This is a genomic window from Selenomonadales bacterium, from assembly GCA_018335585.1.
GTDB lineage: Bacteria > Bacillota > UBA994 > UBA994 > UBA994 > UBA994.
The window spans coordinates 1-43,345 of the sequence record JAGXRZ010000021.1 but is presented as its reverse complement, the minus strand read 5'-3'; the positions used below and the strand labels follow the sequence as shown (position 1 = coordinate 43,345).

Genomic DNA, 43,345 nt, shown 5'->3' with positions numbered 1-43,345 from the left:
GGCACGAGTCAGCTAACCGCGTTGAATGTGTCACACAACACAAATCTTAGGTGGCTTGAAGTTAGCCGAAGCCAGCTCACGGGGTTGGATGTTTCACGCAACAAAATGTTACGTTGGCTGGATGTCAGCTATAACAATATGCGTTCGCCTAGCGATGTGGTAGGCTGGGAGGACATCGGCCTGAGGCTAAGGAGAGAACCCGGAGACGCTGAGATGAACTTTGTATTCCACCCCCAAAATCCGTCGGCGCGGTAATGGCGAGCGGTGCCCGGCAATACAGGCTGCCAATGAGTGGATGACTATAAGCCAAGCGGGGACATTGGAGGTGAATACAATGCTCGACATACAGGTTCCGGTTGCCCTTGTGACAGCACTGATTATGGCGCTTGGTGCGTATTTTAGCTACAAGAACATTAGTAAGAGCGCTAGCAGCATCTCGAAGTACATATTCTTGTTTTTCCTTATCACGCTGCTCACGCAGCTAGTGGGGCTGCTGCAACTCCTAGCCGTAGACCCGTCTACCATCGCAGACGTTCGCGTCCTGCTCATAGTGAGTCAGGCCAACTTTGTCCTAACTCGGGTTGCATATGCGGTCTTAGCCTTCGGGTGTTATGTAGTCGCGACAGAAGGGAAATAAACTCAGCTAGCCTCGCCCGATTAGTGGAGCGGCGCGATTAGCGTGCAAGGCTGCCTGGTGCGTCACAGCCTCTGCTCTCGCGTCAGTCGCGGGGAGAAAGAAGATTTCCACGGAGGCGTTGCATTTTGTTGCCTCAAGTGTCTCATTAAGCGAAGGTAACTGCGAACATGTCTAAGTGAAGACACCCCGCTCCAAAAATCATCAGGAATCACATAAAAGGAGTGGGGTATCGACAGGCCGTCGTTGATTGCCCCATTCGCACGGTCGTCTCGCAGAAGGGAGGTGCCCAAGATGTAAAGAAAACAGTGACGCATCCCCCGCCTACTAGAAAGTGGTAGTTGCGAACGACAGCAAATAGTTGCGTCTGCTGGGAGTTATGGCAATTGAGCCCTCCATCTGTTGGGGTTCATATGGCCGTTTTGCTCGAAAATAAAGGAGGATTGAAATGTTGAAAAAGTTAGTATCTGCGATCGTGGTAGCAACACTATTGCTAAGTTGTGCCGGGAACTACGCAACGTCCTTCGCGCAGCGCGCGACGATGCCCCCACTACTACAAGTGAATGAGTATGACGTGCTACAACACATCAAGTCGCTGTCTGACGAGGAGCTCATGGCTAAAGGCTACACCAAAGCGGAAATCATTGCGGCTCGCGCTATAGACTATGGCCAACATCTCCGGGCCCTTTCCAAATTGGACACTCGTACTTTGCGCAGGCTAAGATACACCGAAGAACAGATCAGTTTGTTTCGTCGTTTTGATGGTAGCGATGAACAGATGCGGGCGTTAGCCGCTACGTTGTTCATTTGGGCAGGATTCCAGGAATGGCACTATGAACCAAATCCCGCTAACAATAGCTGGGTACGCATGTGGGTGTCATGGGCTTGGTCCGGTGTCCCTGGGGGCAGCTTACACGACAGATTAGTATTGGGGTGGTCGCATGGTTTTCGGTTAGACAGAAATCCATCAGTGACCTACGCAAGCGTCAACTACTACTACGAGTCGGTGTTTGGGTATTGGGCAACCGAGACGGTTTTGCCGTCCCCCGATGCAAACCATCCTGGGACAGACATTAACTCGGCAGAGTTTGTCATCGACATGCGAAAGGGAATCAGAGGACTATGGTGCAGGGCCCTTGACGGAAGTGCTCGAATTAGGGTGTTTGACCCAGGACCGGAAGACTCTATTAACCTTTTTGTATCCTATGGCCATCGGGCCTCAATACTCGCGCTGACCCCGGGCTGGAGCATACTCGGCGGTTTTGATGTGTCTATAAATTGGGCTGGATTTTGGGTCAATTACGATTACGATGCTGGCAACCTTAACATCTTTACTGGAGCCGTGACTCGCCCATAGACCATTACACAAAAGGGGGCCAACTAAACTGCCTATGATTGATGGGTTACTGACGCTAGTGGCTTGGACAACGCCAATTATGGCGGTGTTAGCATTCCCTCTGTCCCACGACATTGTTGATGCATTCGCAGCACTTGCTAGTCAGCATGGAGGAATGGCAGAGCCTAACAAGTGGCTGCGCGTGATATTTTCACGCTTTGCCATTCTCTTCATGCCATTTGTGTTCGGCACACTGGGAGCTACCGTACTCACTGTAAACAGCATTCGAAACAACTGGGTCGCAAACCATGTGTTGTTATATGCGTACATGATTGCCGGAGGCCTGCTGTTCGCAGTATTTTTCGCAATATTTGATGGTGCAACATCGCTCATGTCGGGAGACAAAGGGCGTGTCGGGCTGGTTTCTTTGTGGCTTGGGTGGGCTTGGGCTGTCCTCTACGTCTCACTTGGGTTACAGCTCTACGCGTTCCTTGTGCCTGCCCTTCGCTAATTCGCCTTGGGCGTGAATGCGCCTTTGGAGCTCGGGCAATCCAAACTTCGCGAGGATGGCGGGTAGACATGCGGCGAAAGCATGTTGTCGCGTTGTGTTGTGCAGAGACGGGCATTACGTCTACTTCAAGGAAAGGGAGCTGTATCGCAAATAGTGTCCCGAAAATATGCCAAAGCAATGTTACTGGCTGTGCTAGCTGCATTTTCCGTAGGTATTTTCTACTATTACCGTCTTAATTCGGTTCGGGCAGAGGTTAGCGCGCTCGTTCAACAGGCGGAAGAGGCGGCAGAGCTGTCACCCAGAGACCCACGTATAGCTCGTCTCTGGGCGGATCAAGCGCAAGAAGTTGCCGAGGTGGGAAGGGAATTTAGGGCGCAGGCTGTCACTAGCATGTATGATTCTAAGCTAGAGGAAGCTGCTCTGGCCTTAGAATGGGCGGAGCTATTACTCACCCCTGAGGAGCTAAGCTTTTTTAGGGAGCGCCTTGCAGCTTGGCAGGCGGTTGCCGACATCGTTGGCCCCTTTCCCGATTATGTGCTGTACCCATTAGTGCGTCAAATCTTAGAGAGGTATGTGGAGCGCACGCTCGGTGCACGTGATGTCAAACCTATCGATTGGCGGGTGTCATCTCGTCCGTACGAGTACCAAAACGAATGGTATTGGGTGTTGCGAGTTGAGTACGAAACCACCGGGGGACACGGGGAAGCGGTGCGAAAAAACGAAGTTGCCTATATCAGGCATGGTGAAATTGTGCTTATGCGCGATTGGGAGACAGGGGAGATTGTGTATCGCCGGAGCGCTGCAGACGTGACTCCACCGATGCCACCGCTAACCCACGCCCTTGTGTATCTAGTCGCCCGTTCTACTGCCATAGATAGCTGGCACTGGACGGGGACATTAATGGAGAGCGGTGAGACAGCAGAGTACAACGGGTACACGTACCACCGAGTAGCTGATGTGAGGTTTCCGACTTACGCCGATTTCGAGGAATACATCCGCAGCACCTTCGTCCCTGAACGAGCCGAAGAATACTTAAAGCTTGACCGATATGTAAGCATAAATGGGAGGCTGTTTGTTTCTCCGGGAGAAATGGGATCGGCGTACCGCATGGACCTTTATAGGCTGGTTGTCTTAGAATCACGCAAGGATTTTGTGAGAGTCAAACTGCGCATACCATCCGTATGGGATTCCCCCGACAAAACATCTATCATCGAGTTCGTTCGGCACGGGGACACTTGGTTAATCAAATAGAAAAGGGTGTTGCGATACTTCGCAACACCCCTGTTTTTAACGCTATAGTCCTAACTCGGTCGCCGAATCCTGCATAGCCGCAAGGGCGAGGGTGACAAACTCTCGCAGGGTTAACCCGAGTTCCTCGCAGGAGGCGATGGCCTCTCGGTCAGCCCCGCGGGCAAAGCTCTTCTCGCCGTAGCGGTTTAGGATAAAGTCCGGGTCGATGTTAGCTATTTTTTTGCTGGGATGTATCAGCGCACCGGCCACAATAAGCCCAGTCACGGGGTCGCTGCAGTAGAGCGCTTTGTCGAGCCTAGTGCTGCGCGGGATTCCGTGCGCCTCGTTATGCACCAGCACTGCCTGAACCAGTTCAGCCGGGAGCTGTAGCTCCGCTAACATCTGCGCCCCGAGCTTGCTGTGCTCTGCGGGCTTCTCGGCCGTTTGGTCGTAGTCGATATCGTGCAGCAAGCCGGTCAGCCGCCAAAGGGCGTCGTTCTCGACTAAGCGTCGCGCCAAAGCACCCATGACGACTTCCACTGCCACCATGTGCTTAATAAGGTTCTTGTTCTTCACGTGCTGCCTGACAAGCTCTAGGGCATCGGTACGTTGCATGGGATCTCCTTTCGCTTGCGGCTGATTCCTAGTAGAGCGCACTTCGCACTTTGCACTTAGCACTTCGTGGAGGACGAGGGGACTACCGGCTCCTAGCTGCTGGCTCCTGGTAGAAATACCGCAATCTCGCAGTTCATGATTCACGATTCATGATTCACGATTCCTCAAGCGACAATCCCTTGCGCCTGTCAACTACACAAAAATCGGCGCAAATACCAAAGCCACGATGGCCATAAGCTTAATCAGGATGTTAATTGAGGGGCCGGAGGTATCTTTGAAGGGGTCGCCTACGGTGTCGCCGACGACGGCAGCTTGATGCGTCGTGGTCCCCTTGCCGCCGTACTCGCCGCCCTCGATGTACTTCTTGGCGTTGTCCCAGGCGCCGCCGGCGTTAGACATCATTACGGCCATTAGGAAACCGGTCACTACCGAACCGGCCAAGAGGCCGCCTAAAGCTTCCTTGCCGAGAATCAGGCCGACGACTATCGGCACGACTACGGCTAAGAGGCCGGGCACAATCATTTCGCGTAGCGCTGCGCCGGTGCTGATGTCTACGCAGCGAGCGTAGTCAGGGCGGGCCTTGCCTTCCATAAGACCTTTAATTTCTTTGAACTGGCGGCGCACTTCGCCAATCATTTGGAAAGCCGCCTTGCCAACGGCCTGCATCGTCAAGGCCGAGAAGAGGAACGGCAACATGCCGCCGATAAACAGCCCGATGATAACCCTAGGGTTAAGTAGATCAATTACTGTAAGGCCAACAGCCGTAGCATAGGCCGAGAACAAGGCCAATGCGGTCAGCGCGGCAGAACCAATAGCAAATCCCTTGCCGATAGCAGCTGTCGTATTGCCTACGGCGTCTAGCTTGTCCGTAATCTTGCGCACGGCTTTATCTAGGTGGGCCATTTCGGCAATGCCGCCGGCGTTGTCGGCGATTGGGCCGTAAGCGTCAACAGCGACAATAATGCCGGTGGTAGCCAGCATGCCCACGGCGGCAATAGCTATGCCGTAGAGCCCGGCAAAGTACACGGAAACAAAAATGGCACCTACAATAGCGATAATCGGGAGGGCGGTACTCATCATGCCAACGGCGAGGCCGGTAATGATGTTCGTCGCCGGGCCGGTCTGTGACGCGGCGGCAATGCTTTGGACGGGTGGCTTATCGCCGGAAGTGTAGTACTCGGTGATTTGGCCGATGCCCACGCCTGCCACTAGGCCCGCAACGATAGAGTAGAACACCCCGAGGTCTAAGCCGAGTGCCTGTACAAGCGCGAAGGCACCGGCTATGGTAAGCGCGCCCGCGGCATAGGTGCCGTTTGAAAGTGCCTTTTGCACGTTAGCGCCCTCTTTGGCGGAGACAAAGCGCGTACCAATTATAGAAGCTACGATGCCGATGGCAGCCACACCAAGCGGCAAGATTACGGCCGCCCATGCATTCTCGGCGGCGACAGCGCCAATGGCCATCGCGGCTACAATGGAACCTACGTAGGATTCAAACAGGTCTGCGCCCATACCGGCCACGTCGCCGACGTTGTCGCCGACGTTATCGGCAATAACGGCGGGGTTGCGCGGGTCGTCCTCTGGAATGCCGGCCTCTACTTTGCCTACCAAGTCGGCACCGACGTCTGCGGCCTTAGTGTAGATACCGCCGCCGACGCGCGCGAACAAGGCAATGGAGCTCGCACCTAGCGCGAAGCCGTTAATCATGCCGACTAAGATAGTAAGGTCGGTCACGCCGCTGATAGCGCGAAACGCAATGTACGAAGTGCTGACGCCAAACAGCCCGAGCCCTACGACCGACATGCCCATAACGGCGCCGCCTGAGAAGGCAATGGCTAAGGCTTTGTTGGTGCCAAAACGTGCGGCCGCTGCCGTGCGCACGTTAGCGCGGGTAGCAACCGTCATGCCGATAAAGCCGGCCAGGACAGAACTTAGTGCGCCAAACACAAAAGAGATGGCCGTCCACACGTCGATAGCCAGTATAATGATGACAAACAACGCAGCTACAAAAATGGCGAGCGCCTTATATTCACGGCGTAAAAATGCCATCGCGCCTTCGTAGATGGCGGCGGCGATTTCTTTCATGCGCGGAGTGCCGGCGTCCTGTTGTGTGACGTAGTTAGTCAGGTATAAAGCAAACAGAAGTGCTAAGAGCCCCGCCGCGGGCGACAGCCATAATAGTGTGTCCGCCAAAATTACGTCCCCCTTAATCTACTACTTTGAGAAGGGGCGGATACACCTTGCCGGTGAATCTGCCCCTAACTTTCGAACTATTAGGAGTAGGGCTGATATCGTTTTGACGCTACTGCAAAACGGCAACAGCGAGAGACAAAGCCATAAAGGCGATGCCTAGGCCAATCGTCAGCTTGCTGAAAAAGGCGTCCATGTTCTTTTTGCGCCCAAACAATGCCTCCGCGCCTCCGGCAATAGCTCCAAGCCCTGCGGCACGACCGCTCTGCATAACGATTGAAAGGATTACCCCTATAGCCACTAAGGCTTGGACAATCTTTAAAGCCGTGAGCATTATGCCCTACCTCCCCTCGCGTGAACTCCACTGATTTTAGCATAGCGGGCTAGCGTTGACAACTGGGCGCAGCCCCTCTTCCCCAAGCGACAAGGGACAAGCGACAAGCGACACGCCCAACGGCTGGCGGCTGGAAGCTACGCCAAATTATAAAACGCGTCCTTCCCTGGGTACATCGCGATAGAGCCGAGTTCTTCCTCGATGCGCAATAGCTGATTGTACTTAGCTACGCGGTCTGAGCGCGAGGGAGCGCCGGTCTTAATTTGCCCGGCATTAGTAGCCACGGCTAAATCGGCAATCGTGGTGTCTTCGGTTTCGCCGCTCCGGTGCGAGATTATCGCCGTCCAGCCGGCGCGCTTGGCCATTTCAATGGCGTCTAGCGTCTCCGACAGGGTACCGATTTGGTTGAGTTTAATCAGGACGGAGTTTACGGCGCGTTCCTTAATGGCGCGGGCGATCCGCTCGGTATTCGTCACCAAAAGGTCGTCGCCCACGATTTGCACTTTGTCGCCGAGCCGCTGCCTAAGCAGCTTCCAGCCGTCCCAGTCCTCTTCGGCCATGCCGTCCTCAATCGAGATAATTGGGTACTTGTCAACTAGGGATGCGTACCATTCCACCATCTCAGCTGCCGATTTGACGTACTTTCCGCCTTCCATGACATAGCGGTCGCCTTTGTGGAACTCGGTGGCAGCCGCGTCAAGCGCAATGGCTAGGTCCTGTCCCGGCACGTACCCCGCCGCCTTAATCGCCTCAACCAGCAACGCCAGAGCGTCTTCGTTAGACCCTAAGTGCGGTGCGAAACCGCCCTCGTCGCCTACCGCCGTGCTATAGCCCCGTTGCTTGAGCACTTTCTTAAGATGATGGAACACCTCGGCTCCCATGCGCAGTGCTTCGCTAAAGCTCGCGGCGCCGATGGGCATGACCATAAACTCCTGAATGTCGACGTTGTTGTCGGCGTGCTTACCGCCGTTGATCACGTTTAGCATAGGCACCGGCAGAACGCGGGCGTTGACTCCACCCAAATATTGGAATAACGACAAACCGGCGTCCGCCGCCGCGGCCTTAGCCACAGCCAAGGAAACCGCCAACATGGCATTAGCCCCTAGCCTGCCTTTGTTAGGTGTGCCGTCAAGCTCGATGAGTGTTTCGTCAATACCGGGTTGGTTGAGCGCACTCATGCCAATTAGAGCTTGCGCAATTTCACCGTTTACATGGTCGACCGCGCGGGTGACTCCCTGTCCTAAGAAACGAGTCTTGTCGCCGTCTCTTAGTTCTACGGCTTCAAACTGCCCGGTTGATGCGCCCGACGGCGCGATAGCCCGCCCTACAATGCCGTTTTCTAAAACCACTTCGGCTTCTACCGTCGGGTTGCCGCGCGAATCTAGCACCTCTCGCGCTAGGATTTCTGCGATAATGCTCATTTAACCAGACCTCCTTCAATTAAGGACTTACCTTTCATGGCTTCCGGTTGCGCTACGCCAAGTAACTCCAGCACCGTCGGCGCAATGTCTGCCAAGCTGCCTCTTTCGCGCAGTCTAACATCGTGCTGCGGCGCCACGATTACACATCCTACATCGTTAAGCGTATGCGCGGTAAGCGGTTGTCCGCCCTCGTCGAGCATGCATTCGGCATTGCCGTGGTCGGCCGTGACAACCAGCGCGCCGCCCTCCGCCAAAACTGCCGCGACGACTCGCGCGAGCGCTGCGTCGACGGTTCGCGCCGCGGCGCTGGCAGCCTCGAACACACCGGTGTGTCCGACCATATCGAGGTTGGCAAAGTTAAGAACCAGTAGGTGGTATCCCTCTTTAATTTTCTCCACAAAAGCATCGGCTAACAGCGGTGCGCTCATGGCCGGAGCCAGGTCGTAAGTCGCGACTTTGGGCGACGGTATTAAGACGCGGTCCTCGCCCGGGTAGGGCGCCTCGGTACCGCCATTAAGGAAGAACGTTACATGGGCGTATTTTTCGGTCTCGGCCATCCTGAGCTGCTTTAGCCCCGCGCTGCTCACTACCTCACCTAGAGTCGAAGTCAAGTCCTGCGGCGCAAACAGGTATGGGTAGGCGAAGTCCTCTTGGTAGCGTGTAAACGTCAAAACGTCAACCTTAGGCTGTACAGCCCGGTCAAAGCCCACTTCACCGCCACCAACGCTTTGCACGATTTGCCGCATGCGGTCAGAGCGAAAGTTAAAGAACAGCACGCCGTCTCCGTCACGGAGATTGCCTTGTGGCACATGTTCGGCTAATACAAGCGGTGGAACAAATTCGTCAGTTACGCCGGCTTCATACTTTGCTTCCACGGCGCTGCTGGCCAAAGCCACCTGCTCGCCTGCCCCTTCGGTCAGGGCTCTGTAGGCAAGTGCGGTGCGCTCCCAGCGTTTGTCACGATCCATGCCGTAGTAGCGCCCCATCACTGTGGCTATTCTCCCGCACCCTAACTCGGCGATAAAGCGCTCTAGATCAGAGAGAAACGATGCGCCGGAAGTTGGCGACACATCGCGCCCGTCTAGTTGCAGGTGCAGATAAACTTCCAGTGAGGCGAGCTTGCACTCCTTAAGCACGGCCTTTAGGTGGTCGACATGGCTGTGCACTCCGCCGTCGGACAACAGGCCAAACAAGTGTAGCCTGCCGCCCCGACTCTCTAGGTCGCCTATGAGCTTAACCCACTCGGGGTGACCTCGCAGCTCTCCCTGACTAAGCGCAGTTTGAATGCGCACCAAGTCTTGATACACCACGCGACCGGCGCCGATATTTAGGTGCCCGACATTGCTGTCCCCCATTTGCCCGTCGAGCAGGCCTACCGCCTTACCGGAGCAGGCGAGGCGTGCCGTAGGATAACAGAGCAGCAACTCTGTAAGCGCAGGCATATTGCCGTATACAGCATTGCCGTGTGGATCGGAGCTTAATCCCCAGCCGTCTAGAATCACGAGGGCTACTTGCTTGTACATAAATACCCCCGCGCGGCGCCGACTACCACGGCCGCAAAAGTTTCTGCGCTTAGGCTCGCACCGCCGACTAAGGCCCCGTCTATTTCGCTTTGGGCGGTGAACTCCGCGATGTTTTCCGGCGTGACACTGCCGCCGTAAAGTAGCCTAAAAGCCTGCTCGCGGATGCCGCGCTCTTTGCATAACCACGCCTTCACTGCCGCAAGCACAGCGCTCGCGTCCTGTGCGCTGGCCGCAAGAGAGGTACCGATAGCCCAAACCGGCTCGTAGGCCACGACAAAGCTCGCCTCGCTCGGCAGTAGCTCTAAGCCCAGTTCGATTTGCCTTAGCACATGACGCTCGCTCTCTCCTGCCGCACGCACTGCGCGGCTTTCACCGACACAGAGCACGGGGGTAAGACCGCTCTCTACCGCTGCCCGAACTTTGCGCGCAATAAATCCGTCATCCTCCCCTAGATGTTGCCGGCGTTCGGAGTGGCCTACGAGAACGTAGTCGCAGCCTAGGTCGCGCAGCATCGGCATCGAAACTTCACCGGTAAAGGCGCCTTTTTCGGCGGGATAGCCGTTTTGCGCGCCGAGGCGAATCTTTGCAGCACTGAGAACTCCGGCCACCGACAGCAGGGCCGTAAACGGTGGGCAGACGACGACTTCGCACGTCGCATGTTCGGCAAGCAGCGCTACTAACTCGCGAGTCAGCTTGCCGCTCGCGGCGAGCATGCCGTTCATCTTCCAATTGCCAATAACTAAGGGCGTGGCTACCCTACTCACTTTTTCCATATTTATCGGTCAGCGCGGCTACACCCGGCAATACCTTCCCTTCCAGAAACTCGAGGGAAGCCCCGCCTCCGGTCGACATATGTGTCATGCGCGCGGCTAAGCCGGACTGCTCGACGGCCGCGACACTGTCCCCGCCGCCTACAATGGTGACTGCCTGTGAAGCCGCTAAGGCCTCGGCAATACCAAACGTGCCCACGGCAAAGACCGGGTTCTCAAACACGCCCATGGGACCGTTCCACAGCACGAGTCTTGCCGCGGCGATAACGGCAGCAAAGCTCTCGCCTGTAGCGGGGCCTATGTCGACGATGGCCGCATCTTTTGGAATGTCCGCGAGGCCCACTATCTCGCCCTCTTCGGCGTTAATGTCTGACGCGACCACGACGTCGCTTGGCAGGTGCACGGCTACCTTGCTGCGCTCGGCTAGGTCAAGCAGTTCGGCGGCTAGCTCTACTTGCGTCGGCTCATAGAGCGACTTGCCTACATCGACGCCCCGCGCCTTAAGGAAGGTGTTGGCCATGCCGCCGCCGATAATTAGGCTATCGGCGCGCCTAAGCAACGCTTCGATGACCTTAATTTTGTCCGAGACTTTAGCGCCGCCTAGAATCGCCACAAAAGGCCGCCGCGGGCTCTCGAGCGCACCGCCGAGAAAGTCTAGTTCTTTGCTCATCAGAAAGCCTGCTGCAGCGGGCGTAAGGAGCGCAGGCACGCCGGAGACGGAGGCGTGGGCGCGGTGAGCAGCGCCAAAGGCGTCATTGACATACACTTCGCCTAAGCGCGCTAAGGCCTGCGCAAACTCCGCGCCGTTCTTTTCTTCTGCCACATGAAAGCGCAGGTTTTCCAGCATCACTACATCGCCGGGGTTCATGGCGGCGACGCGCGCTTCTACTTCCGGCCCGATGCAGTCGGGCAAAACCGGGACATCAACCCCGAGCAACTCCGCGAGCCTACGCGCCGCCGGCGCTGTGCTGTAGCGAGCCTCGAACCCGCCCTTCGGGCGCCCGAGGTGGCTTGCCAAAATCACTTTCGCCGACTGCTCGCGCAAGTAACGAATGGTGGGTAAAGCAGCCCGAATGCGAGTGTCGTCGGTAACCGCGCCGCTGTCATCAAGCGGCACGTTAAAGTCGACCCGCACAAATACACACTTGTTGCTAACCTCGATATCTTTTAACGTAAGTTTTTCCATCGCAAGTCTTCCTACTGCATGTGCTTAGCGATAAGCGACAGCACATCAACCATGCGGCAGGAGTATCCCCACTCGTTGTCGTACCAGCTGCAGACCTTGACGAGAGTATCGCCAATTACCTGTGTAAGTTCGAGGTCGACAATCGACGAACGAGTATCTCCCAAATAGTCAACCGAAACTAACGGCTCGTCGCTGACGCCGAGGATTCCGGCCAAGGGGCCTGCTGCCGCCCGGCAAAACGCGGCGTTCACGGCCTCTTTGGTCGTCGGCTTGGAGACTTCTACGGTTAGGTCGACGATAGACACGGTAGTTGTGGGCACGCGCAAGGCGAAACCGTTAAGCTTGCCCTTAAGCTCCGGCAGCACTAAGCCGATGGCTTTGGCGGCACCCGTGCTCGAAGGAATAATCGACTGCCCGGCAGTGCGGGCGCGGCGCAAATCCGAGTGGACTTGGTCGAGAATGCTCTGGTCGTTGGTAAAGGCATGCACCGTGTTCATTAAGCCCTTGACGATGCCAAACTCCTGATGCAGCACTTTAGCCATCGGTCCTAAGCCGTTGGTGGTGCAGGAAGCGTTCGAGATTATGTGGTGGTCGGCATGGCTGTACTTGTCATCATTGCAGCCAAGCACTATGGTGATGTCCTCGCCTGTAGCCGGAGAGCTGATAAGTACCTTCTTGGCCCCTGCCTGCAGGTGCTTGCCCGCGGTATCGCGTTCCTTAAACTTCCCTGTGCATTCAACGACGACGTCAACTTCTAGCTCGCGCCAAGGCAAGCGGGTTGGGTCCTTCTCTGCCGTGACGCGAATAACTTTGCCGTCTACGCTAAAGCCCTCGGCCGTAACTTCGACCTTAGCGTCAAAACGCCCGTAGTTGGAGTCATACTGCAGAAGATGCGCCAGCGCTTTAGGAGGGGCAAGGTCGTTAATAGCTACAATCGTCAGATCCTCACGTTTATGGGCAATACGAAATACTTGTCGTCCGATGCGTCCAAAACCATTGATTGCGATTCTCATGTAACATCCTCCTCTGATAAATTCTCTTTATACTAAGCGCTCAGTTTCTCCCGCGCAGAGCTTTCCCCACAACAGAAAATGCCGAAGCCACCATGCTTAAGTAGTCACAGCCGGCGTCGAGAAAACGCGCCGCATACCCCGCGTCAGCCGCAAGCTCACCGCAGACGCCGACTTCACGCCCTCGCTGTTTGGCAAAGGGCAGCGCGTAGTCGATGAGGCGAAACATGGCGTCTCCGGCATCCGGCAACTGCCAGTCCCCCGCGCGATCGTACGCGTAAACATAGGCCGCCAAATCATTGGTGCCGAGGCTAAAAAAGTCGGTTACCTCGGCTAGCTCTCTGGCCATCAGCATAGCGGCAGGCGTCTCCAGCATGGCCCCCAGTTTAATATGCGCGGCACCTTGCTCGCTAAGCACGGCTCTGACGGCAGACATCTCTTGCGCACTGGTAACCATAGGTACCATGATGCTGAGCGACCCGTAGGCCGAAGCCTTAACCAAGGCCTTTATTTGCCGCTCCAGAATGTCGCGCCGCCTGAGCAGAACTCGTACGCCCCGCTCGCCTAACATTGGGTTAGGTTCCCGCTCCCGCGTCACCCCCGGTATGGGCTTGTCGGAACCTAGGTCAAGTAGGCGGAAGATGACCGGTCTACCGAGCGCGGCCTTTACCGCAGCGATATAGTGCTCTTCTTCCTGTTCTATGCCGGGCATGCCCCCACATTGCAGATAGAGAAACTCGGTGCGGAAGAGCCCCACGCCTTTATAGCCTTGCGCGGCCGCGATATCCCGTGCCGAAGCTGCATTTAGCCACAGCGGAAAGGGCGTATAGTCTACCTGGGTCGAGACAAAGCTGCGCTCGCCGGCCCAAATCTGGCCGGTTGCACCGTCTATGCTTAAGAGCTGTCCCTGCCAAGCTTTGATGTCGAACGAGACATCGGCCACCAGTGGCACACTTAACGTGCGGGCCAAAATAGCTAAGTGCGAAGTGGCAGCTAAGGGTTCGCGCAGCACGATGCCGCGCACACCGCTACCGTAGGCTTCGTATAGGCCCAACGGAGTAAGCGAGTCAGATAACAATATGCCGCCTTGACTTTCTGCGTCTTCCATGGCCAAAAGCTCCTGCCCGAGCGCGCGTAGGTCTTCCGCACGCTGCCGCAGGTACGGATGGCGCGCTCCGTCAAGCAACTTGGCTTGTTGTTCACAGGCCTCTGTGATAGCCTCGGCTACGGAACGCCCCCGAGACACGGCTTTCTCTACGGTAGTCCGCAGCTCTGGGTCTTCAAGTAGCGCTAGATAGACCAGCGCGAGTTCACGCGCCGCGCCGGGAAGAGATGCATCCTCCGCCCATCGCTCGTACCGCCTCTCTGCGGAGCTATATACCTGCTCGACGCTTAGGACCGCCTGCCGCCGCGCTGACGCCCGGTAGGCTATGCCGGAAGCGGCTCCCCCTGCTACACCGGTTCCTTCTGCTATTATCACTGCCTCTCGCCAAACCCCTCTTCAATAAACTGTATAATCGCGTCTAATGCAGCCTGCACGTCGCCGCTGCCGCGCACAGTAACTAATACGCGGTCGCCGGCGGTAAGTTCCCAGCCGGTCAGCGCAAGAATGTTCGCGGCAGAGAGCGTGTCGTCGCCGTGGCTAAGCCGCACGTCTACATTAAGTTTCCCGCAGAGCTCGCGCAGGCGGGCAAAGGGGCGAAAGTGTAGCACTTCGTTAGAGATTACCGCAGAGCGCTCTGCTTCTTTCACCGTTCCCCCTCCCCTCCTCTAAACCCTAACTCCCGCGCAATGTTTTCTAGTTTGCGCAGGCGATGATTTACCGCGCTCTTGCTGAGCGGCGGTTTAAAGTAAAGGCCAAGTTCTTCGAGACTAGCCTCCGGGTACCGCGCGCGTATGTCCGCAGCCTCCCGTAGCTGTGCCGGCAAGTTCACACTGCCCATTGTCTGATCGATGTGCCGAATGGCGTCTGTTTGCCGCCACGATGTTTGCATGGTTTTGTTTAGGTTAGCCGTTTCGGCGTTAACTAGCCGGTTAACTTGGTTGCGCATGGACTTGCGCACCCTAGCCTCTTCTACTCGCAAGAGCGCGGCGTGCGCTCCGACGAGGTTTAGAAAATCCACTACTTGCTCGCCTTCCTTCAGGTATACGACAAAGAGCTCCTTACGCCTGACTATGCGCGGCGTCAAGCTGCACTTTTCCATTACTCTGCACAGGTACTCGGCTTGTCCCTCGGACTCGGTCACCATTTCAAGGTGATAAGACACGCGATTAGGGTCTGTGATTGTGCCGGAGATAATGAATGCACCCCGCAGATAAGCCCGCAGGCAACAATCCTGTGATAGCTCCGGCTGCACTAACTCGATTCGCCGGTGACTCGCGTCCCAAAGTCCTACCGCAGATAGCACTTCCTCGGCCTGCGGGCAGAAAATAAGGTACATGCGGTTCTTGCGAAATGCCGACCTGCGCCTGATAAACACCCGCGCCTCAGGTTGATGTTCCTTGACAAGGCGCAAAATAAGCCGCGCCACACCGGGGCTTTGCGTGGCAATGTTTAACCCGAGGCCGCCGCCGCGGGATAGCTGCAGGGTGGCATGCTGCCTTATGATAGCAACCAACTCTGCGCGGCGACAACAGAGGTCTTCGTCAATAACTCGTACGAGTTCACTTTTGACATCCTCGGTAAAGGTCACTTCGCACTCCCTCGCTCCTACGGCCTTTGCACCTTCACTTAGTATTCCACTTGTGCGCGGTTTTCCCTGCTCCAAATCCTCTGCCTCCGCACACTAATATAGCACAACAGGCCCATCCAAAGATGAGCCTGTCGCTTGTGGCTGCTTAAGTCCGTGGTGAGAATGTCCTGCAGTCGGTGTCTTTGCTGCTGCGAGCATTAGGCGACTGCACTTCAATCTCCTTGGCGCTACAGTGATTGGTGTTCACGTGATAGCGACAGGTGTTCACCACACACTTTACCCCGGGAAGATGACGACTGGTTCCTTCAACGTTCATCGCATTCACCCCCTTTGCGTATACTGCGTTTAGTATGCGTTAAGGGGCGAGATTCATGTAAGGGCGACGACCTCATTGGCAATGTCGGTCAAGCTCCGCGACTGCCTAGTAATTCGCCTCTAGAAATAGTACAATCACAAAAAGATGCAACTAGGGGGATGCGCATGGAGCTATGGCGGCGCAACTTGTTGGTACTTTGGGTGGGAACCGTCTTTGCGGGCATATCCTTTTCGTTGGTCGCGCCGTTTCTGCCACTCTTACTTAAGCAGGTCGGTGTGGTCGAAAATCTCGAGGTGTGGTCCGGCTGGGCCTTTGCCTCTACCTTTTTCACCAGCGCCCTCATGGCGCCGGTGTGGGGGTCTTTGGCCGACAAGTACGGGCGCAGACTCCAGTTAGTGCGGGCTGGTATAGGTATTGGCGTGACGTATATTTTTCTTTCACTTGCGACTAATGCCTGGCAGGTTATTTTCCTCCGCCTGCTGCTTGGGCTGTTTAACGGCTTTATCCCGACGGCCATCGCTATGGTCGCCGTCAACACGCCGGAAGAACATATGGGCCCGGCACTTGGCGTAATTCAAAGTGGCGGCGCCTTTGGCTCGGTAGTCGGACCGCTGATTGGCGGTTACATGAGCCACTTTCTTGGCATACAGCAGACACTGCTTATCGCCGGGGGTAGCTTGTTCGTGGCGACGGTTTTTACCGTGCTCTGCACCAATGAGGAACACAAAGGTGACCGCTCCATCGTGCGCGATGTCCTCGGCGACATCCGCCAGTCGCTCAGCAAGCCGTTTTTAGTGCAAATGTTTGTGCTGGTGCTGATGTTTAATATTGCCCTAATGGTGATTCAGCCTGTACTGCCTATTTTTATCCTGCGGTTAGCAGGCGACCGCGACGCGGCAGTGCCAACCGGCATAATCTTCGCGCTCGCGGGCATCGCTACGGTGCTGGCCGCCCCGCGCTGGGGACGCGTGGGCGCGGCTTGGGGCGAGAGAAAGGTTCTGCGCGTAGCGCTTATCGGGGCTGCCGCAGTAAGCGTACTTACAGCCTGGGCCAACAACTTGTATATGCTTGGCGGGCTCCGCTTTGTGCTCGGACTGTTTATCGCCGCGCTAATGCCGGTCAGCACTACGCTTATTGCTAAGTCCGTGCCGACAAACTTCCGCAGCCGCGTGCTAGCTCTTAACAACAGCTTCGGACAACTAGGCGGCGCCATCGGACCGACTCTAGGCGGCTATATGGGACTAGCCTTCGGTCTCCCCTCCGTGTTTATTGGCATGGGGGTATTGCTTGCCGTTGTAGCACTAGCCCTAGAGAAAGCGCGCTGGCAGGATGCGCCTACTACTCAGTAGCGCGCGGCGTATATAGCGCGGATGCAGGCGCGATCTAGCTCTACGTAGTTATTTGAGAGCAGGCGCTGCTGTTTTTCTAGGACGCTGTCTGTAAAGGAATCTATTTCGTCGATTGTCATGCTGTATTCTCTTAATTGCTTCTGTGGGAGCAAGCGACTAAGCAGCAGGTCAAGGGCCGACCATACGCCGTGGTCGCTGTCTACTGTAAGGGCGGTGGCGATAGCGCTGCGCAACACGCGAATGTGTCCGCCCGGCTTCAGCCGGTCGTAGGCGCGAAACACCGGCACAAAGAACTGGTAGTTCGCCTGCCCATGCGGCACGTGGTACTTGCCGCCAAGCGGATAGGAAAGTGCGTGAACTGCTGCCACGCCGGTATTGCCAAAGGCGATGCCGGCGTAGTTGCTGGCAAGGAGGAGCTGTTTGAGTTGGCCAAAGCGCGCGTCGCGCCCATGCTCGGCAATGTGCCTAAAGCTTGCAAGAATCAGCGAGATGGCCTGCAGGCTAAATAGCTCGGTGTAGCTATTGGAGCGCGGCGAGACCAGGGATTCTGCAGCGTGAATCAGCGCGTCGACTGCGCTGTAGAAAAAGTAGTCGTAGGGCAGGCTCGCCAGCAACTCCGGGATAAGGACGGCATACTCAGCATAAAAGGCATCACCGCCGAGACCAAACTTGGTCTCTTTTTCTTCTACTGCCAAGACCGCCAGATTTGTCACTTCGCTACCGGTGCCGCAGGTAGTAGGCACGATAACCAAGGCCTTCCCCTTGACGAGGGGCGCACGTTTCTCTAAGAAGTCGAGGGTGGGATGTGACCCGTCTAGCGCTAAGAACTTTGCCGTGTCGGCGACTGCCCCTCCTCCTACGGCCACGATGCGCCGGTAAGCGCGTGGGCTAATGGCCCGACGGACGGCGTCAACTAGGGTGTGGGTGGGCTCCCCTGTCCCGAACTGCTCGTAGAACAGGAAGTCACACGCGGAGGGCAAAGCAGCTAAATACGCGTCGTAGATAAAGCGGTGAGTAAACACTAAATCGCCCGCGCCGACATTAAACTCGCGCCAAAACTCACCGGCGGTATCAAAGCAGTGTATTTGTGTGGGCAGACTAAACAGCCTCATGCTTCGCAGCCCTCCGTAATCCCTGCTATGGCCTTGGCTAGCTTCTGTTTGGCGGCAAAATCTGCCTGCCGCCCAATCACGATACGTTGCGCCTGTGGCGAGCCCGCGCCGTGCATGGATTCCGTGCGGTAACCTACTGCTCCTGCGCCTAACGTAAGATTTTCAATCAGGCGAAGTACGCGCAGGCGATGCTCTGTGGGGACTCCCGCTACCCCCTGCAGGTATTTCTCTAGCCAAGGTTTAGTGGCGGGGTTACTTAAGTCGCGCTCGCTCGGCATCGTTACCATTAAGCCGCCGGCGATGTCCTCGGCGAGGCGGGATATCTCATAGGGGAAGCGCGTGACGTTTTGCTTGCAGACGTTAGCTAACAACAGGTCGACGAGATACGTGCCGGTGGCAGTGGCGCGCCCCTCGGACGAGCAGGCAAGGCCACAGGCGTAGAGCGTCTCGTTAAGATGCGTCATCTCGATGAGTTTGTCCTTGACGTGGCTTGCGCGACTTGCGCCGTTGTACTCCGCGGCTAGCGCGGCCGCCCCAATTAAGACGTCGCCTACCCCAACCTTGCAGCCGCCGTAGCTCTGGCGGTGATAAGCGGCAAACCGCTCAACCAATAGTCCCGCGTAGTCGTGTTCCCCGCACATAAACACGCGCTCCCACGGCACAAACACGTCGTCAAAGACGACTAGGCATTCATGACCGCCAAAGCGCGCGTTGCCGACGTCGAGGCTGCCGTTTTCAAGCTTGCGCGTGTCGGATGACTGGCGACCGTAAATGTAGATGAGCCCAGCGCTGTCGGCCGGGACGGCAAAAGCGACGGCATAGGCTCGGTCACTCGCCGCAAGCGCTATGGTCGGCATGGCCAATATTTCGTGTGAGTTAAGCGCACCGGTCTGGTGCACCTTTGCCCCGCGCACCACTATCCCGTCTGGGCGCTCTGCGACGACACGCAGGTACATGTCTGGGTCTGGTTGCTGGGAGGGTGACTTGCTGCGGTCGCCCTTAGGGTCGGTCATGGCGCCGTCTATCGTCGCGTCTTTTGCCTGCATATCGCAGAGCCAGCGGCGGAAGCGCTCGTGGTACTTGGTGCCGTAGGCGCGGTCGATTTCAAACGTAGCGCTGTCGACGGCGTTAATGGCGTCCATACCGACACACCGCTGAAAGCAGGCAGCAGTTTTTTGCCCTAAGAGGCGCAGCATCTTAACTTTCGCCACCAAGTCGTCGGCGCTTTGGTGCAGATGGCAAAAGCGGCTGATTCTCTCGCCGGTTAAGCTCGAACTCGTCGTCAGCAAGGCGGCGTATTCTGGGTTGAGTGCCAGCTCATAAGTAAGGGCCACCGCATTAAGCGAAGGCCTAACCAGGGGATGGTCGACGATGTTTTCTATGCGCTCTCCAAGCAGGTAGGCCTCAAACTTCATGCGTCGCAGGGAGTCGATGTACTCGGCGGCAGTCTTTAACGCCATATTACTTCCCTCCTAAGCAAAAATCTGACCTCCGGCCATTAGCCAGAGGTCAGTTCGTTATTGCACTCTGACTTTCTGCATTTTATCTCCCTGCTCGATGTGGTCCACTAAGTCGACATTGTCGATAACCTTTCCAAACACGGTATGCACGCCGTCTAAGTGAGGCTGCGGCTGACGCACCACAAAGAACTGGCTGCCGCCTGTATCTTTGCCCGCGTGAGCCATACTAAGGGCCCCGCGCACATGTTTATGGGGATTGCCGGCGGTTTCACACTTAATCTTGTAGCCCGGGCCGCCGCGCCCCGTGCCTTCGGGGCATCCGCCCTGAATCACGAAATTCTTGATGCAGCGGTGAAAGGTAAGGCCGTCGTAGAAACCGGCATTAGCGAGTTTTGTAAAATTCTCTACCGTGCCGGGCGCGTCTTCTGCGTAAAGTTCAATCGTAAAGGTGCCTTTCTCGGTCTCCATGGTACAGATTTTGTTTTCGCTCAAGCAAACATCCCTCCCAACTATAGTTAGTTCGCCACGCTAGCGCAAAATCCTACCGCTAAAAGATAGACAGGTAGCGCTCGAGCTCCCACGGGTGCACGGTCTTCTCGTAGATGTGCTGCTCCTCTCGCTTAGCGGCCAGGTAACGCTCCACAATGTGGTCTCCAAGCGTCTCGCGCATCAACTTACTTTGGGCAAAATAGTGCAGTGCTTCCGTCAGGGTGCCGGGCAATGCCTCGACTCCCGCGTGGGCGCGCTCATGTTCGCACATGTCATAGATGTTGCGCTCTACGGGCGGCGGCGGCACCAGACCATCTTTAATTCCTTGTAGCCCGGCGCGCAGGGCAACCGCAAACGCTAGGTAGGGGTTACAGCTTGGGTCGGGGCTCCGCAGTTCAAGCCGGGTAGCGTTGCCGCGCCTGGCGGGCACGCGGATAAGCGGGCTGCGGTTGCGCTCCGACCAAGCAATGTAGACCGGGGCCTCGTACCCCGGGACTAGGCGCTTATAGGAGTTGACCAAGGGGTTGGTGATGGCCGTGTATTCGCGCACGTATTTAATCAAACCGGCCAGATACTGCATGGCCACTGCGCTTAGCTGATGCGGGGCGGAGGGGTCGTAGAAGGCGTTAGTCCCATTCGTGAACAAGGACTGGTTAATGTGCATACCGGAACCGGCCTCGCCGAAGAGGGGCTTCGGCATAAAGGTAGCGTGCAAGCCGTGCTGCATGGCGATAGTGCGCACCACGAGCTTAAATGTGGTAACATTATCTGCAGTGGTTACCGCCGGCGCGTAGCGGAAATCTATTTCGTGCTGGCCGGGTGCACACTCGTGGTGTGAGGCCTCGACGTGAAAGCCCATTTCCTCAAGCGTCAGAACAATGTCTCGGCGCGCGTCTTCGCCGCGGTCAATGGGAGAAAGGTCGAAGTAGCCACCGCGGTCGTTGGTAATCGTGGTGGGGCGGCCTTCCGCGTCGCGCTTAAAGAGGAAGAACTCGGCCTCAGGCCCTACCTGCATGGTGTAGCCGAGAGACTGCGCCTCGGCCACCGCACGCTTTAGCGTACCGCGCGGGCAACCGCTAAAGGGCGTGCCGTCGGGGTTCAGAATGTCGCAGATGAGGCGTGCCGTGGGTGCCTTATCTTTCGTCCACGGAAACACGGCATAGGTGTCGGGGTCGGCCTTAAGCAGCATGTCGGATTCCTCAATGCGAGCAAATCCTTCAATAGAAGAGCCGTCAAACATCATCTGTCCTTCGAGCGCTTGTTCTATCTCGTCCACTGAAATGGCGACGTTCTTGTTGACGCCTAGGATGTCCGTGAACTGCAACCTCACAAACCTGATATTGTCCTCTTTCACTCGCTGCAGCACGTCGTAACTACTGGCCATACCCTTCACCCTTTCCAAACTATAATGCGACTATGATACAGAACCACCGGGCAGTTGTCTATAGAAATGCAACAATTTCGAGGAGCGTGTGTGCGTGAGCCAAGTAGCTGTTACGAAGGCGTCAAGTTATGCGCCCGCAGAAATAGAGCAAGCACTAGAGAGAGGCTTGCGCTTAGTTTATCCCGAAGGACTCGCACACTTGATTAAGCCGGGCGCTAAGGTAGCGCTCAAAGTAAACATGCTCATGGGCAAAGGGCCGGAGCGAGCCATCACCACGCATCCGGCGGTAGTGCGCGCTGTCTGTAAGGCAGTGTTGTCGTGTGGGGGCATCCCGCTGATTATTGACAGCCCGGGCGGGCCGTATACCCCTGCCATGCTTAAGTCGGCATACGAAAGGTGCGGCTTTGCGGAAGTGGCCCGCGAGACCGGTGCACTACTTAACTTTGACACAGCGGTGGAAAAGGTAGGCCGCGCGACAGGGACTTTAGTGAATGCGGCTGAGCTTTTGGCTCCGGCTGTGCAGGCCGATGTCTTAATTAACTTGCCCAAACTAAAAACACACGGCCTCACAGTAATGACCTGCGCCGTAAAAAACATGTTCGGCTTGATACCGGGCTTGACTAAGATTGACTACCACATGCGCATGCCTGAGGTGCCAGACTTTTGCGCGGCACTCGTAGGGATTGCGGAGCTCGCGCAGCCGGAACTTACGATTGTAGATGCGGTCGTGGCCATGGAGGGCGAAGGCCCGTCCGGCGGCAAGCCCAAGGAACTCGGCTATCTCTTGGTGGGATGCAATATGCACGCAGTGGATATGGTTGCGGCCGAGCTTTTAGGGATAAAACCGGAGCAGGTGCCGACCATAGTCGCAGCCCGGCAAGCCTCGCCAAGACTTGCTCCCCTGAACCTTCTGGATGTTGTGGTGCTAGGAGAAGCGCTTACGCCCCACAAGGTGCGGCTACCGGTGGCCGCCAAGAACACCAACCTCTTTGAGAAGACGCTCCCTAAACCAGCCGCGGATGTCCTGGCACTCTACTTGCGGCCGCGACCGCGTTTCGTTAGGCAAAAATGCACGGCCTGCGGCATCTGCGTGCGTAGTTGCCCGCCCCGCGCACTTACGGCGCGCAAAAAAGACGTGCCCGAGTTAAACCTAGCCTTGTGCATTCGCTGCTTCTGCTGCCAAGAGCTCTGCCCCGAACACGCCGTCGAGGTAGAGCGCTCTTTGCTCGGACGCATCCTAACCCGCTTCTAAAAAACAAAAGGGACGGTTCTTCTTGTTTCGCGGACTCATCTGCATTTGACTTCTCAAACGAAAGAGCGAGGATACATCATGACTCTAAATGAGGCCATTCAAATCATGACAGACAAAATAGCATCTATCCTTGCAGATAACACGCCAACAGTGTATCTCCATGGATCGGTTGTGCTTGATGACTTTCGACTCGGCTGGAGTGATATTGACATACTCGTGCTGACCGAGCGAGAAATAAGCGAACAGCAGGCAGAGGCTCTAGTTAGGCTTCGCGAGGCTTTATTAGAATGCTATCCCAGCAACCCTTATTTTAGGTTGTTTGAAGGCGGTATGCTTTCTGCCGATGCGTTCCTGAACGGCAAAAAAGAGCGGGCGGTGTATTGGGGAACGAGCGGCGAGCGCATCACCGATAACTATAGAATGAGCAGTTTGGGTATGGCAGTGCTGCTTGATAACGGCATTCTTCTTCACGGCAATGATCTTCGTGAGAGGATGATCTATCCGTCATACACACAAATGTGCAAAGACATTTCCCAGCACGCACAGGTGGCTCGGAGACATGGCGCCGTGATTGGTTGGCTATTGGACATAGCGCGAGGGATTTATACCCTCCGCACAGGAAAGATTGTCGCCAAGACCGCTGCCGGCGAATGGGCATTGGAAAACGGAATATGCCCTGACGCTGACGCCATGCGAAAGGCTGTCAAATGCCGCAAGGAAGCCTGCCCCACGGACGAAAATAGTATAGATAATGCAATCATTCAGCGGTTTGCTGATGTGTTAGAGAGCGAGTTAGACAAACAAGGTCATAGGTATAGTTGAGAACCGAAAGAGAACAAAAGAGAAACAAAAGGGACGGTTCTTCCTGTTTCGCGGACTACTCATCCTTATCCAACTTCCCAAAAAGAACCGTCCCCGTTGTTTTCCGTTGTTCAAGTTCTAAATACAAGGAGGTCATCAAATGAACATCGACGTCAACTACATTGTCCAGCAACTAGTGCACATCGCCATGACTCCGAGCCCGGTGGGGTATACGGGAGAAGTCATCGAGTACTTACGGGCGGAGTTCGACAAGCTCGGCCTCTCCACCCGGCTACTTAACAAGGGAGGGCTCCTAGCCACTCTGCCAGGCAAAAACGATGATGAGCATCGCACGCTAAGCGGCCATGTCGACACGCTCGGCGGCATGGTTAAGGAAATTAAGAGCAGCGGCCGACTCAAGCTCGCCAAGATTGGCGGCTACACCATGAACTCCGTCGAGGGCGAGCACTGCACGGTCATTACCGCAACAGGCGCAAAGTTTACAGGCACTATCCTGACGACAAAGCAGTCCGTGCATGTCTATGGACCGGATGCGAGTAAGCAAGAGCGCAGTGATGACAATATGGAAATTCGGCTTGACGCAGTGGTTAAGAACAAAGAAGACGTCACGAAGCTAGGCATTAGCGTCGGCGACTACATCGCCTTTGACCCGCGCACGACCGTAACCGAGTCGGGCTTTGTAAAGTCGCGACACCTCGACGACAAGGCCTCGGTAGCTGTGCTACTTGGCGTAGCCAAATACTTTGCCGACAACAAGCTGTCTCCCGCGCGCACTACGCATTTCTTTATCACTAATTATGAGGAAACCGGCCACGGGGCGAGTGTGGGCACGCCGCCTAAGACTACGGAGTTTATGGCCGTCGACATGGGCTGCATCGGCGAAGGGCTAAGCTGCACCGAACACGACGTGTCGATTTGCGCCAAAGACTCCGGCGGCCCCTACGACTATGCGCTCCGCCAGCAGCTCGTAGCACTCGCCGAGGAGCTAAAACTTCCGTACGCTGTGGACATCTATCCTTATTATGGCTCCGACGCCGGAGCAGCCTTGCGTGCCGGCGCAGACGTGCGCACAGCCCTGATTGGGCCGGGCGTAGACGCATCCCACGCGCACGAGCGCACCCATCAAAGCGCACTCGAAGCAACAGCTAAGCTTTGCGTGGCGTATTTGCTGAGCTAGAAAACGAAAGAACAAAAGGGACGGTTCTTCTTTCCAAAAAGAACCGTCCCCGTTGTTTCATTCGTGGTTGTATTGACAGCGTCCACTCCACGCAGTACAATGGACATATAATACCGAAGGGGGTGCGCTACCATGAGCGACACGACGAATGTAAGCATCCGGATTGATGTTCAACTTAAGAAGCAGGCCGAAGAGCTCTTCTCGGACTTGGGACTTAATATGACGACGGCGATGACGATTTTCCTTCGTCAAGCCGTTCGCAGCCAAGGGATCCCGTTTGAGATTTCGCGTGTTCCGAACGCTGACACCATTGCCGCAATGAAAGAAGCCGAAATCATTGTTCGCGACCCGAATGCAAAGGGGTATACTGATCTTGCCTCGTTGTTTAGGGACTTGAAAGCGTGAAGTACACTGTCAAGCTAACAAGCAGATTCCGCAAGGACTACAAGCTGATGTCAAAGCGCAACCTCGACATGTCCTTGCTCGATGAAATCATCGCTAAGCTAGCGCAGGGCATGCCGCTTCCTTCGAACAACCGCGACCATGAATTAGCTGGTTACTATGTCGGACATCGAGAGTGTCACATCCAGCCCGATTGGTTGCTGATCTATCGCATCGAGAACGAAGTTCTTGTTCTGACGCTAACCCGCACGGGGACTCACAGCGACTTGTTCTAAAGCGCTCAGACATACATTCCGAGGCACTTCGTCTGCTAAAAGGCAATAATGAGGCTTGGCAAGGGGGATTTGTATGGGGGAAGGAACTAACGTGACAATTAGCCGTGCGGGTGAAGCTGACATCGCCGCCCTGTGTAACTTTGAAAGCCAGGCCAGGGTTACGGAGCCAGGAGTCCTCTCCGCTGAGTTTGACGAGGAGCTTTACGCTCATTTCTTGGATTCATTACGGCTCAGCAGTTCACGTGACAGTGCCATCCTTATAGCGGCCGAAGGTAATCGCCTGGTCGGAAGATGCGACGTGGCGATAATTAGAAGCACCATGGATGGAATGGTGACCGGGTACATTGATTGGATTTATGTGCTAAAGCCTAGTCGGTGCCAAGGAATTGCCGCAAGGCTGCTGTTAGCTGCGGAGGGGTTTTTCAGGGACGCAGGGTGTAAGCGCTACTATTTGTTTACAGCCGATAATGAGGAAGCGCAGGCTTTCTATCATAGGAATCCCAGCTTGAGCTTTGCCAGGCGTGAAGTTGCAGAAAAGGTCTTATAACGTACAAAGGGACGGCTCTTCTTTCCAAAAAGAACCGTCCCTTTTGTTTCTTTTCTATTCTTAGCTCTTGGTTGAGATGTTGACGTTCGCGAGTTGGAGGTAGGGGTAGCAGGTGTTGCCGCGCCAGTGTTGCTCGCGGCTGAGGGCCGCTAGGTTGTCGCGCAGGTCGGTAAAGACGTTGACTGAGAACATGCAGTCCTTAATGCGCCCGACAACTCTGCCCTTCTCTATTTTGTACCCGAGCGCAATGTTGCCGCTGACCTGACCGCCATAGGGGTTGCCCGCCCAAGCGCCCATGGTGTTTTCGATAAGCACGCCCTCGTCAATGCCGGCGAGCATTTCGCCATAGGATTTGTCGCCCCCTAGCACTATGGTGTTATTGGATACCGGACTTGCGCCGCCGCCGTTGCCGGTCGGGGACATATTTAAGAGATGGGCCGTCTGTAAATCCAGCAAATAGCCGCTTATCTTGCCGCTGTCGATTAGAGCCCGCCGCGCCGTCGGTACGCCCTCGCGGTCAAAGCCCTTGCTGCCCAAGGCCCCGTCGACCAAGGCATCGTCAATCAAGCTAAAGCGCGGGTCAAAGGCCAGTTCTCCGATGCGCCCCTTAAAAGGCGAGAAGCCGCGCGAAATACCTACGCCGTTAAGGCAAGCTAAGAGCGGGTCGACCACGCAGCTTACTTCACCCGGTGCAAAGATGACCGGATATTGCCCGGGCTTTATGCTGACGTTCTCTTTGGCCAAGCGGAAGGACTCGATAACGCTCGCCTTCATGCTCTCTGTGTGCGGCAAATAGTCGGACTGCGCCATCCAGTCGTAAACTTGCAGGAAGCCGTCCTCGCTAACTAGCTCGCCGCCAAAATACATCTGCCATCCGGTGACTTCACCCATCCCCTGAAACCCGGCCGAGTTTACAAGCTCAACCGTGCCAAAGGCCTTGCTGACACCAGCCATGGCCTTAATTCTTGGGTCATAGCTGTTAAGGGCGCCGACTAAGTCCCCGGCGATATCTAGCATTTCCTGCTGGGTCACTTCTTTGACGCGCGGGTCGAACGTGCGCGGTGCCTGCAGCGCACTTGCCCCAGGCAGACTATACCCTACCGGACTGCCATACTTCACGGTATTCGCTGCGTAACTCAGCAGGACATCGAAGCTGCCGGGCTTGCTGGTGGTGGCCGAACCGAGGCGCCCGTCTTTAATTAGGCGTAGCGTCCACCCTTCTTCTTCGTTGTAGGTGATGTCTTTGAGCTTACTCGCTTGGAACGACACAGCGTGCTGTACCGACTTTCTGGCGTAAACGTCCGCCTGGTCGGCTAGCTTAAGAGCCTTGCCCAGTAATCCTTCCATTAGCTCGCACCCCCGATAACGACTTTCTGTACGCGAATATGAGGCGAACCCTCACTGGTGGGTAGCGGCGACTGCATCCACTTACCGCAACCCCCGGCCCCGTTATCGTAGGCGAAGTCGTTACCTACCATATCGATGTTCGCCAACGTAGTAAAGACATTGCCGCTTAGGGTAACGTCCTTAACTAGCTCGGCAATCTTCCCGTTGCGAATCATGTAACCGTGCCCCGCGGTAAAGGTAAACATCTCGCCGTTGGTTTGCCCGCCGTACCCGCCTAGAGCATACACCCCAAGCTCTATGTCCTTAATCATGTCTGCAAATGAACTCGTGCCAGCCTCAATACAGGTGGTGCGCATGCGCACAATGGGCGGGAAGGTATAGGACATAGCCCGCGCGGAGCCTGTCGGCGCCTCGCCCATTTTGGCGGCGCTTTCGCGGGAGTGGAGCCTGCCGACAAGCACGCCGTCCTTAATTAAGTACGTCTTTTCGGCGGCGACGCCTTCATCATCGTACACCAACGCACCGCGATTGCCGTGTTCTACGCCGGTGTCGTAGATATGTAGAATCTCTCGCCCAAATTTCTTGCCAAGCGTCATTAGTTCACGCAAGGCTTCGTTCTCGCTGATGTCGTCGGCTTCGCTTAAGTGGCCAAACGCCTCATGCACGAAAAGCCCGGCCATCCTAGGGTCAAGAATAACGGTGTACTCGCCTCCCTTAACGGTGGGGGCATCGAGCAAGTCTACCGTTAGCTGGCAGGCCTTCTTAAGCTCATCCTCTAAGTTGAGCACACAGCCGAAGTCGTTGTTGCTGCCGCTGCTCACGCCTTCCATGACCGTGACGCTACCGCGCGTGGCTACCGCCCGCATACCGCAGCCGATATCGAATTTTTCCTGCGCGACGTAGGAGCCGTCAGTATTGGCGAAATAAAGGTTTATGTAGCGGTCAAAGTAGCGGATGACCGAGCCGGTAATCGCGGGATGGAAGTTTAGAATCAGGTCGTTATAACGAGAAAACAGGTTAATCTTTTCCTCGAGCGTGACTGCGCGGGGGTCCTGCTGCACGGCGGTCTTTACTTCGGTGTCGACCACCGGTACTTGGGCCATCTGGCTCTTCCCCTGTTTTATGGCTCCGAGCACACGCGCCTGCGCACAGGCCTGCCTAACCTGTTCTTCTAGGTTGTCGAGGCGGTTAAACGAGACGAACCCCCACCCGCCGTCGACTAAGGCCCTGACGTTGCCCCCGTATTGCAGGCGCTGGGAGAGCTGGTCAAGGTTCTTGCCGCGATACTCAATCGAAGTGACATGCGTTTCCTCTAGGCGAATCTCACAGTAGTCAGCCGTTGACGCGTTGAGTGCCTGTCGCAGAAGTTCTTTCAAACACTTGCCTCCAATCTTTAACACACTATCTAATAGTATTTGCCGCGTATGGGAAAAATCCTCCCTCTAAGTTGTTTCTAAGAGGCGCAGGACGAGATGGCTCATGTTTTCGACTGCTTGGCTAAGAAAGGCTTTGAAGTTCGCGGGGGCTTCGCCGTCGGCCTGGTCAGAAATACTGCGAATGCCTACCCACGGCACGCCAAAGAGGTGGGCGACGTGCGCCCACGCGGCCGTCTCCATATCTACACAATCGCCGCGATACAACTGCCGCAGTTTCGCCCCTTCGTCGCGGGCGATAAACTTGTCGCCGCTTAGGGCAAGTCCCGGCCGAATCTGCACGCTGAGGTTCACTTCTTGCGCGGCGGCGACAGCCTTAGCCACCAGCGCGCGGTCGGCCTTAAACTCCTTGATGCGTACGCCGGGCACCATCCCTAGCTCGTAGCCAAACGCCGTCAAATCCATGTCGTGCTGCACCGCGCCACGACAAATGACAATGTCTCCGATGCGCAAGTCTTCGGCGATACCCCCGGCCACTCCGATGCCTATCAGCCGCGTAACCTTGTAGTGTGACAGCAGGTAGCTAAGCCCTGCCGCCGCGCTGACTTTGCCGACACCCGAGACTAAAGCAAGCGTGTCTTCCCGGCGCGTGGCGTAAAGGTCCCACGGGCTACCGCTCCCTAACTCACGCAGCTCGAGGGAATCCCTGAGAACATCGATTTCGGCTTGCATGGCGCACACAATGCCTAGAGTCAAATCCGACACCTCATCTCTCTATGTGGAAACGTGCCCGGCACGCCTGACGCGGGTTATGGGAGCCTCTTAAACCTCGCCGTAAAGTGTCTGAGAATCGGGGCCTCGTAGGTATACTCCAACCCACGAATCTCCTCCCGGCGCTCGTAGACGTTAGCACAGGCCACGGCAATTACATCCATGTGGCGGTTGGTGTAAACGCGGCGGGGGATGGTCAGGCGGAGCATTTCGAGCTTAGGGTAGTCGTGGTCGCCGGTCGTAGGATTCCGCCCAGCCAAATTAGTGCCTATCTCTACGCCGCGCACGCCCCCCTCGATGTACAGCTCGACACCTAAGGCTTGCGCCGGGAACTGCTGCTGCGGGATATGCGGCAAGAAGCGCTTAGCGTCAAGATAGACTGCATGCCCGCCGATAGGTTCAATAATCGGGACGCCGTACTCAAGCAGTTTATCCCCTAGGTACTTGACTTGGCCCACGCGGTAAGCGAGATAGTCTTCCTCGATGACCTCACGTAAACCCCTCGCCATCGCTTCCATATCGCGCCCGGCCAACCCACCATAAGTCGGGAAGCCTTCAAACAAAACGGCCAGCCCACTCGCCGCCTGATACAAGGCGTGGTCGTTCGCAGCCAGGAAACCGCCAATATTTACTAAGGCATCCTTCTTAGAGCTCATCGTGCAACCATCCGCATACGAGAACATTTCGGCTACGATTTCGGCAATTGTTTTGCTCTGATACCCTGCCTCGCGCTGCTTAATAAAGTAGGCGTTTTCCGCGAAACGACAGGCGTCAATAAAGAAAGGCTTGCCGTGTTTCCTCGCTACCTCACTGACGGCGCGAATGTTTTTTAGCGATACGGGCTGTCCGCCGCCGCTGTTGCAGGTGACAGTCAGCATAACTAAGGGGACTTTAGCGGCATGTTCCGCCAGAAAAGCGTCTAGCTTCGCGACATCCATATCTCCCTTAAAGGGATACTGCGAGGTCGGGTCGTAGGCCTCCGGCGTAACCAAATCCACTGGGACTCCGCCCTTATGCAAAACATGCGCTTTCGTGGTGTCAAAGTGCATGTTGTTGGGTACAAACTGCCCTTCCTTAAGCAGCACGTAAAGCAGCAGGTTCTCGGCGGCGCGTCCTTGGTGCGTGGGCAGCACATGTTTTAAACCGGTAATCTCCTGTACCGCCCGCTCGAGATTAAAGTAGTTCTTGCTGCCGGCATAGGCCTCGTCGCCGAGCATCATGCCCGCCCATTGATTGTCGCTCATGGCCGACGTGCCGCTGTCTGTAAGCAGGTCTATATACACCTCGGTCGACCTAAGGCCAAAGAGATTATACCCGGCGGCGGCAATCTTCTCGGCGCGTTCCTCGCGCGTAGTCATTTTTACGGGTTCGACAACTTTGATGCGAAACGGTTCGGCGGTGGGAATTGTTCTTGGCATGTGGGCCCTCCTCGCTTATTTCACTTCTTGGCAGAGGCAATTAACTCCATGAGGCGACGCGCTAGCTTCTCGGGGTCGTGTCGCACTACATCTCCCTGCTGTAGTAGGTCGCCTGTGGCTATGCGCAGGCCGAGTTGACTTAGGCGCGGGAGATCTAATACCACCGGCGCGGAGTTAGCCGCGGCATATTTGGACACTAAATGCGGGCGCACTCTCGCGCTGTTAACTACAATCCAGTCAATTAGACGGGGCGACGAAAAACGTTCTATGGCCGTGACGTGCTGTGAGGCGGTAAAGCCATCTGTCTCCCCCGGTTGCGTCATAACATTACAGATGTAGATTTTCGGAGCTTTAGCCGCCGTCAGCGCTTCGCCCATGCCGCGCACCAACAAATTTGGGATGACTGAGGTGTACAAGCTCCCGGGGCCAAGCACTATGGCATCTGCTTCGTCAATGGCCTTAAGCACCTCCGGCAGTGCCTCGGCGTCGCTCGGGATAAGGCTGAGTGCGCGTACCTGAGCGCCGCACAAGCTGACGTTGGTCTCACCCTCTACGACCGTGCCATCTTCAAGTTCGGCCCGCAGGCGCACATCGGCATTTGTCACCGGCAAGACCCGCCCCCGCACAGCCAAAACCTTGCTAAACTCCTTGACGGCTAGCTGAAAATCCCCCGTAATCGAGGTCATGGCGGCAATCAACAGATTGCCAAAGCTATGTCCGTCCAGCTCGCCGTTCTTAAAGCGATACTGGAAGAGGCTTTCTAACAGCGACTCGGTGTCGGCTAAGGCCAACACGCAATTGCGGATATCGCCGGGCGGCAGTATACCCATCTCACCGCGCAAGCGTCCCGAGCTGCCGCCGTCGTCCGAAACAGTGACAATCGCGGTGATATTACTGGTGTAGCTCTTTATCCCGCGCAAGAGTACCGAGAGGCCCGAGCCGCCGCCAATCGCCACTATGCGCGGACCGCTCTTAAGCAACCGCCGCCTAAACAGCACATCGACAAGCCTGTCTTCTTGCTCGGGCGTGATGATTTCGAGGATTGAGCGCACGACGCTTCTTACCGCTACGCCCACCAGTACTAATCCACTGATGACTAGTAGCATACCTGTCACGTAGAGAGCGGTCGTGCCGGCTGAGGCCTGCAGATATACTACCAGCTGTTCCTCAATAAAGCCCAGCAGCCGACGTCCCCATAGGAGCCCTAAGCCCACCATACTTAGGCAGACGCCGCACGTCGCCAAAAAGATGTAGCGCTTAACTCGCAGACCCGGGTAAAGCCACTTGAGCCAGCGCAAGGCTACACCTCCTCGCTTATATGCCGGTGCTCTATCGCCACCCGGTGGCGCGCAAGCACGAGTCTCTCCTTTAGCGCTTCGGCCATAGCTACCGAACGGTGCCTGCCGCCGGTGCAGCCGATAGCGACCACCAACTGGGTCTTCCCTTCCTTGATGCAGCGCGGGATTACGAACTCCACCATCTCCTGCATCATGGCGAGATAATCCTGGCTGGCCTCGTCCTCAAACACAAATTGCTTGACCCGCGCGTCTATCCCCGTGAGTGGTTTTAGCTCCTGCACGTAGTGGGGGTTAGCCAAGAAACGGCAGTCAAAGACAAAGTCGGCGTCGAGCGGAATCCCTTTCTTGAAGCCAAACGAGAGCAACCTAATCTGCAGTTTCCCGCCTGATTCGCCTTGTTGAAAGAGAGCCTGCACCTCTTCCCTTAGTTGCGCCGGGGTGAGGCTGGAAGTATTAATAATCTTATCGGCACGTCGCTTTATCTCCGCGAGCATCTCCACTTCGCGCCTAATGCCATCCTGGATACTGCCTTCGCCGGCAAGCGGATGTCGGCGCCGTGTTTCCTTAAACCTGCGCACCAAGACCTCTTCAGACGCCTCCAAAAACAACACCTCATGCGGCCACTCGTGGAAGCTAAGGTAAGCAAGCGCATCAAAGAGCGATTTAAAGAACTCCCCGCCGCGAATGTCCATGACGAGCGCGGCTCGCTTGATCGTGCCGCCTGAGGCGCAGAGTTCCGCGAACTTCGGCAAAAGCGCCGGAGGAAGGTTGTCGACACAAAAGTAGTCGGCATCCTCAAAGACTTTAATCGCTTGCGACTTCCCCGCACCCGACAACCCGGTAATAATTACGAACTTGACCGCGCCTTTCATAAGCATCACCTGCCTCAAACCACGGGGGCATCAGCGATGTAGCGCGGCTTGCCCCGTTTTTTAAGATACTCGCGCACGCCGCTGGCGGTAAGGTTGAGTATTTGCGCAGCCGGCACGCCACAGCTTGCGGCTAAGGCGTAGGCTTGCGAGACTTCGCCAATCTGCCAGGGCGAATGTGCGTCACTGCCCAAGACAATGTTTGCCCCGTACAGAATGGCTAGCTTAATAAGCTCCACGCAGTTCTTGTCGCTCCCGCGACGATGCGGATAGATAAGTGAGGCGTTGTTTACTTCCATGGCGATGCCCGCCTCGGCAATCGCCCGCACGACCACCTCGTGGTGAATAGGAAATTGCGGGTTGCCCGGGTGAACAATGACGTCGACGAGGCCGGTGCTAATCGCGCCTAGAATGGCCTGGGTGTTAAGGTCGCGCGACATGGGCGTGACGCAGTCGTCGTGAAAACCGGCCGCGACCCAGTCTAGGCGCTCAAGAAAACGCCGCTCCAGGTCGAGTTCGCCGCGCTCATTAAGCATATTTGCCTCGATGCCGCGCAAGACCTCTACCCCCGCGATAAAGTGCGGCAGTACGAGCAAGTTGCTGAAGTAGTAGCGGTGCGGAGCACCAGGCAGGCTCGGCCCGTGGTCACAAAGCGCAATTAGCTCCAATCCTTTCTCGCGCGCGGCGACGGCCATCTCTTGTACTGTTCCGTAAGCGTGACCGCTGGCGATAGTATGCACGTGTGTGTCGGCTTTGACCAAAAAGCGCACCCCCATAAAGGCTTGTCCCGTTCATTATACCTGATTTAGCCACGCTCTGCAGTCGTCCAATTCTAAGCAATCTTCTGAACTGTGCAAGTATTTTTCTGTAGTTTTCTGTAGGATTCTGTAGGGTGCGGCTTAAGCTTAGGTACAAACTAACAGGAGGGGAAAAAATGAAACGTGTACTTATCGTCACCCTAGTTCTCATCGTTGCTCTAGCCGCCGTCATCACCGGTTGCACACCGCAGAAGCAGTTCCTTAGTATCGCTACCGGGGGTACGGGTGGGGTCTACTTCCCGCTCGGCGGGGCACTCGCTCAGATCCTTAACAAGGATATCCGCAATATGGAAGCTTCGGCCCGAGTTACCGGCGCTTCGGTAGCAAACGCCAATCTCCTTGCTACAGCAGGGGCCGATGGTGTGGAGATTGCCTTCCTGCAAAATGACATTGCTTATTATTCATTCCATGGGCTAGAGATGTTTAGAGATCGCAAGAACGACCAAATCCGCGGCATCGCCACCCTCTATCCAGAGGTAATCCAACTGATTGTTACACAGGCATCGGGCATTCGATCGGTGCGTGACCTAGTCGGACGCCGCGTAGCGGTAGGCGCTGCAGGATCCGGAACAGAAGCCAATGCTCGCCAAATTCTCTCAGCTTTCGGCGTACAGTACACGGCACTAGCCAAAGTAGAGTACCTGCCCTTTGGTGACGCCACGGCGCAAATCAGGGACGGACACCTAGATGCCGCATTTGTTACTGCGGGAACTCCTACAGCTGCGGTAACGGAGTTAGCCAACAGCATCGCCATCGCGCTGGTCCCGATTACCGGACCGGAAGTAGACGCGCTACGCACCACTCACCCATTCTACACCCGCCACACTATCGCGGCCGCAACGTATCGCGGCATAACGGAGCCGGTGGAAACCGTAGCTGTGCGGGCCATGATTGCTGTCAAGGGCAGCCTCTCTGATCGACTGGTCTATGACATCACTAGAGCCTTGTTCAAGCACCTAGATGACTTCGGCGCCGCCCACGTGCGCGGCAGAGATCTCTCCCTCGCTACGGCGCAGGAAGCAATGCCAATTCCGCTTCACCCTGGCGCAGCGAGATTCTTTAGGGAACGGCGCTAGTGGCCCCTTATCGTGGGGCACCGCAGCGCGGTGCCCCTTCGTTTATAGCCCTGCTCGGTAGTTTGTTCGCCTTGGCTATACTTGTATCCTCTTTCTTCCCCACTTCCCGCGTATTAGTCATACAGGCAGCTGGACATTCCGCACATACGTTTGAGGTGGCGGTAGGAGACACAGTAACCAGTTATTTCATGCACTCAGTAGAACGCACACCAATTTTCGAGTATCTGTCAGTTGAAGAGGAAGGTCTACGGCTAGTCGGCACCAGAATGAAGTCCTACAATGCCGGTATGCCCACAGACAACGCACCCGGATTTCGCGTGGAAGACGGCTGGTTTTTTGTCCCCCATGATGTTGCCTTACCCGCGCTAAGCCTAGTCGTCTCACCGGAGGCTTCTCAAGCTATCCTACTGGGCAACGACCGTGTCGAATTAGGGCAATACCCATCCGGAACTACCGTAGACATATACCTTGCCACGCGGCCCGTCGTCTGGCTGCGATTAAGGAGAGTGTTATCGTGAGCAGCGAAGAGCGTAAGCCAAGCGTAGCGGCGCACCTCGAACCGATCGACGTGCAGGCCACGCTTGAAAAATACGACCCAGACTCACAATTCCGTAAGATTGCTGGTTGGGTAGGCATAGCGATTTCAGCCATAGCTATCACCATGTCTTTGTTTCACTACTACACTGCCGCCATGGGTGTATTGGTGGCGATGCAGCAGCGCGCAGTTCACCTAATGTTTGCTATGGTTCTAGCGTTTTTGCTATGGCCTGCCACAAAAAAGCTAAGCAAGCACAAACTCCCGTGGTACGACGTGGTCTTAGCTCTTCTCGGAGTCGGTGTCTGTATGTATTTGCTAGTAAACTACGAGGCTCTGATTTTTCGCGCCGGATTACCGACTGCGCTCGATGTCTATGTCGGCATCGTGGGCATTTTGTTAGTCCTGGAAATTGCTCGTCGCGCGGTTGGACCGGAGTTGCCGTTAGTAGCATTGGTGTTTATCCTTTACGCCTACTTTGGTAGATACTTTCCGGGCCCCTTGGTGCATCGCGGCTACACAATTCGGAGCATAGTTGACCACCTCTTCTTTACCACAGAGGGCGTTTTTGGCATCCCGCTGGGGGTAAGCTCAACTTTTGTTTTTCTTTTTATTCTCTATGGGGCATTTTTAGAGAAGACTGGCGTAGGCCGTTTCTTTATTGACTTAGCGTTCGCTGCCACCGGACATATGCGCGGCGGCCCCGCAAAGTCCGCAGTTCTAGCATCAGGCTTAATGGGCTCAATCTCGGGTTCCTCGGTGGCCAACACGGTAACTACCGGCGCCTTTACCATCCCCGCCATGAAAAAAGTAGGCTATAGGCCCGAATTCGCCGGGGCTGTGGAGGCAGCAGCTTCGACCGGCGGGCAGATTATGCCCCCAGTGATGGGAGCCGCGGCCTTTATTATGGCAGAGATGACAGGCCTTGCCTATATTGACATCGTAAAGGCCGCGGCTATCCCAGCTATCCTCTACTTCCTTGGGGTAGGGACAATGGTACATTTGGAGGCCGTCAAGACTGGACTTAAAGGCTTACCAAAGTCCATGCTACCAAGCGCTCGCCAAACCTTAAGGGAAGGATGGCACCTACTGATACCTCTCTTCACGATCGTGTACTTCCTAATGGCGGGTCGTTCGCCTTTTTGGGCGGCATTCCAGAGCATTAACATCGCCGTGGTGGTAGCGCTCTTAGGCTTTGTGTTAAAGCGCGATTCTAAGGCGGCCAAAGAACTTCTGCTTGGGATTCCTAAGGCCTTTGAAAACGGCGCGCGCAGTGCTATTGGGGTAGCCGCCGCCTGCGCTTGTGCCGGCATTGTGGTCGGGGTAGTGACGCTTACCGGGCTTGGACTAAAGTTTGCTCACCTCGTGCTGCAGGTAGCCGGTGGGAACCTCTTGCTGACGTTGTTCCTGACTATGGTCGCATCGATTATCCTGGGCATGGGCCTCCCGACAACGGCGAAGTATATTGTGCTGGCCACAATGGCAGCGCCTGCCCTAGTACGACTAGGAATACCGCTTATCGCCGCCCATCTCTTTATCTTCTACTTTGGCATTATCGCCGACATTACCCCGCCGGTAGCCCTAGCTGCGTATGCAGGCGCGGGCATTGCCGGGGGCAATGCCATGAAAACTGGACTTACAGCCGCAAAACTTGCCTTGGCTGCGTTTCTTATCCCTTATATCTTTGCCATCTCGCCTGGGCTGCTGCTTGTCGATGTGACTTGGCTCCAAGCGCTGCACCACATCGCGACAGCACTTATGGGCATTATCGCTCTTGCCGCAGCCGTGCAAGCCTACTTTGTCGGCCCGGCTCGCTTGTGGGAGCGCGCACTCCTCTTTAGCGCAGCGCTGGGCCTAATCGTACCAGGCCTTTTGACGGATACCTTTGGCCTAGTAGCGCTTGGCGCGGTGTACTTTGCGCAGAAGAGGAGAGCGAAGAACGAGGGAGCCTATTCGGCCTCGCGCTCCCACAAAGCGTAGAGCTCTTTGAGCCGCGAGCAGACCCACATGTAGCGAGCAATGGTTTCGCGGCCGCCGTCCTTTTGTCGCAGAAAATCGCTTCTGGCCATACGGTCCTCCTGCGCGACCTTTTCCTGCTCTAGCCGCCCTATTTCGTTTTCTAAGGCCGCGATGTTGGTTTGCTTGTGCTTATCCAGAGCGGCCTTTTCGTTGCGCGCAGGAACATTAACCCGTGCCTTCTGCGCGAGCAAGCTCTGCCGCCAATCGCTGTAGTTTTGCCGATGGTCGGCGATTCTCCGGTCGACAAACTGCCATACCCGTGTCGCCACTTTGCCAAGAAAGTACCTGTCATGGGAGACAAAGAAAACGACTCCTGTGTAGCCTAACAAGGCGAGCTCAAGCATTTCCCTGCTCTCGATATCGAGATGGTTAGTGGGTTCGTCAAGCACCAACACGTTGTGCGGCGTAAGCATGAGTTTAGCTAGACTCAAGCGGTTACGCTCGCCCCCCGAAAGTGTAGCGACCCCTTGAAACACCATATCACCTCGGAAGAGAAAACCCGCCAGATAGTCGCGTGCTGCCCACTCTGATAGGTGGGGGAAACTTAGGATTATTTCCTCGAGCACGGTATGGTGGGGATTCGTGAGCTTAAGCTCCTGGTCAAAGTAGCCTACACTTACGCCTGCCCCAAAACGAAGCCTGCCGCGATAGGGTATGTCTCCTATTAGCGCCTTAAGCAGCGATGTCTTACCGCTGCCGTTAGGTCCCAAGAGCGCGATGCGTTCACCGCGGCGCACCTCTGCCGAGAACGGCGCGAACAACATCTCGCCGCTGTAGCCGACCTGAAAATCAGCGAGCTCTAAGACATCACGCCCGCTCCGAGCGTGCTCCTTTATGTTGAGCTTAAGAGTCGCCTTACCTAGTGGTTTTGCTACGGCACGATGGCTCATGCGCTCCAGCTTCTTTTCCCAGCTCTTAGCAATGGTGGCGCGTGTGCCGGCGCGAAAACGGTTAACCAGTGCCTTGAGGCGGCGCATTTCTGCCTGCTCACGCTCGTAAATGCCGACCTGCAGCGAAGCACTCACTGCCTTCAGGGCGCGGTATTTGCTGAAGTTGCCGGGATAATCCTGCAGCCTATGGTTTTCAAGCTCAAGGCAGCGCGTCACCACTCGGTCTAAGAAGTGGCGGTCGTGGCTAACTATCAGCACGGCACCGCTGTAGGAAGGCAGAAAGCCCTCTAACCATTCTACCGCCGCTAAGTCCAAATGATTGGTCGGTTCATCTAGCAACAAGACTTCTGGCTCTTCCAGCAGCGCCTTGGCCAGCGCAGCCCGTACTTTTTGTCCTCCGCTCAAGAGCTCGACGCTTAACGCAAGGTCGCGCTCGCTAAAGCCAAGCCCAAACAACACGGAGCGAACCCTAAAATCGAGCTCATAGCCTCCGTGGGCCTCAAAACGCGCTGTCAACTCCCCGTAGCGGCGCATGAGCTTATCAAGATTGCTCGCGGCGCTCATCTCTACTTCTAGCGCCCTTATTTCCTGCTCTAGCCGCTTCTGGTCGGCAAACACCTCGGTAACGGCGTCCTCTAGGCTCTTGCCCGAGGGCAGATTGGGGTCTTGCGCGAGGTAGTGTGTCCTAGCCCCGCCCTGCAACACAACAGCACCCTCATCAGGCTGCAGCTTTTTGCTGATGACTTTTAGGAGCGTAGTCTTGCCGCACCCATTGCTGCCCAAAAGCGCTACTTTTTCTTTTGCGCCAATGGCAAAGCTAACCGTGTCGAGCACAAGTTTGTCCAAGTAGTATTTAGTGACGTCCTTGACCACGAGAACAGACATAAAATCACCCTACCGTTCACTGCTCACAACTCACAACTCACAGATCACAACTCACAGATCACAACTCACTGCTGATTGCGCGCTTCGAGCGGATGACACAAATGATAAAAGACTATGGCACTGATGACGTACAGCGCGGCAGTAAAGAAGTAAGGGAAGTTGTAGCTGTAGACTTCCATCCAGCGTCCGCCAATGCGCGCACCTAAGGCCCAGCCAATTGTCCAGGTCATGCCGACGAGGCTGCTGAGGGTGGCCCGCTCGGAAGGTGATGAGACTTCCATGTTAAACTTACTGACTAGCGGCATACTCGCGTTCATAAGCGCCGAACGAAACCAAGCCGCCACAGCTCCCACCCACAGGCTGTTCGTAAGGGCGATAGTAAGCAGCAAAGGCACGGAAAGGATGCGTGTGTAGACAGCGGTCCTTACCGTGCCATACTTGTGGTCTAGCAGGGGCGCCCCAAGGATGGCAACGGTTGTAGCCAAGGACATAACCGAAAAAATGGTTCCCACTTGGGCGGCCGAAGCCCCAAGATGGCGGACAAAATAGACATTTAGAAAAGGGATAATGAGGCCCGCGCCTAGCCCGAGAATCACCTCAGGAACAAGAATCCTATACATCAAGTCCTTTGACGGCAGGACGAGTCGCATCGGCTTAGCTTGACGCTCGGCTCGCGGCAGGCGCCTCTCCTGCAGTATGCAGTACGGCACGATAGAAAGCGCAAGCAAAAGCAGAGCGCTAAGCAAAGTAAGGCGATAGGAGAGCAGCGAGTCAGGTGCGCTACTCACTAGGCGCCCGAAGATAAGGGGCATGGCGCCGCCAAGAAAGCTCCCTAACACTCCGCTAATCGTCCAAGTGGCGGCATTGACACTAAAGAGATGGGCGCGCTCTTCGCCTGTGCTGTTCTCCGCCAGAAAGGGCGACGTTGAGACCATGAGCACTGCGCCACCCGCTCCTCCTACTAAGGCCGAGAGGATAACAAAACTAGGACTTGGCCTGGCTATGAGCATTAGCTGGCCAACAAACCCGAGCAGGGCTCCCGCTACTACCAGGCGCTTGCGGCCGAAGCGGTCGCTTAACATGCCTGCCGGTAATGCAAACACGGCATTACTTAACGATGACACAGCTAGCATTACCCCAAGGAAATCTGCGCTTAGCCCCGCCTCAAGCAAAAACAAGTTCCCCAATACGCCGTACACCTGTTGGTAAAGAGACCCTAGCAGTCCCGCCAAGAGAAAGAGCCTAGCGTTGCGACTGAACGCTTTTATCCGCGCGATGTATTCAAGTAACGCACCCATGTCTCTTCTCCCTCCTTGCTAGCCTGTCTCAACCTCCTTAGTGTAGCGAAATTACCTCCCCCTGCCAAGCAAATATAGGCGCAGTGATGCCAATCTGTAATGAAAGATTAGCATCGGTGGCTTTTAGCGGTACAGTGCTTCAATGAAACATGGAACTACATCGACAAAACCGTCCGCACCCCTCTCGATACACTTAAGATGATTCACATGGCACATGCTTCTCGCTTTCACTGGGGTGAAGTGGGGACGCCGCTACACTTCCTTAGGGGTGAATGGCAGATAGCACGAGCGTACGCGCTTGCAGGCATGGGTGAAAGCGCACTGTATCATGCCAGACACTGCCTTAGCATGTGTGAGTCCGAAAACATCGGCGATTTCGATCTTGCTTTTGCGCATGAAGCCATGGCCAGGGCTTATCAAGTGTTAGGTGATGAGACGCAAAAGCAAGTGCATCTTAAAGAGGCACTTGCGGCTGCGGAGACGATTGCGAAGCAAGAGAATAAAGACTATTTGCTGTCGGAACTGCAGTCGATTTTTGATCGCCAGTGAGCAATAAACTCGGCCGCGTTGAGAACTAAGAGCCCGCTTCCGGAAGGGAGCGGGAAGTCTTTTTTATTGCCTGTTATAAGGACCGCATCATTGACGGCAAGGGCTGCCTCCAAGAATGGCTCGTCATGCCTGTCAGGCAGTTTTGAATGCAGGGGCTGAGGCATAACTAGGATGCCTTCGGCTTCAATCTGAGCTAAGATCGCCTCAATCTCAAACTGCTCAAACCTGAACTTCGGTCGATTCAGCACGTCGCGATACTCCGCTAAGATACGGGAGTCATAAACAACGGCCAGGGAACCGGATACTGCCAGTCCTACAATCGAGCCCGCGTCGCTGTATGCTTTGAGCAGCCCAGACACCAATACGTTGGTATCAAGCACAATGTTCATCGCGGGCGATTCCGCCTAGTCTCTTCTACTTCGGCGTCGATCTCTTCATCAGGCATGCGGTCTAAGCCTAGTTTGTGCGAGCGTGTTTGCATGGAGTTGACCGCCAGTGTTGCACGAATCCGGCGGATATGACGCAAGTACTCCTCTAGATTGCCTCCACTGATATCCGAGAGTAAGGCAATAGGGGTGCCATTGGAAGTGACGACTAGATCCCCTTCTTCCCGCAGGAGACCCCAGATTTCGGATAGGTGTTGCCTTAGTTCACGGACAGAGACAAGCTTCACTTTGACCACCTCACAATTGTGCTACCTATAGTGTACGCATATGTGTCGGGATAGTCAATTGCAGTCAATCGCTCAAAGTAGAGCTTGACGAAGCCCGCACTTTCCTTAGCTTGTTTATAAAATAGATCAGCATTGCTCCGGAAATAATCAATAAGCCGAGCCATGGCCAGACAACAACATTTTTCCTATGAGGGAAGTTTTGTCCTGCAGTCCATTCTTCCGTCAAAATGTCAACATTTCCGACGGTTTTTCTATCCGGCGCTGCGGAAACAAAACTAATCCAGCTGTTATTGTAGATGTTTTCCCGCGCCTCATAAGTGAGAAGATCGCCCTCCAATTCTCTTGTCCATTCGCCTGTATCCAAATCCAGCGCATAGACAACGGGCATCCATTCCATTGTGCCAAAAGGCAAAACATATACCTTATTTCTCACAGCATCTACGGCAAAATTCACTTGTATACCATCGCGCATTCGCATTGCATCAAATACTCCCTGAATTTCGGGGTTATTAAAAGTAAAATCAAGGTTTAGGTGATAGCGATTGCCTCCAGCAATGTCATGGATAATTACTTGCTCATCAGTCGCATATGCTAAAACTCGGTCGTGGAGTTCGGGACGTTCAACGGGCACCCATGCCGGCCTACCCATGTAGATATTTGCGGGAAAAAGGTCAAGAATTTTGTTGCCCTCCTCATCTGTCAGCGAATAAAACGTTGTTTCTGCTTTCCACAACGCGGCTATTCTCAACCCGCCTGCAACAGCACCAAATTCTTCGGGAACATTAATTAAACTTGTTAACCTTTCAAAGTCAGGCTGTCTTTTCCACACAGCCAGTTCCTCTTCACTATTAATCGTTATTTTTGGATTCCTGTCATTCAACCCGCCTAAAAGAGGCAGCATTGCAGCTAAATCCCGGTAATTTAAAAGTCCTGTGCTTATCCTGATCACATAAGCCGGACCCAATTCCTTTGGTGCAAAATGAGGCGAGTCCGGGAGATTGGAAACAAAAGTTGCGGAATTAGTGAAAGAAAGCTCTGCCGGGGCTGTTCCAAACCTGTTATCCAATCTATAGTATTTTGAGGCAATGATGACAAGCCGTGGGAAATCTGGGTCAAGTTTTCCTTCTTTTTGCAGCGTCTTAAAAGCATGCTCAAGCGCAAGTAAATCCTGTTCAAAGCGTTTTGCGTTGCTAGCTTTTTTCTCAACCAACCGCTGTGTTCAACAAAGGGAACAGGGGCAACGCCGTGGTTTTTCGGGCATGCTAGCCACTAGACATCCATAATATGACATCTGGGCCTGTATAAGGGCGTAGTCATCCCTTGGCGCTGATGCTAGGTTTTTGATTCGATTAGACCAGCAACTCTACGCTGCCTTCACTAGGCTCCGCATTTTATCGTGCTGATTTGCTCTTATTCGTCCTACGGCCATTGCCAGCATTACGGCCAGCGCTAGCGTGCACCGCATTGTCATTTTTCGCAACCCACGGATAA

44 protein-coding genes are annotated in these 43,345 nt (G+C 55.4%); 16 read left to right on the top strand and 28 right to left on the bottom strand.

Annotated elements, in window-relative coordinates; all coding sequences use genetic code 11:
- The 5 genes from KGZ66_04220 to KGZ66_04200 all read left to right on the top strand — a co-directional run.
- Positions 1-255: hypothetical protein (locus tag KGZ66_04220; GenBank protein ID MBS3984798.1), on the top strand; the 255-nt coding region annotated here is incomplete at its 5' end.
- Between the two features lie 79 nt (positions 256-334).
- Complete coding sequence (locus tag KGZ66_04215; GenBank protein MBS3984797.1) at positions 335-637, top strand: hypothetical protein; 303 nt, start codon at positions 335-337, stop codon at positions 635-637.
- A gap of 445 nt (positions 638-1,082) precedes the next feature.
- A complete protein-coding gene (locus KGZ66_04210) occupies positions 1,083-1,991 on the top strand; it encodes a hypothetical protein (protein ID MBS3984796.1) in 909 nt (302 codons plus the stop codon).
- A 79-nt stretch (positions 1,992-2,070) separates the two neighbouring features.
- Positions 2,071-2,481, top strand: coding sequence for a hypothetical protein (locus KGZ66_04205; protein MBS3984795.1), 411 nt, complete (start codon positions 2,071-2,073; stop codon positions 2,479-2,481).
- A gap of 153 nt (positions 2,482-2,634) precedes the next feature.
- The gene (locus tag KGZ66_04200) at positions 2,635-3,732 is read left to right on the top strand and encodes a hypothetical protein (GenBank protein ID MBS3984794.1); all 1,098 of its coding nucleotides are present in this window, start codon (positions 2,635-2,637) and stop codon (positions 3,730-3,732) included.
- A 42-nt stretch (positions 3,733-3,774) separates the two neighbouring features.
- Here the strand turns inward: KGZ66_04200 and KGZ66_04195 are convergent, their stop codons facing one another.
- From KGZ66_04195 to KGZ66_04140, 12 genes are all read right to left on the bottom strand, one after another.
- Positions 3,775-4,326 carry an HDIG domain-containing protein gene (locus tag KGZ66_04195; protein MBS3984793.1) on the bottom strand — a complete coding sequence of 184 codons (552 nt, stop codon included), beginning with the start codon at positions 4,324-4,326 and terminating at the stop codon, positions 3,775-3,777.
- A 192-nt stretch (positions 4,327-4,518) separates the two neighbouring features.
- The gene (locus tag KGZ66_04190; GenBank protein ID MBS3984792.1) at positions 4,519-6,516 is read right to left on the bottom strand and encodes a sodium-translocating pyrophosphatase; all 1,998 of its coding nucleotides are present in this window, start codon (positions 6,514-6,516) and stop codon (positions 4,519-4,521) included.
- A gap of 109 nt (positions 6,517-6,625) precedes the next feature.
- Positions 6,626-6,847 carry a preprotein translocase subunit SecG gene (gene secG / locus KGZ66_04185; GenBank protein MBS3984791.1) on the bottom strand — a complete coding sequence of 74 codons (222 nt, stop codon included), beginning with the start codon at positions 6,845-6,847 and terminating at the stop codon, positions 6,626-6,628.
- 137 nt (positions 6,848-6,984) lie between these two features.
- The gene (gene eno / locus KGZ66_04180; protein MBS3984790.1) at positions 6,985-8,268 is read right to left on the bottom strand and encodes a phosphopyruvate hydratase; all 1,284 of its coding nucleotides are present in this window, start codon (positions 8,266-8,268) and stop codon (positions 6,985-6,987) included.
- Complete coding sequence (gpmI, locus tag KGZ66_04175) at positions 8,265-9,791, bottom strand: 2,3-bisphosphoglycerate-independent phosphoglycerate mutase (GenBank protein ID MBS3984789.1); 1,527 nt, start codon at positions 9,789-9,791, stop codon at positions 8,265-8,267. The genes eno and gpmI overlap by 4 nt, the downstream gene beginning before the upstream one ends.
- Positions 9,776-10,564 (bottom strand): triose-phosphate isomerase, encoded by a 789-nt coding sequence (gene tpiA, locus KGZ66_04170; GenBank protein MBS3984788.1) that lies wholly within the window; start codon positions 10,562-10,564, stop codon positions 9,776-9,778. The genes gpmI and tpiA overlap by 16 nt, the downstream gene beginning before the upstream one ends.
- Positions 10,548-11,747: a phosphoglycerate kinase gene (locus KGZ66_04165; GenBank protein ID MBS3984787.1), complete on the bottom strand. Its 1,200-nt coding sequence runs from the start codon at positions 11,745-11,747 to the stop codon at positions 10,548-10,550. Before KGZ66_04165 ends, tpiA begins: the two co-directional genes overlap by 17 nt.
- An 11-nt stretch (positions 11,748-11,758) precedes the next feature.
- Positions 11,759-12,760, bottom strand: coding sequence for a type I glyceraldehyde-3-phosphate dehydrogenase (gene gap, locus KGZ66_04160; protein MBS3984786.1), 1,002 nt, complete (start codon positions 12,758-12,760; stop codon positions 11,759-11,761).
- Between the two features lie 40 nt (positions 12,761-12,800).
- On the bottom strand, positions 12,801-14,237 hold the full coding sequence (locus KGZ66_04155) for a phosphoenolpyruvate--protein phosphotransferase (GenBank protein MBS3984785.1): 1,437 nt from the start codon (positions 14,235-14,237) through the stop codon (positions 12,801-12,803).
- The gene (locus tag KGZ66_04150) at positions 14,234-14,509 is read right to left on the bottom strand and encodes an HPr family phosphocarrier protein (protein ID MBS3984784.1); all 276 of its coding nucleotides are present in this window, start codon (positions 14,507-14,509) and stop codon (positions 14,234-14,236) included. Before KGZ66_04150 ends, KGZ66_04155 begins: the two co-directional genes overlap by 4 nt.
- Positions 14,506-15,525, bottom strand: a complete 1,020-nt coding sequence (gene whiA / locus KGZ66_04145; protein MBS3984783.1) for a DNA-binding protein WhiA — start codon at positions 15,523-15,525, stop codon at positions 14,506-14,508. Before whiA ends, KGZ66_04150 begins: the two co-directional genes overlap by 4 nt.
- 70 nt (positions 15,526-15,595) lie before the next feature.
- Positions 15,596-15,766 (bottom strand): DUF1540 domain-containing protein, encoded by a 171-nt coding sequence (locus tag KGZ66_04140; protein MBS3984782.1) that lies wholly within the window; start codon positions 15,764-15,766, stop codon positions 15,596-15,598.
- 164 nt (positions 15,767-15,930) lie between these two features.
- Here KGZ66_04140 and KGZ66_04135 point away from each other — a divergent pair, with 164 nt between their 5' ends.
- Positions 15,931-17,115, top strand: coding sequence for an MFS transporter (locus KGZ66_04135; protein MBS3984781.1), 1,185 nt, complete (start codon positions 15,931-15,933; stop codon positions 17,113-17,115).
- Here KGZ66_04135 and KGZ66_04130 read toward each other — a convergent pair.
- The 4 genes from KGZ66_04130 to glnA all read right to left on the bottom strand — a co-directional run bounded on the left by KGZ66_04130 (position 17,109) and on the right by glnA (position 21,560).
- Complete coding sequence (locus tag KGZ66_04130) at positions 17,109-18,227, bottom strand: iron-containing alcohol dehydrogenase (protein ID MBS3984780.1); 1,119 nt, start codon at positions 18,225-18,227, stop codon at positions 17,109-17,111. The genes KGZ66_04135 and KGZ66_04130 overlap by 7 nt on opposite strands.
- Positions 18,224-19,687 carry a 4-hydroxyphenylacetate 3-hydroxylase family protein gene (locus tag KGZ66_04125; protein ID MBS3984779.1) on the bottom strand — a complete coding sequence of 488 codons (1,464 nt, stop codon included), beginning with the start codon at positions 19,685-19,687 and terminating at the stop codon, positions 18,224-18,226. The genes KGZ66_04130 and KGZ66_04125 overlap by 4 nt, the downstream gene beginning before the upstream one ends.
- A 57-nt stretch (positions 19,688-19,744) precedes the next feature.
- A complete protein-coding gene (locus tag KGZ66_04120; protein MBS3984778.1) occupies positions 19,745-20,155 on the bottom strand; it encodes a peptidylprolyl isomerase in 411 nt (136 codons plus the stop codon).
- Between the two features lie 79 nt (positions 20,156-20,234).
- The gene (gene glnA, locus KGZ66_04115; protein ID MBS3984777.1) at positions 20,235-21,560 is read right to left on the bottom strand and encodes a type I glutamate--ammonia ligase; all 1,326 of its coding nucleotides are present in this window, start codon (positions 21,558-21,560) and stop codon (positions 20,235-20,237) included.
- Positions 21,561-21,654: 94 nt separating this feature from the next.
- Between glnA and KGZ66_04110 the strand changes: the two genes are divergently transcribed.
- The 6 genes from KGZ66_04110 to KGZ66_04085 all read left to right on the top strand — a co-directional run bounded on the left by KGZ66_04110 (position 21,655) and on the right by KGZ66_04085 (position 26,035).
- Complete coding sequence (locus KGZ66_04110) at positions 21,655-22,812, top strand: DUF362 domain-containing protein (GenBank protein ID MBS3984776.1); 1,158 nt, start codon at positions 21,655-21,657, stop codon at positions 22,810-22,812.
- Positions 22,813-22,890: 78 nt separating this feature from the next.
- Positions 22,891-23,634 (top strand): DUF4111 domain-containing protein, encoded by a 744-nt coding sequence (locus tag KGZ66_04105; GenBank protein ID MBS3984775.1) that lies wholly within the window; start codon positions 22,891-22,893, stop codon positions 23,632-23,634.
- Positions 23,635-23,773: 139 nt separating this feature from the next.
- Positions 23,774-24,811 (top strand): M42 family metallopeptidase, encoded by a 1,038-nt coding sequence (locus tag KGZ66_04100; GenBank protein MBS3984774.1) that lies wholly within the window; start codon positions 23,774-23,776, stop codon positions 24,809-24,811.
- Positions 24,812-24,943: 132 nt separating this feature from the next.
- Positions 24,944-25,216, top strand: coding sequence for a type II toxin-antitoxin system RelB/DinJ family antitoxin (locus tag KGZ66_04095; protein MBS3984773.1), 273 nt, complete (start codon positions 24,944-24,946; stop codon positions 25,214-25,216).
- A complete protein-coding gene (locus KGZ66_04090) occupies positions 25,213-25,488 on the top strand; it encodes a type II toxin-antitoxin system YafQ family toxin (protein MBS3984772.1) in 276 nt (91 codons plus the stop codon). The genes KGZ66_04095 and KGZ66_04090 overlap by 4 nt, the downstream gene beginning before the upstream one ends.
- 73 nt (positions 25,489-25,561) lie before the next feature.
- Entirely contained in the window at positions 25,562-26,035 is a 474-nt protein-coding gene (locus tag KGZ66_04085; protein ID MBS3984771.1) for a GNAT family N-acetyltransferase, read from the top strand.
- A 60-nt stretch (positions 26,036-26,095) separates the two neighbouring features.
- On the opposite strand, the gene KGZ66_04080 is transcribed toward KGZ66_04085, so the two are convergent.
- From KGZ66_04080 to KGZ66_04050, 7 genes are all read right to left on the bottom strand, one after another.
- The gene (locus KGZ66_04080; GenBank protein ID MBS3984770.1) at positions 26,096-27,382 is read right to left on the bottom strand and encodes a TldD/PmbA family protein; all 1,287 of its coding nucleotides are present in this window, start codon (positions 27,380-27,382) and stop codon (positions 26,096-26,098) included.
- Positions 27,382-28,758, bottom strand: coding sequence for a TldD/PmbA family protein (locus KGZ66_04075; GenBank protein MBS3984769.1), 1,377 nt, complete (start codon positions 28,756-28,758; stop codon positions 27,382-27,384). Before KGZ66_04075 ends, KGZ66_04080 begins: the two co-directional genes overlap by 1 nt.
- Before the next feature lie 66 nt (positions 28,759-28,824).
- Positions 28,825-29,511 (bottom strand): 5'-methylthioadenosine/adenosylhomocysteine nucleosidase, encoded by a 687-nt coding sequence (locus tag KGZ66_04070; GenBank protein MBS3984768.1) that lies wholly within the window; start codon positions 29,509-29,511, stop codon positions 28,825-28,827.
- 53 nt (positions 29,512-29,564) lie between these two features.
- Positions 29,565-30,944, bottom strand: a complete 1,380-nt coding sequence (locus KGZ66_04065) for a tryptophanase (GenBank protein MBS3984767.1) — start codon at positions 30,942-30,944, stop codon at positions 29,565-29,567.
- 20 nt (positions 30,945-30,964) lie between these two features.
- Positions 30,965-32,161, bottom strand: a complete 1,197-nt coding sequence (locus KGZ66_04060; GenBank protein MBS3984766.1) for a YvcK family protein — start codon at positions 32,159-32,161, stop codon at positions 30,965-30,967.
- An 83-nt stretch (positions 32,162-32,244) separates the two neighbouring features.
- Positions 32,245-33,114 (bottom strand): RNase adapter RapZ, encoded by an 870-nt coding sequence (gene rapZ / locus KGZ66_04055; GenBank protein ID MBS3984765.1) that lies wholly within the window; start codon positions 33,112-33,114, stop codon positions 32,245-32,247.
- Between the two features lie 14 nt (positions 33,115-33,128).
- Entirely contained in the window at positions 33,129-33,872 is a 744-nt protein-coding gene (locus KGZ66_04050; protein MBS3984764.1) for a phosphatase, read from the bottom strand.
- Positions 33,873-34,045: 173 nt separating this feature from the next.
- On the opposite strand from KGZ66_04050, the gene KGZ66_04045 reads away from it, so the two are divergent.
- The 3 genes from KGZ66_04045 to KGZ66_04035 all read left to right on the top strand — a co-directional run bounded on the left by KGZ66_04045 (position 34,046) and on the right by KGZ66_04035 (position 37,520).
- The gene (locus KGZ66_04045) at positions 34,046-35,005 is read left to right on the top strand and encodes a TAXI family TRAP transporter solute-binding subunit (protein ID MBS3984763.1); all 960 of its coding nucleotides are present in this window, start codon (positions 34,046-34,048) and stop codon (positions 35,003-35,005) included.
- Positions 35,006-35,193: 188 nt separating this feature from the next.
- The gene (locus KGZ66_04040; protein MBS3984762.1) at positions 35,194-35,523 is read left to right on the top strand and encodes a DUF1850 domain-containing protein; all 330 of its coding nucleotides are present in this window, start codon (positions 35,194-35,196) and stop codon (positions 35,521-35,523) included.
- Positions 35,517-37,520 carry a TRAP transporter permease gene (locus tag KGZ66_04035; GenBank protein ID MBS3984761.1) on the top strand — a complete coding sequence of 668 codons (2,004 nt, stop codon included), beginning with the start codon at positions 35,517-35,519 and terminating at the stop codon, positions 37,518-37,520. Before KGZ66_04040 ends, KGZ66_04035 begins: the two co-directional genes overlap by 7 nt.
- Here the strand turns inward: KGZ66_04035 and KGZ66_04030 are convergent.
- Both KGZ66_04030 and KGZ66_04025 read right to left on the bottom strand, forming a co-directional pair.
- Positions 37,490-39,334 (bottom strand): ABC-F family ATP-binding cassette domain-containing protein, encoded by a 1,845-nt coding sequence (locus KGZ66_04030; protein ID MBS3984760.1) that lies wholly within the window; start codon positions 39,332-39,334, stop codon positions 37,490-37,492. The two genes, KGZ66_04035 and KGZ66_04030, sit on opposite strands and share 31 nt — an antisense overlap.
- A 65-nt stretch (positions 39,335-39,399) precedes the next feature.
- On the bottom strand, positions 39,400-40,632 hold the full coding sequence (locus KGZ66_04025) for an MFS transporter (protein MBS3984759.1): 1,233 nt from the start codon (positions 40,630-40,632) through the stop codon (positions 39,400-39,402).
- A 207-nt stretch (positions 40,633-40,839) separates the two neighbouring features.
- Between KGZ66_04025 and KGZ66_04020 the strand changes: the two genes are divergently transcribed.
- Entirely contained in the window at positions 40,840-41,181 is a 342-nt protein-coding gene (locus KGZ66_04020) for a hypothetical protein (protein MBS3984758.1), read from the top strand.
- On the opposite strand, the gene KGZ66_04015 is transcribed toward KGZ66_04020, so the two are convergent.
- The 3 genes from KGZ66_04015 to KGZ66_04005 all read right to left on the bottom strand — a co-directional run bounded on the left by KGZ66_04015 (position 41,139) and on the right by KGZ66_04005 (position 43,064).
- Complete coding sequence (locus tag KGZ66_04015; protein MBS3984757.1) at positions 41,139-41,570, bottom strand: putative toxin-antitoxin system toxin component, PIN family; 432 nt, start codon at positions 41,568-41,570, stop codon at positions 41,139-41,141. The two genes, KGZ66_04020 and KGZ66_04015, sit on opposite strands and share 43 nt — an antisense overlap.
- Complete coding sequence (locus KGZ66_04010) at positions 41,567-41,854, bottom strand: type II toxin-antitoxin system Phd/YefM family antitoxin (protein ID MBS3984756.1); 288 nt, start codon at positions 41,852-41,854, stop codon at positions 41,567-41,569. Before KGZ66_04010 ends, KGZ66_04015 begins: the two co-directional genes overlap by 4 nt.
- A 64-nt stretch (positions 41,855-41,918) precedes the next feature.
- Positions 41,919-43,064, bottom strand: a complete 1,146-nt coding sequence (locus KGZ66_04005; protein ID MBS3984755.1) for a hypothetical protein — start codon at positions 43,062-43,064, stop codon at positions 41,919-41,921.
- Positions 43,065-43,345: the final 281 nt, after the last annotated feature.

What these genes read in the sequence shown, in the direction of transcription:
- KGZ66_04135 (MBS3984781.1), top strand. Translation starts at nt 15,931, where the DNA reads ATGGAGCTATGGCGGCGCAACTTGTTGGTACTTTGGGTGGGAACCGTC.
- KGZ66_04125 (MBS3984779.1), bottom strand. Translation starts at nt 19,687, where the DNA reads ATGGCGTTAAAGACTGCCGCCGAGTACATCGACTCCCTGCGACGCATG.
- eno (MBS3984790.1), bottom strand. Translation starts at nt 8,268, where the DNA reads ATGAGCATTATCGCAGAAATCCTAGCGCGAGAGGTGCTAGATTCGCGC.
- KGZ66_04065 (MBS3984767.1), bottom strand. Translation starts at nt 30,944, where the DNA reads ATGCCAAGAACAATTCCCACCGCCGAACCGTTTCGCATCAAAGTTGTC.
- KGZ66_04120 (MBS3984778.1), bottom strand. Translation starts at nt 20,155, where the DNA reads ATGGAGACCGAGAAAGGCACCTTTACGATTGAACTTTACGCAGAAGAC.
- KGZ66_04215 (MBS3984797.1), top strand. Translation starts at nt 335, where the DNA reads ATGCTCGACATACAGGTTCCGGTTGCCCTTGTGACAGCACTGATTATG.
- gap (MBS3984786.1), bottom strand. Translation starts at nt 12,760, where the DNA reads ATGAGAATCGCAATCAATGGTTTTGGACGCATCGGACGACAAGTATTT.
- KGZ66_04025 (MBS3984759.1), bottom strand. Translation starts at nt 40,632, where the DNA reads ATGGGTGCGTTACTTGAATACATCGCGCGGATAAAAGCGTTCAGTCGC.
- KGZ66_04165 (MBS3984787.1), bottom strand. Translation starts at nt 11,747, where the DNA reads ATGGAAAAACTTACGTTAAAAGATATCGAGGTTAGCAACAAGTGTGTA.
- KGZ66_04040 (MBS3984762.1), top strand. Translation starts at nt 35,194, where the DNA reads ATGCACTCAGTAGAACGCACACCAATTTTCGAGTATCTGTCAGTTGAA.
- KGZ66_04030 (MBS3984760.1), bottom strand. Translation starts at nt 39,334, where the DNA reads ATGTCTGTTCTCGTGGTCAAGGACGTCACTAAATACTACTTGGACAAA.
- KGZ66_04210 (MBS3984796.1), top strand. Translation starts at nt 1,083, where the DNA reads ATGTTGAAAAAGTTAGTATCTGCGATCGTGGTAGCAACACTATTGCTA.
- KGZ66_04130 (MBS3984780.1), bottom strand. Translation starts at nt 18,227, where the DNA reads ATGAGGCTGTTTAGTCTGCCCACACAAATACACTGCTTTGATACCGCC.
- KGZ66_04195 (MBS3984793.1), bottom strand. Translation starts at nt 4,326, where the DNA reads ATGCAACGTACCGATGCCCTAGAGCTTGTCAGGCAGCACGTGAAGAAC.
- KGZ66_04015 (MBS3984757.1), bottom strand. Translation starts at nt 41,570, where the DNA reads ATGAACATTGTGCTTGATACCAACGTATTGGTGTCTGGGCTGCTCAAA.
- KGZ66_04105 (MBS3984775.1), top strand. Translation starts at nt 22,891, where the DNA reads ATGACTCTAAATGAGGCCATTCAAATCATGACAGACAAAATAGCATCT.
- KGZ66_04205 (MBS3984795.1), top strand. Translation starts at nt 2,071, where the DNA reads ATGGCGGTGTTAGCATTCCCTCTGTCCCACGACATTGTTGATGCATTC.
- KGZ66_04095 (MBS3984773.1), top strand. Translation starts at nt 24,944, where the DNA reads ATGAGCGACACGACGAATGTAAGCATCCGGATTGATGTTCAACTTAAG.
- glnA (MBS3984777.1), bottom strand. Translation starts at nt 21,560, where the DNA reads ATGGCCAGTAGTTACGACGTGCTGCAGCGAGTGAAAGAGGACAATATC.
- KGZ66_04080 (MBS3984770.1), bottom strand. Translation starts at nt 27,382, where the DNA reads ATGGAAGGATTACTGGGCAAGGCTCTTAAGCTAGCCGACCAGGCGGAC.
- KGZ66_04085 (MBS3984771.1), top strand. Translation starts at nt 25,562, where the DNA reads ATGGGGGAAGGAACTAACGTGACAATTAGCCGTGCGGGTGAAGCTGAC.
- gpmI (MBS3984789.1), bottom strand. Translation starts at nt 9,791, where the DNA reads ATGTACAAGCAAGTAGCCCTCGTGATTCTAGACGGCTGGGGATTAAGC.
- KGZ66_04100 (MBS3984774.1), top strand. Translation starts at nt 23,774, where the DNA reads ATGAACATCGACGTCAACTACATTGTCCAGCAACTAGTGCACATCGCC.
- KGZ66_04140 (MBS3984782.1), bottom strand. Translation starts at nt 15,766, where the DNA reads ATGAACGTTGAAGGAACCAGTCGTCATCTTCCCGGGGTAAAGTGTGTG.
- tpiA (MBS3984788.1), bottom strand. Translation starts at nt 10,564, where the DNA reads ATGGAAAAAGTGAGTAGGGTAGCCACGCCCTTAGTTATTGGCAATTGG.
- KGZ66_04045 (MBS3984763.1), top strand. Translation starts at nt 34,046, where the DNA reads ATGAAACGTGTACTTATCGTCACCCTAGTTCTCATCGTTGCTCTAGCC.
- KGZ66_04020 (MBS3984758.1), top strand. Translation starts at nt 40,840, where the DNA reads ATGGCACATGCTTCTCGCTTTCACTGGGGTGAAGTGGGGACGCCGCTA.
- rapZ (MBS3984765.1), bottom strand. Translation starts at nt 33,114, where the DNA reads ATGAAAGGCGCGGTCAAGTTCGTAATTATTACCGGGTTGTCGGGTGCG.
- KGZ66_04060 (MBS3984766.1), bottom strand. Translation starts at nt 32,161, where the DNA reads ATGGTGGGCTTAGGGCTCCTATGGGGACGTCGGCTGCTGGGCTTTATT.
- secG (MBS3984791.1), bottom strand. Translation starts at nt 6,847, where the DNA reads ATGCTCACGGCTTTAAAGATTGTCCAAGCCTTAGTGGCTATAGGGGTA.